The organism is Streptomyces sp. NPDC054765 (genome assembly GCF_053612065.1).
This window is the reverse complement of record NZ_JBSHBP010000051.1, coordinates 1-54,839: the sequence shown is the minus strand read 5'-3', so window position 1 is coordinate 54,839 and position 54,839 is coordinate 1. Positions and strand designations below refer to the sequence as shown.

54 protein-coding genes and 3 pseudogenes are annotated in these 54,839 nt (G+C 71.1%); 28 read left to right on the top strand and 29 right to left on the bottom strand.

Annotated elements, in window-relative coordinates; all coding sequences use genetic code 11:
- Positions 1-110 precede the first annotated feature (110 nt).
- Positions 111-941 carry a hypothetical protein gene (locus tag ACWGJY_RS27445; RefSeq protein ID WP_453263524.1) on the bottom strand — a complete coding sequence of 277 codons (831 nt, stop codon included), beginning with the start codon at positions 939-941 and terminating at the stop codon, positions 111-113.
- Positions 942-1,460: 519 nt separating this feature from the next.
- Between ACWGJY_RS27445 and ACWGJY_RS27440 the strand changes: the two genes are divergently transcribed.
- The 3 genes from ACWGJY_RS27440 to ACWGJY_RS27430 all read left to right on the top strand — a co-directional run bounded on the left by ACWGJY_RS27440 (position 1,461) and on the right by ACWGJY_RS27430 (position 4,456).
- Positions 1,461-2,216 carry a histone deacetylase gene (locus ACWGJY_RS27440; RefSeq protein ID WP_453263523.1) on the top strand — a complete coding sequence of 252 codons (756 nt, stop codon included), beginning with the start codon at positions 1,461-1,463 and terminating at the stop codon, positions 2,214-2,216.
- Positions 2,217-2,381: 165 nt separating this feature from the next.
- Entirely contained in the window at positions 2,382-2,960 is a 579-nt protein-coding gene (locus tag ACWGJY_RS27435) for a dihydrofolate reductase family protein (RefSeq protein ID WP_453263522.1), read from the top strand.
- A 170-nt stretch (positions 2,961-3,130) separates the two neighbouring features.
- On the top strand, positions 3,131-4,456 hold the full coding sequence (locus ACWGJY_RS27430; RefSeq protein ID WP_453263521.1) for a phosphoribosyltransferase family protein: 1,326 nt from the start codon (positions 3,131-3,133) through the stop codon (positions 4,454-4,456).
- A 12-nt stretch (positions 4,457-4,468) separates the two neighbouring features.
- On the opposite strand, the gene ACWGJY_RS27425 is transcribed toward ACWGJY_RS27430, so the two are convergent.
- The 12 genes and pseudogenes from ACWGJY_RS27425 to ACWGJY_RS27370 all read right to left on the bottom strand — a co-directional run bounded on the left by ACWGJY_RS27425 (position 4,469) and on the right by ACWGJY_RS27370 (position 14,190).
- Positions 4,469-4,792: a putative quinol monooxygenase gene (locus tag ACWGJY_RS27425; RefSeq protein WP_453263520.1), complete on the bottom strand. Its 324-nt coding sequence runs from the start codon at positions 4,790-4,792 to the stop codon at positions 4,469-4,471.
- 456 nt (positions 4,793-5,248) lie between these two features.
- Positions 5,249-5,485 (bottom strand): hypothetical protein, encoded by a 237-nt coding sequence (locus ACWGJY_RS27420; RefSeq protein ID WP_453263519.1) that lies wholly within the window; start codon positions 5,483-5,485, stop codon positions 5,249-5,251.
- 257 nt (positions 5,486-5,742) lie between these two features.
- Positions 5,743-5,820, bottom strand: coding sequence for a 50S ribosomal protein bL37 (locus ACWGJY_RS27415; RefSeq protein WP_373558710.1), 78 nt, complete (start codon positions 5,818-5,820; stop codon positions 5,743-5,745).
- A 172-nt stretch (positions 5,821-5,992) separates the two neighbouring features.
- The gene (locus ACWGJY_RS27410) at positions 5,993-7,201 is read right to left on the bottom strand and encodes a 4-hydroxybenzoate 3-monooxygenase (RefSeq protein ID WP_453263518.1); all 1,209 of its coding nucleotides are present in this window, start codon (positions 7,199-7,201) and stop codon (positions 5,993-5,995) included.
- Positions 7,202-7,557: 356 nt separating this feature from the next.
- Positions 7,558-9,024 (bottom strand): IPT/TIG domain-containing protein, encoded by a 1,467-nt coding sequence (locus tag ACWGJY_RS27405; RefSeq protein WP_453263517.1) that lies wholly within the window; start codon positions 9,022-9,024, stop codon positions 7,558-7,560.
- Between the two features lie 274 nt (positions 9,025-9,298).
- A pseudogene (locus ACWGJY_RS27400) lies at positions 9,299-9,397 on the bottom strand (IS5/IS1182 family transposase); the annotation flags it as partial.
- Between the two features lie 101 nt (positions 9,398-9,498).
- Entirely contained in the window at positions 9,499-10,185 is a 687-nt protein-coding gene (locus ACWGJY_RS27395; RefSeq protein ID WP_453263516.1) for a class F sortase, read from the bottom strand.
- A complete protein-coding gene (locus tag ACWGJY_RS27390) occupies positions 10,182-11,006 on the bottom strand; it encodes a hypothetical protein (RefSeq protein ID WP_453263515.1) in 825 nt (274 codons plus the stop codon). Before ACWGJY_RS27390 ends, ACWGJY_RS27395 begins: the two co-directional genes overlap by 4 nt.
- Before the next feature lie 293 nt (positions 11,007-11,299).
- Positions 11,300-12,157 carry a class I SAM-dependent methyltransferase gene (locus tag ACWGJY_RS27385; RefSeq protein ID WP_453263514.1) on the bottom strand — a complete coding sequence of 286 codons (858 nt, stop codon included), beginning with the start codon at positions 12,155-12,157 and terminating at the stop codon, positions 11,300-11,302.
- A 284-nt stretch (positions 12,158-12,441) separates the two neighbouring features.
- Positions 12,442-12,612: a hypothetical protein gene (locus ACWGJY_RS27380; RefSeq protein ID WP_453263513.1), complete on the bottom strand. Its 171-nt coding sequence runs from the start codon at positions 12,610-12,612 to the stop codon at positions 12,442-12,444.
- A 278-nt stretch (positions 12,613-12,890) separates the two neighbouring features.
- A complete protein-coding gene (locus ACWGJY_RS27375; RefSeq protein ID WP_453263512.1) occupies positions 12,891-13,076 on the bottom strand; it encodes a hypothetical protein in 186 nt (61 codons plus the stop codon).
- Between the two features lie 100 nt (positions 13,077-13,176).
- Positions 13,177-14,190, bottom strand: coding sequence for a DUF4331 family protein (locus ACWGJY_RS27370; protein WP_453263511.1), 1,014 nt, complete (start codon positions 14,188-14,190; stop codon positions 13,177-13,179).
- A 387-nt stretch (positions 14,191-14,577) separates the two neighbouring features.
- Here ACWGJY_RS27370 and ACWGJY_RS27365 point away from each other — a divergent pair.
- Both ACWGJY_RS27365 and ACWGJY_RS27360 read left to right on the top strand, forming a co-directional pair.
- Positions 14,578-14,683 (top strand): annotated as a pseudogene (locus tag ACWGJY_RS27365) (transposase family protein); the annotation flags it as partial.
- A gap of 107 nt (positions 14,684-14,790) precedes the next feature.
- A complete protein-coding gene (locus ACWGJY_RS27360) occupies positions 14,791-16,017 on the top strand; it encodes an FAD-dependent oxidoreductase (protein ID WP_453263510.1) in 1,227 nt (408 codons plus the stop codon).
- A 61-nt stretch (positions 16,018-16,078) separates the two neighbouring features.
- On the opposite strand, the gene ACWGJY_RS27355 is transcribed toward ACWGJY_RS27360, so the two are convergent.
- Entirely contained in the window at positions 16,079-16,888 is an 810-nt protein-coding gene (locus ACWGJY_RS27355; RefSeq protein WP_453263509.1) for an alpha/beta fold hydrolase, read from the bottom strand.
- 140 nt (positions 16,889-17,028) lie between these two features.
- On the opposite strand from ACWGJY_RS27355, the gene ACWGJY_RS27350 reads away from it, so the two are divergent.
- Positions 17,029-17,910, top strand: coding sequence for a helix-turn-helix domain-containing protein (locus ACWGJY_RS27350; RefSeq protein ID WP_453263508.1), 882 nt, complete (start codon positions 17,029-17,031; stop codon positions 17,908-17,910).
- Positions 17,911-18,061: 151 nt separating this feature from the next.
- Here ACWGJY_RS27350 and ACWGJY_RS27345 read toward each other — a convergent pair whose 3' ends face one another.
- A complete protein-coding gene (locus tag ACWGJY_RS27345; RefSeq protein WP_453263507.1) occupies positions 18,062-19,081 on the bottom strand; it encodes an aldo/keto reductase in 1,020 nt (339 codons plus the stop codon).
- Between the two features lie 157 nt (positions 19,082-19,238).
- On the opposite strand from ACWGJY_RS27345, the gene ACWGJY_RS27340 reads away from it, so the two are divergent.
- On the top strand, positions 19,239-19,829 hold the full coding sequence (locus ACWGJY_RS27340; protein ID WP_453263506.1) for a TetR/AcrR family transcriptional regulator: 591 nt from the start codon (positions 19,239-19,241) through the stop codon (positions 19,827-19,829).
- 212 nt (positions 19,830-20,041) lie between these two features.
- On the opposite strand, the gene ACWGJY_RS27335 is transcribed toward ACWGJY_RS27340, so the two are convergent.
- Complete coding sequence (locus ACWGJY_RS27335) at positions 20,042-20,788, bottom strand: SDR family NAD(P)-dependent oxidoreductase (RefSeq protein WP_453263505.1); 747 nt, start codon at positions 20,786-20,788, stop codon at positions 20,042-20,044.
- Positions 20,785-21,102 carry a hypothetical protein gene (locus tag ACWGJY_RS27330; protein ID WP_453263504.1) on the bottom strand — a complete coding sequence of 106 codons (318 nt, stop codon included), beginning with the start codon at positions 21,100-21,102 and terminating at the stop codon, positions 20,785-20,787. Before ACWGJY_RS27330 ends, ACWGJY_RS27335 begins: the two co-directional genes overlap by 4 nt.
- A 70-nt stretch (positions 21,103-21,172) precedes the next feature.
- On the opposite strand from ACWGJY_RS27330, the gene ACWGJY_RS27325 reads away from it, so the two are divergent.
- Positions 21,173-22,135 (top strand): LysR family transcriptional regulator, encoded by a 963-nt coding sequence (locus ACWGJY_RS27325; protein ID WP_453263503.1) that lies wholly within the window; start codon positions 21,173-21,175, stop codon positions 22,133-22,135.
- A 251-nt stretch (positions 22,136-22,386) separates the two neighbouring features.
- On the opposite strand, the gene ACWGJY_RS27320 is transcribed toward ACWGJY_RS27325, so the two are convergent.
- A complete protein-coding gene (locus ACWGJY_RS27320; protein ID WP_453263502.1) occupies positions 22,387-22,860 on the bottom strand; it encodes an OsmC family protein in 474 nt (157 codons plus the stop codon).
- Positions 22,861-23,004: 144 nt separating this feature from the next.
- Between ACWGJY_RS27320 and ACWGJY_RS27315 the strand changes: the two genes are divergently transcribed.
- The 3 genes and pseudogenes from ACWGJY_RS27315 to ACWGJY_RS27305 form a co-directional block, all read left to right on the top strand.
- The gene (locus tag ACWGJY_RS27315; protein ID WP_453263501.1) at positions 23,005-24,162 is read left to right on the top strand and encodes a serine hydrolase domain-containing protein; all 1,158 of its coding nucleotides are present in this window, start codon (positions 23,005-23,007) and stop codon (positions 24,160-24,162) included.
- 658 nt (positions 24,163-24,820) lie between these two features.
- The gene (locus tag ACWGJY_RS27310) at positions 24,821-24,940 is read left to right on the top strand and encodes a transposase (RefSeq protein WP_453263500.1); all 120 of its coding nucleotides are present in this window, start codon (positions 24,821-24,823) and stop codon (positions 24,938-24,940) included.
- A gap of 15 nt (positions 24,941-24,955) precedes the next feature.
- Positions 24,956-25,216: pseudogene (locus ACWGJY_RS27305) on the top strand (hypothetical protein); the annotation flags it as partial.
- A 76-nt stretch (positions 25,217-25,292) separates the two neighbouring features.
- Here the strand turns inward: ACWGJY_RS27305 and ACWGJY_RS27300 are convergent.
- Together ACWGJY_RS27300 and ACWGJY_RS27295 are read right to left on the bottom strand one after the other, a co-directional pair.
- Positions 25,293-25,487 (bottom strand): CsbD family protein, encoded by a 195-nt coding sequence (locus tag ACWGJY_RS27300; RefSeq protein WP_453263499.1) that lies wholly within the window; start codon positions 25,485-25,487, stop codon positions 25,293-25,295.
- A 381-nt stretch (positions 25,488-25,868) separates the two neighbouring features.
- Positions 25,869-26,663 carry a 3-hydroxybutyrate dehydrogenase gene (locus tag ACWGJY_RS27295; RefSeq protein ID WP_453263498.1) on the bottom strand — a complete coding sequence of 265 codons (795 nt, stop codon included), beginning with the start codon at positions 26,661-26,663 and terminating at the stop codon, positions 25,869-25,871.
- 262 nt (positions 26,664-26,925) lie between these two features.
- On the opposite strand from ACWGJY_RS27295, the gene ACWGJY_RS27290 reads away from it, so the two are divergent.
- Positions 26,926-27,492, top strand: a complete 567-nt coding sequence (locus ACWGJY_RS27290; protein ID WP_453263497.1) for a hypothetical protein — start codon at positions 26,926-26,928, stop codon at positions 27,490-27,492.
- A 59-nt stretch (positions 27,493-27,551) separates the two neighbouring features.
- On the opposite strand, the gene ACWGJY_RS27285 is transcribed toward ACWGJY_RS27290, so the two are convergent.
- From ACWGJY_RS27285 to ACWGJY_RS27275, 3 genes are all read right to left on the bottom strand, one after another.
- Positions 27,552-28,049, bottom strand: coding sequence for an NUDIX hydrolase (locus tag ACWGJY_RS27285; RefSeq protein WP_453263496.1), 498 nt, complete (start codon positions 28,047-28,049; stop codon positions 27,552-27,554).
- 79 nt (positions 28,050-28,128) lie between these two features.
- Positions 28,129-28,746, bottom strand: coding sequence for a hypothetical protein (locus ACWGJY_RS27280; protein WP_453263495.1), 618 nt, complete (start codon positions 28,744-28,746; stop codon positions 28,129-28,131).
- 95 nt (positions 28,747-28,841) lie between these two features.
- Positions 28,842-29,690, bottom strand: coding sequence for a glutamate racemase (locus ACWGJY_RS27275; protein WP_453263494.1), 849 nt, complete (start codon positions 29,688-29,690; stop codon positions 28,842-28,844).
- 296 nt (positions 29,691-29,986) lie between these two features.
- Between ACWGJY_RS27275 and ACWGJY_RS27270 the strand changes: the two genes are divergently transcribed.
- The 7 genes from ACWGJY_RS27270 (at position 29,987) to ACWGJY_RS27240 (ending at position 37,521) form a co-directional block, all read left to right on the top strand.
- Entirely contained in the window at positions 29,987-31,135 is a 1,149-nt protein-coding gene (locus ACWGJY_RS27270; protein ID WP_453263526.1) for a glycosyltransferase, read from the top strand.
- 228 nt (positions 31,136-31,363) lie between these two features.
- Positions 31,364-31,810 carry a DUF6643 family protein gene (locus tag ACWGJY_RS27265; protein WP_453263493.1) on the top strand — a complete coding sequence of 149 codons (447 nt, stop codon included), beginning with the start codon at positions 31,364-31,366 and terminating at the stop codon, positions 31,808-31,810.
- Positions 31,811-31,857: 47 nt separating this feature from the next.
- Entirely contained in the window at positions 31,858-32,682 is an 825-nt protein-coding gene (locus tag ACWGJY_RS27260) for an MOSC domain-containing protein (protein WP_453263492.1), read from the top strand.
- A gap of 144 nt (positions 32,683-32,826) precedes the next feature.
- Positions 32,827-33,717: an MEDS domain-containing protein gene (locus ACWGJY_RS27255; protein ID WP_453263491.1), complete on the top strand. Its 891-nt coding sequence runs from the start codon at positions 32,827-32,829 to the stop codon at positions 33,715-33,717.
- Positions 33,711-34,154, top strand: coding sequence for an ATP-binding protein (locus tag ACWGJY_RS27250; protein WP_453263490.1), 444 nt, complete (start codon positions 33,711-33,713; stop codon positions 34,152-34,154). Before ACWGJY_RS27255 ends, ACWGJY_RS27250 begins: the two co-directional genes overlap by 7 nt.
- A 161-nt stretch (positions 34,155-34,315) precedes the next feature.
- Positions 34,316-34,918, top strand: a complete 603-nt coding sequence (locus ACWGJY_RS27245; RefSeq protein WP_453263489.1) for an Rv1733c family protein — start codon at positions 34,316-34,318, stop codon at positions 34,916-34,918.
- A 167-nt stretch (positions 34,919-35,085) separates the two neighbouring features.
- Positions 35,086-37,521: a right-handed parallel beta-helix repeat-containing protein gene (locus tag ACWGJY_RS27240; protein WP_453263488.1), complete on the top strand. Its 2,436-nt coding sequence runs from the start codon at positions 35,086-35,088 to the stop codon at positions 37,519-37,521.
- Here the strand turns inward: ACWGJY_RS27240 and ACWGJY_RS27235 are convergent.
- A complete protein-coding gene (locus ACWGJY_RS27235; protein WP_453263487.1) occupies positions 37,491-39,833 on the bottom strand; it encodes a hypothetical protein in 2,343 nt (780 codons plus the stop codon). The two genes, ACWGJY_RS27240 and ACWGJY_RS27235, sit on opposite strands and share 31 nt — an antisense overlap.
- 701 nt (positions 39,834-40,534) lie before the next feature.
- Here ACWGJY_RS27235 and ACWGJY_RS27230 point away from each other — a divergent pair.
- Complete coding sequence (locus ACWGJY_RS27230; protein WP_453263486.1) at positions 40,535-41,380, top strand: DeoR/GlpR family DNA-binding transcription regulator; 846 nt, start codon at positions 40,535-40,537, stop codon at positions 41,378-41,380.
- A 163-nt stretch (positions 41,381-41,543) separates the two neighbouring features.
- The gene (locus ACWGJY_RS27225; protein WP_453263485.1) at positions 41,544-42,017 is read left to right on the top strand and encodes an SRPBCC family protein; all 474 of its coding nucleotides are present in this window, start codon (positions 41,544-41,546) and stop codon (positions 42,015-42,017) included.
- Positions 42,018-42,049: 32 nt separating this feature from the next.
- On the opposite strand, the gene ACWGJY_RS27220 is transcribed toward ACWGJY_RS27225, so the two are convergent.
- Positions 42,050-43,201, bottom strand: a complete 1,152-nt coding sequence (locus tag ACWGJY_RS27220) for a PLP-dependent cysteine synthase family protein (RefSeq protein WP_453263484.1) — start codon at positions 43,199-43,201, stop codon at positions 42,050-42,052.
- Between the two features lie 241 nt (positions 43,202-43,442).
- Between ACWGJY_RS27220 and ACWGJY_RS27215 the strand changes: the two genes are divergently transcribed.
- Together ACWGJY_RS27215 and ACWGJY_RS27210 are read left to right on the top strand one after the other, a co-directional pair.
- Positions 43,443-43,730: a hypothetical protein gene (locus ACWGJY_RS27215; RefSeq protein ID WP_453263483.1), complete on the top strand. Its 288-nt coding sequence runs from the start codon at positions 43,443-43,445 to the stop codon at positions 43,728-43,730.
- A gap of 175 nt (positions 43,731-43,905) precedes the next feature.
- A complete protein-coding gene (locus ACWGJY_RS27210; protein ID WP_453263482.1) occupies positions 43,906-44,412 on the top strand; it encodes an ATP-binding protein in 507 nt (168 codons plus the stop codon).
- 356 nt (positions 44,413-44,768) lie between these two features.
- On the opposite strand, the gene ACWGJY_RS27205 is transcribed toward ACWGJY_RS27210, so the two are convergent.
- Positions 44,769-45,572, bottom strand: a complete 804-nt coding sequence (locus tag ACWGJY_RS27205) for a TetR/AcrR family transcriptional regulator (RefSeq protein WP_453263481.1) — start codon at positions 45,570-45,572, stop codon at positions 44,769-44,771.
- A gap of 146 nt (positions 45,573-45,718) precedes the next feature.
- On the opposite strand from ACWGJY_RS27205, the gene ACWGJY_RS27200 reads away from it, so the two are divergent.
- Positions 45,719-46,852 (top strand): FAD-dependent oxidoreductase, encoded by a 1,134-nt coding sequence (locus tag ACWGJY_RS27200; RefSeq protein ID WP_453263480.1) that lies wholly within the window; start codon positions 45,719-45,721, stop codon positions 46,850-46,852.
- A 64-nt stretch (positions 46,853-46,916) separates the two neighbouring features.
- Positions 46,917-47,813, top strand: coding sequence for an aminoglycoside phosphotransferase family protein (locus tag ACWGJY_RS27195; RefSeq protein ID WP_453263479.1), 897 nt, complete (start codon positions 46,917-46,919; stop codon positions 47,811-47,813).
- A 620-nt stretch (positions 47,814-48,433) separates the two neighbouring features.
- On the opposite strand, the gene ACWGJY_RS27190 is transcribed toward ACWGJY_RS27195, so the two are convergent.
- On the bottom strand, positions 48,434-49,564 hold the full coding sequence (locus tag ACWGJY_RS27190; protein ID WP_453263478.1) for an FAD-dependent oxidoreductase: 1,131 nt from the start codon (positions 49,562-49,564) through the stop codon (positions 48,434-48,436).
- A gap of 342 nt (positions 49,565-49,906) precedes the next feature.
- On the opposite strand from ACWGJY_RS27190, the gene ACWGJY_RS27185 reads away from it, so the two are divergent.
- Together ACWGJY_RS27185 and ACWGJY_RS27180 are read left to right on the top strand one after the other, a co-directional pair.
- Positions 49,907-50,872: a tyrosine-type recombinase/integrase gene (locus tag ACWGJY_RS27185; RefSeq protein WP_453263477.1), complete on the top strand. Its 966-nt coding sequence runs from the start codon at positions 49,907-49,909 to the stop codon at positions 50,870-50,872.
- The gene (locus tag ACWGJY_RS27180; RefSeq protein ID WP_453263476.1) at positions 50,872-53,004 is read left to right on the top strand and encodes a tyrosine-type recombinase/integrase; all 2,133 of its coding nucleotides are present in this window, start codon (positions 50,872-50,874) and stop codon (positions 53,002-53,004) included. Before ACWGJY_RS27185 ends, ACWGJY_RS27180 begins: the two co-directional genes overlap by 1 nt.
- 15 nt (positions 53,005-53,019) lie before the next feature.
- On the opposite strand, the gene ACWGJY_RS27175 is transcribed toward ACWGJY_RS27180, so the two are convergent.
- Positions 53,020-53,565: a TetR/AcrR family transcriptional regulator gene (locus ACWGJY_RS27175; RefSeq protein WP_453263475.1), complete on the bottom strand. Its 546-nt coding sequence runs from the start codon at positions 53,563-53,565 to the stop codon at positions 53,020-53,022.
- Between the two features lie 182 nt (positions 53,566-53,747).
- On the opposite strand from ACWGJY_RS27175, the gene ACWGJY_RS27170 reads away from it, so the two are divergent.
- Positions 53,748-54,536, top strand: a complete 789-nt coding sequence (locus tag ACWGJY_RS27170; RefSeq protein ID WP_453263525.1) for an SDR family NAD(P)-dependent oxidoreductase — start codon at positions 53,748-53,750, stop codon at positions 54,534-54,536.
- Positions 54,537-54,613: 77 nt separating this feature from the next.
- On the opposite strand, the gene ACWGJY_RS27165 is transcribed toward ACWGJY_RS27170, so the two are convergent.
- A partial coding sequence (locus ACWGJY_RS27165) for a hypothetical protein (RefSeq protein WP_453263474.1) occupies positions 54,614-54,839 on the bottom strand: 226 nt, incomplete at its 5' end.

Here is a 54,839-nt window from a genome sequence, read left to right as displayed (position 1 = left end):
AAGGGCCGCGACGGGGCGGGCCCGGCCGGGAACGGGAGGCCGGCCGGGCCCGGCCGCCGGCCGCCCCGTACACGCTCCCGCCCGTCAGGGCATGACGGGTTCGGGGCGGCTCACTCGTACATCACATACTCCGGCTGCGGCCGCAGAGCCAGCACCTCCTTCGGCGTCATCAGGCGGCTGCCCTTGGCATCCTCCTCGTAGAAGAGCTTGAAGCCGGTGTGCAGACCGTCCGGCAGATCGCTGACCAGCCGTCGCCAGGTCCCGCGCTTCAGGCCCGGTGAGCCGATGCCGTCGGCGCTCTTGATCAGCGCCACACCGGGCTGGGGCCGCAGGGCGGACTGGTCACCCACGACGGACGTGGCCACCTGGTGGAAGACCAGCGGTTTCTGCGGCAGATCGTGCGCCTCGACCAGCCCGGACAGATAGCGGGCAACCCTGGTCAGCTCATGGCCGTCGGTGTGCCCGTAGGTGTCGCCCGGCACCTCACCGGGGCTCATCTCCCACTCCGGGTCGAGCGCGATCCCCACGTCGGGGTGGACCAGCCAGTCGCGCAGCGCCTTGACCTCGTCGAGCACCGACGCACGGCCGGGCTGGATGTTCAACAGCAGCAGCGCCCGCCGTTCGCGCGCCAGGCGGTGGAAGCGGCCGATGGTGGCCGGCGGCGTCCGTGAGCGGTACCTGCCGTCCGGGCCCGCCGTGGCGTTCGCGACCGTCGCCAGGAGTTCGAGTACGGGCAGCGGTTCGCGCCCCGCGGCGTACGCATGCGCCACCTTCTCCGCCTCGGCGGTCCGCTTTCCCGGGTCGCCGATTCCGAGCCGGCCGAGCGCCGCGGCCCCGGGCAGACCGCAGAACCCGACCAGCCGGTAGCGCGGGAACAATTCCCGTCCGCCACGCGGCAGTTCGGGCCGGCGCCGCTTGGCCGGGCGGGCCGAGGGGGGCACTGTCCTGGAGCCTGACGGGCTCGGGGCGCCGGACCCGCCGGAGGGGGACGGCGAGCCGCCGGGCGGCGACGCCTCGGGGGCGGAGTCCGCGCGCGAGGGTGTGCCTCCGCATGCGGTGAGCACTCCCAGCCCCGCCGCAGCCGTGGCCGCGAGCAGATGACGCCGGCTCGCACCCGGCGGTGGAGCGGGCACTGCGGCGCGGCGGCCGGCCGCCCCTGCCCTGCGTATCCCTGCCTCGTTTCGCCCTGACACATCCGCCACACTGCCTCCGTCCTGCGGCGTCCGGCCGATGACCGGGCGCCGGCTGTCCTTCGGACCGGTCCTGTCCGTGCAGTGCGCATCTCCAGACCACTCGCGGCAAAACCCGTTGGGTAACGATCAAGCCAGGTGCCGGCCCCTGCGCCCGCTTCGTTCATCCGCCCTTCACCGCGCCGCCGCCCGATGGTACGGTCGCCCGCCCCGAAGGCCGCGGACCCGCCGGACGCCGCCGTGGCGAACCCGTCCGCGTAGCGTGAGGGCGTGACCAGGCCCCAACGCCTCGAAGCCCTCGGCGACTCCCCCGAAGCCGTCCGCCGCCTCACCCCCGACGACCGCCTCTGGTACGCCGCATACGGCTCCAACATGCATCTCGACCGCCTGACCAGCTACCTGGCCGGCGGCCGGCCTCCCGGCGGGCTGCGCACCCACCCCGGCTGCCGGGACCCCCGCCGCCCCACGCGTACGGCACCGGTCATGCTGCCCGGTCTGCTGTACTTCGCCACCGAATCGCGGGTGTGGACCGGCGGCCGGGCCTTCTACGACCCCGGCCCCGCACCGGCCGGCACCGGGCCCGGCCGGCCGGGCGGGCCCGAACTGCCGGGCGGGCCCGAACTGCCGGGCGGGCCCGAAGCGCCGGCCCGCGGCTATCTTCTGACGCTCTCCCAGTTCTCCGATATCGCCGCTCAGGAGATGTACCGGGAGCCCGGCCGGGATCTCGACCTGACGGAGGCCCTCACCCACGGCAGGGCCCGGACCGGCCCCGGCCGGTACGAGACCCTGGTGTGTGCCGGGCTGCTGGACGGCTACCCGGTGCTGACCTTCACGGCCCCGTGGAGCAGCCGGGACATCACCATGAACCCACCCTCGGCGGCCTATCTGCGGCACATCGCGGCCGGCCTCGTCGCCGCCCACGGATGGAGTGCGCTCCAGGCCGCCGCGTATCTCGCCGGCTGCCCGGGGGCCAAGGGGCACTGGACGGCCGCAAAGATCGCGGCGCTGCTCACCGGCCCGCGCTGACCGGCGCGCACCCGCCCAGCCCGCGCTGACCGGCCCGCACCCGCCCGGCTCCCCTGCGCCGCGCACACCGGGCGCGGCGGCGCCCCGTCCGGGCACACTGGTGCCATCCGGTCGGTGGATCCCGGCCCGGCGCCGCCCGCCCCGAGGACTTCAGCGAGGACCACGATGAGAAAGATCATTCTGTCCATGTCGGTGTCCCTCGACGGCTTCATCGAGGGACCGGACCGCCGGATCGACTGGCACCTGGTCGACGACGAGCTGCACCGTCACTTCAACGAGCAGCTCAGGACGATGGGCGCCTTCATGAACGGCCGGGTCACCCATGAGCTGATGGCGCAGTTCTGGCCGACCGCCGACGCCGACCCCTCAAGTACCGGCCCCATGGCCGAGTTTGCCGGGATCTGGCGGGACACACCCAAGATCGTGTTCTCCCGGACCCTGGAGCGGACCGACGGGAACACCACCCTCATGCGCGAGGTCGTCCCCGAGGAGATCATGGCGCTCAAGGCGCAGCCGGGCGGAGACCTGGCACTCGGCGGCGCCGACCTCGCGGCGGCCTTCATGCGGCACGACCTGGTCGACGAGTACCGCCTCTACATCCATCCGGTCCTCATCGGCCGGGGCAAACCCCTCTTCGGTGCCTCGGACGCCCGCACCGGTCTCCGGCTCGCCGGGACCCGGACCTTCGGCAACGGTGTCGTCCTCCTCCACTACCGGCGCGCCGAGGACTCCGCGACGGGATGATCGTCACGTAGGGGTGCGTCCCTGGGTGCGCCCGTCACCACGGCCGGCCTGCTCCGGGCCGACGGCCGGGGCACCCCTGGCGCCCGACTTGCGAAGCCTGCCCGGATGGGGTTATTTCGAAGTGAGGTGTGGACGCAGCTCGCGTCTCCCCTGGCTAGGGGGTGCACACTGTGCTGTTCACTGACCGCGCGGACGCGGGGCACCGCCTCGCCGAGGCGCTGGGGCACCTGCAGGGGGAAGAGCCCGTCGTGCTGGGACTGCCCCGTGGCGGGGTCCCGGTGGCCTTTCACGTGGCCCGCGCGCTCCGGGCGCCGCTCGATGTGATCGTGGTCCGCAAGCTGGGGGTCCCCTACCAGCGTGAGCTGGGTTTCGGCGCCATCGGCGAAGGCGGCGTACGGGTGCTCAGCGACGACATCATCCGCCGCGGGCGGCTCGACCAGGCGGACCTGGCATCCGTGGAGCATGCCGAGGCGGCGGAACTCGCACGGCAGGCGGAGCGCTTCCGCGCCGGGCGGCCACGGCTCGACCTCACCGGCCGGACGGCGATCGTCGTCGACGACGGAATCGCCACCGGGGCCACCGCGGCGGCCGCATGCCAGGTGGTACGTGCCCAGGGCGCGGCCCGTGTGGTCCTCGCCGTACCCGTGGCGCCGCCGGACGCGGCGGAGCGGCTGCGCACCGCGACCGATGAATTCATCTGCCTCTCCACCCCGTTCGCCTTCTCCGCGGTCGGTGAGTGGTACCGGGACTTCTCCCAGACGCCGGACGAGGAGGTCGTCTCGCTGCTGGCCGAGGCCGCGGCCGGCCCCGAACCGGCGGGCCGCGCGCCGTCCTCCGCCACCCCGGGCGGGGCGGCGGAGACGGACGTGGCGGAGGAGGTGGCGATCGACGCCGCCGGGGTCCGGCTCACCGGAGACCTCACCGTGCCGGCGGGCGCCCGTGCGGTGGTGATGTTCGCCCATGGCTCGGGCAGCAGCCGGCACAGCCCCCGCAACCGTCTGGTCGCCCGGGAGCTGAACCAGGCAGGCCTGGGCACCCTGCTCTTCGACCTGCTCACGCCGGCCGAGGAAGCCCACCGGGCGAATGTCTTCGACATCGGGACCCTGGCCGAGCGGCTGACCGATGCCACCGCCTGGCTGCGCGGCCGCTTCCCCGGCCCGGTCGGCTACTTCGGCGCGAGCACCGGAGCCGCGGCGGCGCTACGGGCCGCCGCCGCCCCCCGCGCGGACATCGGCGCGGTGGTCTCCCGCGGCGGCCGCCCCGACCTCGCCGGACCGCTGCTCGCCGGCGTACGGGCGCCGACGCTGCTCATCGTGGGCGGCAACGACCCCCAGGTCCTCGACCTCAACCGCGAGGCCGAGGCTGCCCTGCCCGGGGAAACCCGGCTGGAGATCGTTCCCGGCGCCACCCACCTCTTCGAGGAACACGGCGCCCTCCAGCAGGTCGCCGAGCTCGCCCGGGACTGGTTCGTCAGCCACTTGATGCCGCCGGAATAGCGGAACCCGGGCTCAGTCGATGGTGATCTCGCCCATCGCGCTCCAGCCGTCCGCACCCTCGATGCCGGTGCTGACAATGTCCGGAGTGCGGCGCAGCAGCGGGCGCATCGTCTCGATTCCGGCGCGGAAGTGGTCGGAATTCACATGCGCTTCGGCGGCGTCGTCCTTGAATGCCTCGACCAGGACATAGGTGTTCGGGTCTTCGATACTGCGGGACCATTCGAACCACAGGTTGCCGGGCTCGGCGCGGGTGGCGCCGGTGAAGGCCTCGACATGCTGCGGCCACTCTTCGGCGTACTCGGGCTTCACGGGGAACTTGACGACGATAAAGATCATCCATTGAGTCTAGGTCACCCGGTACCGTCCGCCGTCACCCCGGGGCATTCGTGCCGCCGGCACGTCGTCATCACCTCGCGCGGCGTCTCGTGGGGGGGGCGGTGCGTACCGCGGGGAGGGGCGGCGCTTCCCGCCGGAGGAGGGCACACCGCGTTCCCGCACGAAACGCGCACGCATGACGTCCGGATACCACCGGGTGAACCGTAACGCGACAACGATGGCCGCGATGGGGATGGTCAAGCCCGTCCACAGGCTATTGGCATTGCGCAGTCCGAGGTCGCCATAAGCGCCCGCTATTGCCGCCACACCGAACGCGGCGCCCCACACATCCGTGCTGCGGTAATTGGCACGCAGAAACCGGGAATCGTTCCAGAATTCACGAGGCACTTGATCCCGGGCGTAGCGTACTGCAGGGTGAACGGCACTCCGATCGCCATGGCTCCGGGGAAATCACCCTCACACCATATTCGAGAGCTCGCCCGAGTAATTCTCCCACCAGCGGTGCGTGCCCACGGAGGCGAAGATGCCGATGACGGCCGGCACCGCGAAGAAGACCACATCGGAACTCTCCAGGATCTTGAAGGATCCTCCGGGGCGGCGTACGCGGCCGGCGATGACGACCGCCACGGCGAGGACAAGGGACACCCCGACCGCCAACTCCTTCCCGGTGAACGCCATCACGTCACGGGGCACGACCGGCGGACGGTACGGCTGTGGCCCGGCCCTGTTCGCCACCCGCGGCCAACAGCGGTGTGCGGCCTTCCCGTTCCACCCGATCCGGCAGGATCCAAGCCTGGCGGCAGGCCGGTCAGGCCTGGCCGGGGCTCTGACGAAGCCACCGGCAGGGTGCCTCACCACAGTGGGCCCCCCGCGCCCACGGCAGAAGGACGCGAAGAGCCCACGGAAACCCCATCGATGAGGTCAGGCCAGGCCAGGCCACGGTCCCTCGGTCAGCACTGCGGCCGCTTGCCGTGGTTGGCACCGTTCTTGCGACGGGCCTTCTTCTTGCGACGGCGCTTCGATGACATGGCGTCTCCCTTCCTCGGAGTCTCAGCGATGCTTTTCGCCGAATTTCTACCACTTCTCACCGGTATCTCGCCCGGCGATCACGAAGCCGCGTACCCAGCCCGCCGGGGACCCATCCCTCCCGGGGGGTGAATCACCCCACAGATCTGCGGTGCGGATCCGTCCGGCACGACACTACAGATCGGCTTCCTCGCCGAGGTACAGCCCGGCGAAAGCCTGCGCCGCCGACTCGGAGCCCAGCAGGCGCCGCAGCCGCGCCGAGGCCGTGCCCGCAAGGAACCGGTCACCGGACGAGGCGCCGTGCAGCACATAGGACAGCCACTGCGAGAACTCCAGGTACTGCCAGACCCGCCGCAGACACGCCTGCGAATATCCTTCGAGACCGCTGTCATCGCCCTTGTAGTGCGCGATCAGCGCCTCCCCGAGCAGCAGTGCGTCATGGATCGCAAGGTTCATGCCCTTCGCGGCGATCGGCGCGACCAGGTGCGCGGAGTCGCCCGCCAGGTAGACGCGGCCGTACGCCATGGGCTCCACCACATAGTCGTGCATGTCCAGGACCACCTTCTCGATCAGCGGCCCTTCGGCCGGCGGCGGGGCCCCGTCGGCGGCGAGCCGGGCGCGCAGTTCGTCCCAGACCCGCGTGTGCGGCCAGTCCTCGGCGTTCTCGCCGGGTGCGACCTGGAGGTAGTAGCGGGTGACCTCGGGGCTACGGGCCATATGGGCACCGAACCCGCGCTCGTGGATGCCGAAGACCACACCGTCGGCGGACGGCGGCGCCTCGGCGAGGAGGGCGAGCCAGGCGACGCCGTGGTCGTGGCGGGTGAGGAGCGCCCGGTCGGCGGGTATGGCCGCGCGGGTCACTCCGCGCGCGCCGTCGCAGCCCGCGATCATGTCGCACTCGATCCGGTGCCGGACGCCGGTCACGGGGTCGGTGTACGACACCGCCGGCCGGGCACCGTCGATGTCGTGCAACCGCACCTCGCGGACGCCGAAGCGCACATCGCCGCCCGCCTTGTCCACGTACGACGCCGCGAGGTCGGTGACCAACAGCGGCTGTGGGTAGACGAAGTGACGCCGGCCCGACAGCTCCGCCGTCCGCACGGTGTGCCGCTCACCGTCGAACCGGAACTCGAACTCCCCCTGAGTGGTGGCTCGTTCGTGCAACCGGTCGGCCAGTCCGTGCCGGGCCAGCGCATCCACCACCCACTCCTCCATGAACCCGGCGCGCGGCCGCTGCTCGATGAACTCCCTGCTCTCCGCTTCCAGCAGCACGCAGTCAACTCCGGCGGCCTGTAGCAGATTGGCCACGGTGAGCCCGGCGGGCCCGGCCCCGACGATGGCAACGCGGGTGTGGGTGAGGGAAAGGGAGGGGGTGGAGGACACGGCGCGAGGTTCCCTTCGGGCGGGCGGAAAGATCGCACGCAGTATGGCGGTCCACGCGGACGGACCACCCGGCGCCCCGGCGGTCCAGCAGATGTACGCGGACCGCGGCCCCGCAGAGCACCCCGCACCAGAGTGCCGCACACCGCCGCCACCGAGGATATTTCCGCAGGTCATCCCGCATGTCCAGGCAGCTGTCAGCGGCACCGGACACACGGCCGGCGGCCCGGTCCCCCGTGAGGTCGCCTGCTCGCCGCAGGGCGAACGGTCCTGCGGCGATCCCTCACCCGGGCACGGTTCGACCGGCCGGAGTCAAGGCCCGGGGCTCGAAGGGCCACCCCGGGCACGGAGCGTGCGGACTACCGTCCGGTGTAGGTGAACTCGTCGGCCGGGCTGGTGGGCGAGGTGGCCTTGCCGACCGTCACGGTGACGTTCACCGTCTGGTGGTCGTCGAGCTGACCGGGCGCGGTTGCGGTGATCTGGCCGGTGGAGACGAACTTGACCGCATCGGATGCCTTGTCCTTGAAGTGCACGGTGGCGCCATCGGCGAAGCCCGAGCCGCTGATGGTGACCGGGGTGCCGGCCTTTCCGCTGGTCGGGCTGACCGCACTGACCACCACAGGTGCGGGTCCGCCATAGGCGAACTGCCCCATCGCGACGGCCGGGGAGGTGCCGAGGGTGTTGGTGACGCGGACGTGGACGACGCCGGTTCCGTTGGGGACCTGAGCGGTGATCCTGATGCCGGAGGGGTCGATGACGGGCTTGGTGCAGGCGAAGTGGCCGAAGTCGACCATGCTGTCCGGACTGAAACCGGTGCCGTTGATGGTCACCGTGGCGCCTGACGCGCCGAAGGTGGGGGTCAGGTCGGTCACCACCGGCCCGGAAGGGACGGGGGGCGCCCCCACCAGGTCCAGGTAGGTGGAGTTGGCGTGCTGGAAGGCGACCTGGCCGAGGAAGTCCTGGGTGGTCTTGTTGACCAGGTTCTTGGCAAGGCTCGTGTATCTGGTGTTCATCGGGCTGAGCGTGCCGGGCTGGACGTAGACGTTGCCCTTGGTGCGCTTGGCGATCGACCCGATGAGCAGCTTCACTTCTTCGGTCGCCTGCGGTCCCGGGCTCGGGTACCAGCCGGCGGTGGTGTCGAGATCGGCCCACGCGTGCGGTACCAGGTCGTAGGCGTTGTTCTGGCGCTGGTCGATGACCCACGGCACGGAGTCGAAGTAGTCGACGAAGCTCTGCAGGCCGGCGGTGGGAGCGGCATAGGTGATCACCGCGAACTTCGGCTGATTCGTCCAGGTCTGTGCCTGCAGGTACGGCGCGAGCATGGTGGCGATGCAACCGCCCAGGCTGTGACCGGTCAGATAGACGGTCGGCTGCGGCGAGGAGGGCGCCGACTTGAGCGCGACGGAGAGCGCCTGATTGAGCGTGGCGTTCGGGGAGGGTGAGGCGATCGAGCGGGCGTTGACAACCCGTTTGAACGCATCCATCGCCCCCTTGGAAACGGCGACGGGCTTCGGCGATCCGCTTTCGGGGAACGGGACGACTGTGCCGACATCGAGGTCCTCGAGGATGTCGGTCAGATCGGCGTCCGTTCCGCGAGCGACCACGGCGAACTCGTTCGAGCCGTTGGTGCTGCGTGCGAGGTAGGCCATATTGGCGTTGGCCTCGCTCAGGGCGAGCCACACCAGCTCCCACGCGCCCTGCGTCGCAAGGCTGGAATCGCTCAGTTGCGCGTCGACGCCGGTGATGATTCGTTTGGTCTGCTGCTCCAGGGTTTCCCCGGACGGACGCGGGGTGGCCCCGGTGGCTGCAAGGGCAGCCAGGGTCATGGTTACCTGGGTGATTGTCGGATCGGGTGCCATCGTCGTTCCTGCTCCTCGGATGTTGTGCCGGTGCGGAGACGGGACGGCCTTTCGGCAGCATCAGGGCAGATCTGTGCCGAACCGGCCGTCAGATTGGATCGCGCACCATCAGACCTCCCCTCTGCGTTCTCCGGTGCTTTTCCTGCCCTCAGGTTGACCAGGTTCACCTTGTTGGCCGGTCGCCATACGTGTGTGCGGTTCGCCGAGCCGGGTGCGCAGCCGGATCTTCACTCGTCGACACGCCAAGTGGAGGATCCGGGTGGTATTCCGGCCGCTCGGGCAGCAGGACCGCGCATTGGCCCCAGAGCGGTTCGGTCAGCCATGGTGGAAGCGCGGGCACAGGTCTCCCCGGTGATCACAGAGCGTCGCAACTCCATGATCACCGGGACCTGTGCCCGTACTGTTGCCGACGTCCCCCACCGCGCCTCTCCGCGCGACCGCTTACGCACTGCCCGTCAGGCTGGCGAACACCACCACATTGTCGGGGAAGTAGTGCCGGCCCTGGTTGTACTGGCCGCCACAGGTGATCAGGCGGAGGCCGGCATGATCGAGGTTCTTGTACACCTCGACCGTGGGGAACTTGTCCTTCGGGTACTGGGCGACGCGGTCAACGGTGAACTTGGCCGTCTTTCCGTCCTGCCGCGCGACCTCGATGGTGTCACCGGCCTTCATCGTCGACAGCTTCTCGAACACCGACGGCTTGCCGTTCCAGGAGACATGGCCGGCGATCACCGCCGGTCCCTGGGAGCCGGGCGTCGGTCCGGGCTGGTACCAGCCCGCCTTGTCGGGGTCACGAGGGGTCTCCATGGCCCCGTTCTTGTGCTGTCCCAGCGTCTCCAGAGTGGAGGAGACATGGATCGAGGGGATGGAGATCCGTTCCGGAACCGACTTCGCCATGCCGGCGGCGACCTGGCCCCCGGAGCCCTTGCCCGGCGCCCCGTCGCCGGGGGACGAATCCCCGCCCGGAACCGGCTGCTGTCCCGCGGGGAGCGATGGAGGCGAAGCTGCTTCCGGTCCTCCGCACCCGGCGACGAGCACGGTCGCCCATGCCGCGGCGAGTACACAGCCGGCGGCGCGGCGGCCCCGGCGGCGTACGGCGATCACGGTGTCCTCGTTCCGGCGGCTCACGCGGCGGCCCCGTTGCTCCCGGCCCGCCCGGCGGCGAGCACGCTCTTCCGCCGCCGCGCGAAGGTCAGTGCGCCGGTCAACACCACAAAGGCGGCGCCGGAGGCGCCCAGCACCGCGACCGGGACCCCTTTCGGCTCGGAGGGCCCGGTTCCGGTCTCCACCCCGCCGACCGGAATGGATCCCACCGCAGCGCCCTTGACCTCGCCACAGTTGGTCGGAGCGGTGGCCTCCTGGGGGAGTTTGGGATCGAGTTCGCTCTTGCCCGCGCCCTGGAAGTCGTACTTCTTGTTGCCGTTGCGGTCGATGCCGTGCTGCACGATGTGCAGGTCCTTGATGTGGTCGGCCACCGCCTGGGAGACGGTGAGCGTGCGCTCGTAGGAGAGCGTGCCCTGCGCGCTCGCCACGGGCATACGGTCGATGGCGAGGCCGCTCATCATGTCCGTGGATCCCTTGGTGGTGAGCGAGATGTTGATGTTGCCGTAGTCGACCGTGGCTTCGGTGTTGTCGATGACGCCGTCGCCGTTGGTGTCGGCGCTCGGGTCCGGGCAGTGGAAGTCATGGCCGTCGGTGGAGCCGTGGAGGTGCTGGGCGACGGGCTGGCCGGGCACGAGTCCCTCGGACTCGATCTTCACGGTCAGCTGGTTGCCCTTGAGGCTGAGCATCGCCGTGCCCTTGGAACCGGAGTTGTTCAGCTGCGCCAGATTGATCTGGAACGCTCCGGTGCCCTCGGCGACGGCCTGGGACGAGCCGCCCACGGCGAGGGCGAGGGCGGCGGGCAGAGCGACGAGTACGGCGAGGCGGCTGGTGCGCTTGGCTATCACGATCGTTCCTTATCCGGCGGCCTCCCTGGGGAGGGGACCGCACGTCGTCCGGGTTCGACAGCGACACCTCGGCGAGGCGTCAAGCGGTATTCGGAGCCGCAACACCCGCGGATGGGTGGCAGGTGGAAAAACTTTCCGCCGGCCTCTCCCTGCAGATCCGTAGGGCAGACGCCGCAGTAGTCCCCACGGACCGCGAGACCGCCGGGGCGCAAGGCCGCCGGGGCGCAGGTCACGCCGTACCAGCGGGGCCCGCCGCAGCATCGGTCACCGCGAGCGGTGACAGCCGAAGAGCATCAGGCCCTGGCCACCAACAGATCCTCGCCGCTTGACGGGCGGAGCCCGTCGGTCCGGTCGGCGAAGTAGCGCTCCGCCAGCGCAGTTCCCGACACGTGCTGGACGTCTCGGAAGCCGGCGTCGCGGGCCATCGCCAGCATCTCCTGCGGGGCGTAGAAGCTGATGAACGGCGTTCCGGCTGCTTGCGCCTGCGGCTTGGTCGCCTCGAGTGCGGGGCGATCGGCGTCATCGATGAGTTCGGCCGGCAGCATGAACGTCATGGCAAGGGTGGAGCCGGGGGCGAGCCCGGCGAGCCGGCGCAGGGTCGCCGCGGTGGCGTCTTTGGTGAGATACATGGTGACGCCGGTGCACACGACGACCGCCGGCTGACCAGGATCGAAGCCGGCCTCGGACAGCTGCTCCCACCAGTCCCCGCCCGCCTCGAAGTCGACCGGCACCAGTCGCAGCCAGTCGGGGATCCCGTGGCCGAGATCGATCAGGCGCCCGCGCTTCCAGGCTTGGGTGTCCGGCTGGTCGATCTCGAACACCCGTAGGCGGGAGGCGATCTCCGGCCTGCGCTGGGCAAAGGTGTCCAGCCCGGCGCCCAGCACGACGTACTGGGCGACGCCGCGGCCGGCCTGCTCGACCACCAGGTCCTCGACACATCGCGCACGGGCCACAATGGCCGCCCGGAACCCGCTGGTGCCGCGCGGGTCCATGTCCGGGCGGCGCCGCCATCCCTCGCCAGGGGCCGCCAGCTGCAGTCCGATCTCGTCTTCGAGCACGTGGGGCGGCGGGTCCACCTGCACATGCATCGCCCGCCAGAGGGCGACCCGCACCGCGGTGCTGTCCGGCACCTCGTTCTGCTCGTCTGCCACGGCGTCTCTCTCCTTAGGGTCAGTTCTTGAGGCGGCCACGCCGTTCGGGACACTGACGACGGGACCACAGATGACTGTCCGTGACCCTGACTCAAGTCTGGGTCCTTCTGGTGGCATCCCGGGGAGGGCCGAGCCATGCAGGTCCTCGCCGCGCGAGCGGAGGTGAACCGATGCAGGGCTCGTACCACGGTCACCACGACGTGCGCCTCCCCGCAGGCGGACGTAAGACCGGTGCTTTCTGCGCAGCCGGAAGTGGACCGTGAGCTGCCCCGCGCCCGAGAGCATCAGTATTCGACGCGGGAGGTGGCCGGCACGTCGAGATCGTCCTCCAGGTCGTCTTCGAGGAAGCTGTTCCGGTAGACCGGTTCGATGAAGACGTTGCTGTAGTCGGGCTTCGCGGGACGCGGGAGCTGGGCAGCGAGCTTGTTGTGCGGCTGCGGTGTTGAGGGGGGCATGAGGTTCCTCGGTGTTCTACGGTCGCAAGGGGCGGTCGGGCCGCGAGGGGTCGCACGGTCAGGCCGGCGTCGACGAACTTCTGGATACGCAGGCCGGCCGGCACGTCAGGGGCCGATGCCGCGCCCCCTCTCTCGGCGAGGCTCAACTCCGCCGACGTAGCGTGGAGATGATGCGGTGGTACCCGTCCGGTGCGGTGCCGTACCTGCTGTCAGTGTCGGCGAAGGACTGTGAATCGCGCCAGACCCTCGATTCGGTGATCATGATACGGGTATCGGCCTCAGCAGATCTTGTCCCCCGGGGAGAGCCTGCTCGACGCCCCGATCGTGAGGTGAGGGAAGCGCCCGGCCTCCCACTGATCTCCATCGACGACCACCTCGGCCACGTCGACCATCTCAGCCACCTCAGCCACGTCGACCACCTCGGCCACCTCGGCCACCTCGGCCACCTCAGCAGCCTCGGCCACACCTCCGGCTCCGCGAAACGCGCCCGCCAGTTCACCTTCGCCGCCCCGGTGGGCCTCAACCTGCCCGTGCAGCTCTCCCCGGACGAGCGCGACGCGGCGGTCAGTTCGTCTTGGGGTGCGGATTGCCGAGGTAGGGAAATTCGCCCAGAAGGTCGGTGTGAGGTGCCAGTCCGGTGGGAGGGATGTCGCCCTTCGAGAGGAAGGAGAGCCGGTAATTGATGACGTCGTCGGTGAAGACACGGCCGTTGGGGTATTGCGCGGGCTTCGAGGGGTCGAAAACCAGCATGTCGGGCAGGATGCGGTCGGCGTCCATCGCGGCGATCGCCTCTTCTCGCGTGTAGTTGCCGGTGTGCCCCATGAGGTGGACGAACAGATCCGTCCAACGATCACGATCGTTCACCGGCTCACTGGCGTTGTACTCCTCCTTCGTCTCGTCGGTGTTGAAAAAGCTGCTGACCGAAGGGTGGCCCGCACGGTCGGCATGGACGAGCTGCCCATTTCTCCGCACGCTGCAACGACCCCACATGCGGATCTCGGGGTTGGCGCGGAGCTCACTCGTCGGCAGTTCCACAACCGTCGAGAACACGTTGGCTTCGGTGTTCGAGTCCACTCCGGTCCACGGCGACTTGCCCCCGAGATGAGGCGCGGTGAAGTTTCTGCCGCCGGTGGTGTCGAAGAGGTTCTTGATCCCGTCGAAGTCGAAGAAAAAGGCGTCGCTACGACTACCGGCGAAGAAGGTGTAGTGACCAGAGGTGAAGCGGTTCGCCATGGTGCCGAACGACACCTCGGCGTCGGCAACGACCTGCTGTCCGACGGCTTCGGGCGAGCGGGCCTCCTCGCCTTTCGCCATGAAGACACTGAATGTCTGACGGCCGTCTTGGGGTGGAGAAAAGACGTAACTGATCGCCATGTCGGCGAGACAGTCCCCGTCATTGTCGATGTTGAGACGGTAGATGGCATCGGGGTGCAAAGCATCGGCATTCGGGTTCGCGTTGAGGATGAGCACCGTCCTCGCCGGGTCAGCGGGGGACTGAAACGCGTAGAGGTCACAGAGATCGAGCCTTTGGTCTCCGAGCGGTGCGCCAAGATTGAGACCGGTGAAGTGATTCGACATCCTGCATGTCCTTTCGCTGGTGAGGGGCCTACCGCCAGGCGGATCAAGATCTGGCGCCGGGGAACGCGGGTGACCCGTTCCCTGCCGAGAGGGCTACCAGACCTGATCCCGACATTGGAGCATGAAAGCGACCAAATCGACCGGATCCACACGAGGCCGTCCTCCTATGCGGCCGCGGGCCGGTGGTGCAGACCAGGGCGGGGCATGGGACCTGTGCGGGATGCCGTCGCGGAGGTGGTGGTCGAGAGAGGTGGCGCCGAAGGCCGGGGGGTCGCTTTGCCGCGGCTACGGGTCCGAGTGCGGTCCGGCCGGAGATGGCTGAAGCCGGGGCCCCGGGCCCGGCGCAGCGGTGTCTCGTCAACCGCGGTCCAAGCGCTGTCCCGTCAGCTGCCGGCCGCGGCCTACTGGCGTACCGACCTGAACCTGCGCCACGTCGGCCCGCTGTTCGGGATCTCGAAGTCGGCAGCCCCGTCGCATCATTGACCATGCCGGCCGGAGGCGAGAGGCAAGCATCGCCACCTGAATCCTGAACACCGGGCCGACCGGGTACATCATTGCTCTGGACACCCGGCGAGGCCTCACAAGAGAGCGGAGTGGCACGTGACACGCATACTGGTCATCGGCGGCGGGATCGCCGGTACGGCGACCGCACTGGCCCTGCACAAGGCGGGATTCGACGTCGACGTGCACGAGGCGCATCCCGACACAGCCCAGGACATCGGGGCGTTCCTGACCTTGGCGAGCAACGGAATGCGCGCGCTGGCGCAGCTCGACGCCTCGGAGGCGGCCACCGCGATCGGCTTTCCGCTGCGCTCGATGCGTGTTCTCGACGACCAGGGCGGTGAGGTGGCCCATGTTCCGCTGGGGGAAGCCGACGACACGATCCTGCGCTACCGATGCCTGCGCCGTGGCGAGTTGAACGCTGCCTTGCAGGCCGAGGTCACCCGCCGGGGCATCGGCCTGTCGCACGGGGCGCGGCTGGTGTCCGTTGAGGACGGTCCGGACAAGGTGACCGCGCGTTTTGCCGACGGCAGCGTAGCGACCGGAGACCTGCTCATCGGCGCGGACGGCCTGAACTCGATCATCCGGCGAGCGATCGCGCCCGGCGCGGACCCCGTCTACGCGGGGCAGAGCGTCTTCTACGGCTACACACGCAGCACCCCGGTGCCGGCGGAGACGGGGCACATCACCATGGTGCGGGGCAGCACCGCCGCCTTCGGCTACGCGGTCTCGCCGGACGGGGAGACGTACTGGTTCGCCCGCGTCGCCGGCCAAGCCATCCCCGCCGACGAACTCGCACACCCCACGCCCGCCGGCCGGCGGGAGCAACTCGTGGAGCTGCTGCGGAAGGACGCCTCCCCCGCTGCGGGCATCGTCGCGGCCTCCTCCGACGGCATCATGGCCACCAACGCCACCGAGATCCCGCTCGGAACGCCCTGGCGCTCCGGGCGGATGCTGATCATCGGTGACGCCGCGCATGCGGCTTCACCGGCGACGGGACAAGGGGCCTCGATGGCGTTGGAGGACGCCGTCATCCTCGCCAAGTCCCTGCGGGACACGCCTGATCCGCAGAGCGCGCTCTCCCTCTACGAGGCATGCCGCCGCCCCCGCGTGGAACACAACGTCACCGCCAGCGGAGAGATCTCCCGCGGCATCCGCACTCCCCCACGCACCGGCCGGGCACCGTCCCCTCAGCGTCCCGGTGACGACACACTGGCCCTCCAGCTGGACTGGGACCTCGATCTGCGCACCGTCTCCGGCGACACGGACCAAGAGCGACCGGCAAACGGCGAGGCAGCCCGCACGGCGCGCGAAGACGCACCGTGAACTCGACGTGCTGGAAGGTTCGCCGGGTTGGCCGAACCGGGACCGGTGCTTTGGCCGAGGATCACGTGTCGAGGTCGGCGAGGAAGCTCTCCAGCCGCGCCGCAACCTCGGCGGGGGCCTCCAGCGGCAGCAGGTGCCCACAGCCGGGCAGGACGTCCAGGACCGCGTGGGACAGGTGGGGCAAGAGGTGGTCGCGCAGCGTGCCGGCCGGCTCGACCCGGTCGTGCTCACCGGCCAGCACCAGGACGGGAACCTCGACCTGCCGGGCGGCGGCGGTGATGTCCGCGGCGATGCCGTGCAGCGGCCACTCCCGGCGTGCCGGCTCCTCGGCAGCAAGGCTGTCGCGCACCGCCGCGGCCCGCGTGGAACCGTCGAGGTGGACGGCGGTCAGCACCTCGTCGAGGGCCTGCTCGACGGCCTGCGGCGAGTCGTAGGCGTGCGACAGGAACTCCCGGTATTCGGCGGTGACATACGCCGGGGGCCGCGGCGGTGCCGGGGCCGCCAGCACCAGGCCCGCCAGCCCCTGCGGCCGCCGGGCGGCGGCGAGTTGGGCGACCTTGCCGCCCATGGAGTGGCCGACCAGGACGTAACGCTCCAGGCCGGCGCCGCGCACCACGTCGAGGAGGTCGTCGGCGAGCCGGTCGAGGTGGTACGGCCCGGACAGCGAGCGGGAAGCACCCCACCCGCGCTGGTCGAAGCGGACGGTCTTGCGGTCGGCCGGCAGCCGGTCCACGACCGCCTCCCAGGTTGCCGCCGATCCGCCCCAGTAATGCACCAGGACAAGGGCCGGCCCCTGCTGCCCCCGTTGGTGCAGGCGGATCTGTCCTCCCGCGACGGGGACGGTGCCGGTGTAGATTGTGGTTTCGGTCATCTCGGTACTCTCCGTGGGTCGAACGCCAGACGTCGCCGCACGGCTTCCTATGTGCCAGAAGCCGTGTCGGCAAGGGGTGTCTGCCGTCGACGCTACGGGCGGCGACCAGCCGGGGCACGGTGGAAAGGAGCGCAGTTGTTGTGGATAACGGTCAACCGCCCGCCGCGATCCGGCAGCTACGTTACGCCCCGGCTCCCGGCGCGAGCCTCGGCGTGGAGGTGCTCGGCTTCGAGCGGCTGCGGCGGATGGACCCCGAGCGCCGCCGGACCCGTCCGCAGCGCCCCGACTTCCACGTCCTCGCCCTGGTCCGGTCCGGGGAGGGCCGGCACGAGGCGGACTTCGCCGAACACCTGCTGCGGCCGGGCAGCGTGGTGTGGATCCGCCCCGGCACGGTGCACCGGTGGACCGACGTCGACCGCGTCGACGGGCCGCTGATCCTGTGTGAACCGGGCTTCCTGCCCGCACCGGGCCCCGCCGCCCACGCCGCGGCGGACTCCTTCGCGTCCAGCACGTGGCGGCTGGACGGCCGGGCCCGGGAACTGACCCTCCTTGCCGCGGACCACCTCGCCGCCGAGTACGCTGCGGCCCTCGCCGAACCGGCCGCCTCGCCGCCGCTGCTGGCCCACCTGCTCGCCGCCCTGGTGCTGCGGGCGCTTCCTGACGAACCGGCCCCCGCGCCCGTCGGCCAGGACCACGACCACCGGGTCTTCCACCGCTACCGCGCGGCGGTGGAGCGGGAATTCGCCCGCTGCCACCAAGTCGACCACTACGCGCAGGCCCTCGGCTATGACCGGCGCACCCTCACCCGCGCCACCCGCGCCACCACCGGCCTGGGCGCCAAGCAGTTCCTCGACCGGCGCATCCTGCTGGAGGCCCAGCGGCTGCTCGCCCACACCGACCTGTCTGCGGCCCGTTGCGCCGAGCGCGTCGGCTTCACCGACGCCGCAAACTTCACCGCCTTCTTCCAGCGTCAGACCGGCCTGCCGCCCAGCCGCTGGCGCAGCACCCGCAGCGGCCGCTGATCTCGGCCGGGGCGTCGACGCAGTCGCCCGGCAAGTCGCCGCATGCCGTGGAGGTCTGCACCCGGGCCGTCGAGGCTCACCGGGCACCTGCGCGATTCCCGCGGATCCGAGAAGTGCAGGGAAGAGGAGGTTGCGGCGGTCCCTCGGCCGGTCAGCTGCGTCGCAGGGACGGGTCGAGCAGCGCGGGCGGAGTGTCGTTCTTCTCGTGCGCGGCCAGGTCGGTGCCGGGGGCCACGATGGCGTCGATCGCATCGAGTACGTCGGCGGAGAGCACGGTGTCTGCGGCGGCGAGTTGCGAGTGCAGGTGCTCCAGCGTACGGGGGCCGAGGAGCGCGCCGGTCACGCCAGGGTGCGCGGTCACGAATCCGAGCGCGAGCTGGATCATGGTCAGGCCGGCCTCGTCGGCGACCTTGGCCAACCGCTCGACGGCTTCGAGCCTGGCCCGGTTGGCAGGGACGGCGGTATCGAAACGCTGCGGCATGAACGCCGAGCGGTTGCTGGTGATCTCCTGGCCCTCGCGGATCGCGCCCGACAGCCAGCCCGAGGCCAACGGGCTCCACGCCAACACACCGAGCCCGTATTCCTCGGCCACGGGCAGGACGTGGGCCTCGATCCCGCGCTGCAGGATCGAGTAGCTGGGCTGTTCGGTGACGTAGCGGCTCAGGTGATGCGTGCGGGCGGCCCACTGTGCCTGCACGATGCGGTAGGCGGGGAAGGTCGAGGAGCCGAAGTGACGGATCTTTCCTGCGCGCTGCAGGTCGGTCAGAGCCGACAGCGTCTCCTCGTCGCCGGTACGGGGGTCCCACCGGTGGATCTGGTAGAGATCGACGTGGTCGACACCGAGGCGGCGCAGGCTGTCGTCCAGTGCGGTGACCAGCCAGCGGCGTGAACCGCCCTGATGGTTGCGCCCGTCGCCCATCGGCAGGCTCGCCTTGGTGGCCAGCACGATGTCCTCGCGGCGGCCGGCGATGGCTTTGCCGACCATCTCTTCCGACTCGCCGCCGCTGTACACGTCGGCGGTGTCGATCAGGTTGATCCCGGCCTCAAGGGCGGCGTCGACCAGGGCGGTGACCTCGTCCTGGGTGGTGCGCCCGATCTTGCCGAAGTTCATCGCGCCGAGCGCGAGGGTGCTGACCTGCACACCGGTGCGGCCCATATTGCGGTACTGCATGCCTCTGCGTCTCCTCATTGCGGGTGGAACGTGGTGGCGATGGGTGGCTTGGATGTCAGGCTCCCGCTCTGGCATCATAAGCAAAACGGAACCTGGTTCCAGAACGATACGGAACACGGTTCCGGTTTGGCAAGTGCGATGACGGCGGAGGAGCGCGATGAACGACAGCGACCAGGGCACAGAGCGCGCGGCCCAGTCCCAACGGAAGGACGCCCGGCGTAACAAGCAGGCCCTGCTCGACGCGGCTGCCGCGGTCTTCGTCACCTCAGGCGTGGAAGCCCCCGTACGCGACATCGCGACCAAGGCCGGCGTCGGACTGGGCACGATCTACCGCCACTTCCCGACGCGAGCGGACCTCATCGTCGCCGTCTACCGGCATCAGGTCGACGCCTGCGCCGAGGCCGGTCCCACACTCCTGGCGACCAGCCCGACTCCGCATGCCGCACTGGGACGGTGGATCAGCCTCTTCGTCGACTTCCTGGTGACCAAGCACGGACTCGCCGCGGTGCTCCAGTCCGACAATGCCGCCTTCGACACGCTGCACGCCTACTTCCTCGACCGCCTCGTGCCCGTCTGCGCCCAGCTGCTCGAAGCCGCAGCAGCCGCCGGCGAGATCCGCTCCGACATCAATGCCTACGCACTCATGCGCGGAGTCGGCAACCTCTGTATCGGCGCGGACGGCGATCCCCGCTACGACGCACGGCGACTGGCCGAAATCCTCATCGCCGGACTGCAGCTGCCGCACTAGCCGTCCGCGTCGCGCATGCGTGCCGGTTGCCGATCCGCCGCGGCCGGTACGGGATGCCTTTGGCGAGGTGCCCGAGCACGACGGTCAGCACCGGGTGGCTCTCCACCGTACGCATCACATCCCTCGCGGTCTCGTCGCCCGGCACGACGTCCAGGCCGTGCGCGACGCGCAGGAACGCCTCGGTGGCCAGGTGCTGCTCGACCGCGAGGACCTCATGCCCGCCGCCCGCCGTCGACCGACATCGCGATCCCGGTGACATAGCACGCGGCGTCCGAGCAGAGCCAGACCGCCGCCGCCGCGACCGCCGCCGGCTCGGCCAGCCGGCCGAGCGGCGTGATCGCCGTCTGCTGCGCAACCATGTCGGTGCCGGCCGCCACCTTTTCGAACCCGGCAGTGCGGGTCGGGCCGGGGCAGACGGCGTTGACCCTGATGTTCTGCGGCGCGTAGTCCACCGCGGCGGCCTTGGTGAGCCCGACCACGCCGTGCTTGGCAGCCACATAGGCGGGGGCGTGCTGGATCGCGTACAGCCCGCCGTTGGAGGCGATGTTGACGATCGCGCCGCCGCCGTGGAGCAAGGGCAGCTCGTACTTCATGCACAGGAAGGTCCCGGCCAGATTGACGTGGACCACGCGCTCGAACTCGTCCAGGGTCATCCGGTCGAGCTGCCGGTGGTGCGAGGCCAGGCCGGCGTTGTTCACGGCGAAATCGAGGCCGCCGTACGCCGTGACCGTGCGCTCGACGGCCGCCTGTACGGAGCGTTCGTCGGCGATGTCGACGGTGACGGTCAGTGCTTCCCCGCCGTCCTTCCTGATCATCTCGGTGGTCTCGGCCGCCGTGCGCTCGTCGATGTCGAGCACGGCGACCGCGGCGCCGCTCCGGGCGAACTCCACTGCCGTCGCGCGGCCGATCCCACTGCCGGCGCCGGTGACCAGTCCCACCCTTCGGGAAACGTCGCTCATACCAGCGGCTCGTGGTTCGCCCAGGCGACCCGGTACGGATGCCGCGACTGCCAGTGGTCGATGACCTCGTGCATGCCGGGTGCGGCGAACGCCTTCGTCAGCGCGTCGGTGTCGGCCAGGGCAACCTGCACGATCGCGGTCGCGATCATCGCGGGAATGCCCTCCTCGCCGGGGACGGGGAGGTGACGCCGGACCGCGACCGACCGCACGAGACCGGAGCCGAGCATGACCCGTTCGATGTCTGCGAGGTATTGATCGAGCTCCGTGGCGGGCAGCGGCTGATCGAAGGAAACAATCATTGTGTGGTTGATCATGCGTCCATCCTTGACGGCCTACGCCGCCGGCGTCCAAGACCGGTTCGTTCTTCGGCGATACCCTGGAGGCATGGTTGAACTGGAGACCCGCGAGCTGGAGTACTTCCTCGCAGTCGCCGACGAGCTGCACTTCGGCCGGGCCGCCGTCCGGCTCTCGATCGCCCAGCCGGCGCTGTCGAAGGCGATCCGACGGACCGAGACCCGGCTCGGCGTCCCGCTGTTCATCCGCTCCAGCCGCCGCGTCGAACTCACCCCGGCCGGGGAGGCGTTGCGGGAACACGGGCGGCATGCGCTCAACGCGGTCAGCGCCGCCGTCCAGAACACCCGGCGCGCCGGCGACACCCGGGCCCATCTGCGGCTCGTGCTCAAGCCCGGCGGTGACGCCGGCCTGCTGTCCGGAATCCTGGCCGAGTACGCCCGCCGGCCCGACGCCCGCCGGGTGGACATCCTGTTCAGCGGCCCCGCCGACCGCGCCGACTTCCTGCGCGACGGCCGGGCCGACGTCGGCCTGCTCTACGCGCCGTTCGACGACCTGTACGGCCTGGACCACGAGGCGCTGTTCGCCGAGGACCGTGTGGTCATCGTCCCGTCCGGGCACCGGCTGGCCGGGCACGCCGCGGTGCGGATGTCCGATCTGGAAGGCGAGACGCTGCCGCGCTGGAAGGGGGTCCCCGAGGGCGACGGCACCGGCCCCGAGGTCGCCGACGTGGTCCAGCTGCTCCACATGATCACGGTGAGCCGGATGATCGGGGTGCTGCCGCGCTCGCTGGTCGAACCGGTCCCGGCCGGCCTGGTCTGCGTCCCGGTGGCCGACGCCCCGCCCAGCCGCCTGGTGCTTGCCTGGAACGAGCAGGACCGCCGGCCGCTGGTCGCGTCGTTCGTGGCCGCCGCGCTCGGGTCGCACCGGCACGAGACCCGGTCAGGCCTCGACGATCCTGGAGTGCCGACCATGAAGGGGACGAGAGCCCTCTCGTCGTGGCCCCCTGCCACAGGCGACGGGACGAACGGCAGCAGGGCGTCCGTCACCAGGTAGTCCTTGCCCGCCCCCAGTGACTCCGCGACATAGGAGCGAGTGCAGTCGATGAGGGTCCCAGGCGGGACAGCGGCTGCCCCACTCCTCCGCCACGGGCCGGAAGGCCGGCCGGGTGAGAATGTCGGCGGGCAGCTTGCCGGGGCGTCGGCGCCGCAGTCCGAGGCGGGAGCGGATGGGTGAAATACCGCCCACGAGCAGCTGGAGACCCTGGTTACCGAGCGGGCCGGCCCGGGAGAGCGCAGTAGCCCGCCCTACTGGACGCAGATCAGGGGCTCATGACGGATGGGGAAATTCACCGAGCGGGCGATGAAGCACACCGAGTGCACTTCGTCGTGCAGTGTGCGAGCCGTGTCCGTCATCGAGGCATCGGCGACGGTCACCTCGGGACGAAGTATGACCTCGGATATCCGGCCTCCCCCACCGGTCGCATCCATGGTCATGGTCCCGTGCGCCCGGTCTTCGTAGTCGACGACCGTCACCCCGCCAACGGCGCACAGGTGGAGGTACCAGAGCATGTGACACTGCGCGACGGAGGCGACCAGCAGCTCCTCGGGGTTCCAGCGGCCCGGGTCGCCCCGGAAGGCCGGATCGGAGGAGGCAGCTATGGGGGTCTTCCCGGACGCCAGGACTTCATGGGCACGACTGAAGGAATGGTAACCCTCCGTTCCCGAACCGAGGTTGCCGGTCCATTCGACCACTACGTCATAGGAATGCGTCCGAGTCATGCGGCCAGGATAGGGAGGGCCGAGGACCCGGCATGGTGGCGGTGCGGCCGGAACATCCCTTCGTGCTGCGGGAATGACGGGGGCCGCCCCCTGGTTGGTTTGCTCCGTACGCAGCGCAAGGCTGCGTCGGACGAGGGGGGAAAGATGTCGAAGGGCAATGTGGGCACCACCGTCCACGGCACCGTCGCCGAGGGATACGAGGGCGTGCGCGAGGAGTTCGCCGCTTTCGTGGCAGGGGAGGTGAACGACCCGGGTGCCCAGCTCGCCGCGTACAAGGACGGGGAACTGGTCGTGGACCTGTGGGCGGGGGACGTCACCGGGGACTCGCTGACCGGTGTCTTCTCCACCACCAAGGGCGCTGCCCATCTGGTGGTCGCGCTGCTCGTGCAGGACGGGGTCCTGGAGCTCGACCGCAAGGTAGCCGATTACTGGCCGGAGTTCGCCGCCGAGGGCAAGGGCACGTTGACGCTGCGCGAGCTGGTCGCGCACCGTTCCGGCGTCATCGGCGCGGACGACGGCTTCACCCCTGAGGAACTTGCCGATGACCGGATCATCGCCGAACGGCTCGCCGGACAACGGCCGTTCTGGCAGGCTGGTGCCGGCCACGGCTATCACGCCCTGGTGATCGGCGCGCTCACCGGTGAGGTGGTACGGCGCACCACCGGCCGCTCCCTCCAGGAGATCTATGAGGAGCGGGTCCGCGCGCCGTACGCCCTTGACTTCTTCCTGGGACTTCCCGAGTCCGAGCGGGCCCGTCACCGCGACGTGCTGCCGATGCTGCCGACGCCCGAGCAGCTCGCCGAGCTGACCGCCAACGCCAGCGGCCGCTACAGCCGGGCCGCCATCGCCTTCAACACCAGCGCCGACCCGTCCTTCGACCTCACCTCCTTCGTCAATTCCGACGCCGTGCTGGCGAAGGGCCCGGCCTCGGTCGGTGGCGTGGGAAATGCCCGTGGCATCGCCGGGATGTACGCCGCGAGCATCGGCGCGTTCAACGGCCTGGGTACGCTGCTCAAGCCGGAGACGCTCGCCGAGTTCTCCCGCATCCACTCGGTCGGCACCGACCTGGTCTCGCGCAACCCGAGCACGTTCGCCCTGGGCTTCGAGGCGGTCAGCGTGATCTTCCCGGCGCTCGGTGCGCACACCTTCGGCCACAGCGGCGCGGCCGGCTCGCTCGCCTTCGGCGACGCGCGCTCGGGACTCGCATACGGCTACACGCGCCGCCGGTACGCCTTCCCGGGCGGCGCGGCGCCGGAGAATGCCCGCCTGTCGAAGGCGGTCTACGAGGCCGCGATCGCATAGCGCCGGAGGATCAGCAGCCCCCGACTCCGCCCAGCAGGGGCAACCCGCCTGCTGGGCGGAGTAGCCCGCACGGGCCCCTGCTCCGGCTGCCTCCTACGACGGCAATGCCCTGCCCCTCCTCCGCATCTCGCCAACATCGGCAGTCACTCGGCGTTTCTCGTCCTCGGCAAGGCGGGCACTCATTGGTTCCCCGCCGACGAGCACACGCACCTGCGCGAGGCCTTCCCTGCCGGGATGGTGGAGGAGTGCTACATGGCCGACCTGCTGGTGGCCGTCCGTTCCTGAGACCTCGGTCCGAGTGGGCTCCAAGGGGGCGTCTCTCCGATCTTCGTGGATCAGCCGGCGGCGTCTGGTGCGGTGCAGGGCAAGCCGGAGCGATGTCCTCGTGCTGGGCGCACTCGGGTACGGCCGCAAGGCCGCAAGGCCGCAAGGCCGCAAGGCCGCAAGGCCGCAAGGCACCGTGCCAGGCATCGGGGGCCCGCGAAGGTCGGAGGACACCCCTTAGCCGTTCAGGCCGTCTGTGTGGGGGCCCTGCCTGGTCGCGGCCGGCGGGCTCTGGCTCCTCCGCAGCCGGCGCGCAGAGACCCGCTCCCAGGTTGCATCGTGAAATGATTTTCGTGTGGTGGATCACGATTGGGTGATCCATCGCCATGATTGAGTGATCCATCGCCATGAACTGTCCGACGCTGAAGGGGAATTCGTCCGTCCGCTGCTGCCCCGGCCGGAGCACGGCCGGAAGCGGCTGGACGACCGGAAGGTCCTCAACGGGATCGTGTGAAAGGTCCGGACCGGTACGGCTGGGCAGGATGTACCCGAGCGGTACGGCTCGTGGCTCACGCTTCACACCCGTTTCCGGCGCTGGGCCACGGACAGCACCTTCGAGCGCATGCTCCAGGCAGCGCAGGCGCAGACGGACGTCGTAGGGACATCGGGGACGGCGACGGCAGGTGCGGTCGTGCAGCGGGCACCGGCGCGGGCCCGGGAGCGGCGGATCGAAGACGGCGGACGGCGGGGCCTCGTCGGCCGTGTCGTCCTGAGAGGGCGAGGAATCTGAGGTTCGGCGGGGGCGTGGCGGGCCCGGGGACGCTCCGGGAGACGGGGCAGCAGGTCCGCCACGCCCCCGCCGGGCGTCAGGAGTGGTCCTTGCCCTTCAGGGAGTCCTTCATCCCCTGGACGTTCTCCTTGGCGTTGCCCATCGCGCTCTTGGCCTTGCCCTTGGCCTCGTCCGTACGGCCCTCGCTCTTCATACGCTCGTCGCCCATGGCCTTGCCGGCCTTCTGCTTGGCCTTGCCCTTCATCTTGTCCATGGCGCCTTTGTCACCCATGACGAACTCCTTTGTCCGGTGGGAAGGGGGTGAAGCTTCGCCACCACGCTGCCGCAGGTCGCGGCGGCGCGCACCCGGAGGCGGCTCTCGGTACCGGCGGGCCCGCGGGCCCGGCGCGGATCACGGGCCCGGCTACGCGCCGGTATCGCGTGCCACGGCGGAGGACAGCTGGTGCAGCCGCGGTGCCGGCTGGATCCCGGCGGGGACCCGGCGCAGTACGGGGCGGGCGCCGGGCGGGCGGCGGGGGGCGCGTCCACAGGCTCGGGCCCGGGGCCGGTCTCGGGCGCCGGCTGGTCGTTGGACACGGTCACAGGGATACCTCCGGCTCGTCGCGGTGCGCCGGACTCCGCCGCCCTGGACGGGGGCTGGACCGCGGGCCGCTCAGTGCGCGGTCCAGCCCCCGTCCAGCACCAGGGAGGTGCCCGTCATGAACGACGCCTGCGGGGTGCAGAGATAGGCGACGGCCTCGGCGACCTCCTCCGGTTCGAGCAGCCGCTTGAGGGCGGAGTCGGCGAGCAGGATCTCGGCCCGTACACGTTCCTCGGGGATGCCGTGCACGGCGGCCTGGTCGGCGATCTGCCGTTCGACGAGGGCGGTGCGGACATATCCGGGGTTGACGCAGTTGCTGGTGACGCCGTGCGGGGCGCCCTCCAGGGCCGCGGTCTTCGACAGCCCTTCCAGGCCGTGCTTGGCGGCGGCATACGCGGACTTGAAGGGGGACGCCCGCAGGCCGTGCACGGACGAGATGTTGATGACGCGGCCCCAGCCCTGTGCGTAGATATGGGGCAGCGCGCCCCGCAGCAGCCGGAAGGGCGCCTCCAGCATCACGGTCAGCATCTGGTGGAAGACCTCGGGCGGGAACTCCTCGATGGGGCGGACGAGCTGGAGGCCCGCATTGTTGACGAGCACATCGGCGCCGGCCGCGGCGCGTTCGGCGGCGTCGAGATCGGTGAGGTCCAGGGGCCGGGGTTCGATGCGGCCGGGGGCGCCGACCGGGCGGGCCGCCACGAGGCCGTCCAGGCCGGCGGTGTCCCGGTCGACCGCGCGCACCGTGGCGCCGGCCGCGGCCAGCCGCAGGGCGCAGGCGCGTCCGATGCCGCCGGCCGCGCCGGTGACGAGCGCGGTGCGGCCGTCGAGGTCGAGGGATACCGGGCCTGGGGTGCCGATCACAGTCATGTCCGCACCTTAGGCAGCCGCCGGGTCCGGCACCGATGTGTCCCCCCGGCACCACGCTTCGTACGCCGGGCATGGCGACGGCACACGTCGGACGGGATGCCTGCGCCGGCCCGCCCCGGCGCGACGGCCGGCCCGCCGCCGCTCCCGGGCCGCCCCGCGCTTCACCCGATCGGCCGTCCCGGATCGCCACGCTTCCCGAGGTCTCCTACCGTCGTACGACGCAGCGTGCCGTCTGCGCACCGCCGCCACGAGGGAGGCCCACATGCGGAGGCTCATCGCCGTGCCGACCGTGCTGCTCGCCCTGGCCGCCGCGGGCTGCGGGGACACGGACGACAGCGGGGACCCGACGGCCGCGGCATCCTCGGCAGGCACCGGGCCGGGCCCGAACGGAACTCCGGGCGACGGCCCCGGCCAGGCGTCACCCACCATCCCGGGGCAGCCGATGAACTGCGGCGAACTCCGCGGCGCGCTGGGCGAGGCCGGGGACGTCACGCTCTACGCGGACCCGGGGGCCGGTGGCACGGTGGGCTGCGACGAGGCCCGCCGGGTGATGGCCGAATTCTTTGTCCGGGCTCCGCAGGAGTCCCGTGACGACCGGGGTTCCCTGGCCGTACGGGGCTGGTTCTGCCAGTACGAGAGCGGTCCCACCGGCACCTGGATCACGACCTGCCGCAAGGACAGACGGGAGATGCACACCGAGGAGCCGTCAGGCGGGCCCAGCGATCCGGGCCCGTCCGGGGAGCCCGGTGTGCCGGACGGATCCCAGCTGCCCACGCTTCCCGGTGAGCCCTCCGGCCCGATGGACGAGCCGTCGACGGAGGAGCTGTAGCCCCCGCGTCCGCCGGGAAACCCCGGATCAACGCCTGGAGCGCTCCCCGGGCCGTTTCCTCAGGGCTGCTGCTCCTCCGGTTCCTCCCCCATCCCGTGGAACCACGCCGGGCCGGCCTCCAGCGCCCGCTTGATGCGGGTCAGTGCGTACTCCTCGAGCTCCGGCAGGGCGTCCACGGCGAACCAGCCCACCTCCAGCGACTCGTCGTCATTGACCTTCGCCTCGCCGCCGACCGCACGGCAGCGCAGCGTCACGTCCATGAACTGGCAGACGTCGCCGTTGGGGTAATGGGTGGGCGGCATGGTCTCGATGAGGACGACGCCCTCGGGGACCACGCGCACGGCGGTCTCCTCGTAGACCTCGCGCACCGCGGTCTCGGCGGGCTGTTCGCCGGGCTCGGGGATGCCACCGATCACCGACCAGCCGCCGGTGTCGGCCCGCCTGCCCAGCAGGACACGGCCCTGGCCGTCGAAGACGACCGCGCTCACCCCGGGCAGCCAGAGCAGCTGCCGGCCGATGGTTTTCCGGAGGTCACGGATGAAGTCGGGGGTTGCCATGCTCCGACCCTACGGGACGTCCCCGGCGGGCCCCCGGCCCTGGGGGATCTTGTGCCGCGTGCGCGCCTCCGCCGGGCGCTCAGGCGCCCGCCGGGGTCCCCTTGCGGGGCCGCAGCCGGCCCCGGATCACGCGGACGGCGCCCTCGGCGTCATCGACGGTGAAGGTGAAGTCGCGGCCGTCACCGAGCCGGAGCACCACGCCCTCACCGCGGCGTACGACCACGGCGGTGCCCTGTTCGGGGCGCCAGCGGTAACCCCAGCCGCCCCAGTGGCGGGGGGTGACCTGGGGGGTGAAATCGGCGCCGACGACATTGTCGAGAGGGATCCGGCGGCGGGGCACCCCTATATGGCCGCACCGCACCTCCAGGCAGTCCTTGTCGACGCGGACCGCGACATGGACGTAGGCGAGCGTGCCGAAGAGCACCAGCAGGCCGACCGCGACACAGCCGACCACCGCCATCACCAGGGGGGCGAGGCCCGCGGTCCAGTTGCTGTCGACGGCGAGTTCGATGCCCAGCGCCAGACAGGCCGCACCGACCGCGGCCAGCAGCCACTGGATGCGGTTGGTGGCGCTGCCGTGCCAGACCTCGGGGAGCTCCGCGTGGGAGCCTCCGGTGGGGTGCGCTCCGCTGTCGGCGCCGTCGGTCGTGCCAGGGTCGTCGGGGGCTGCTGCCCCCTCGTGGGGGTGGTCCCTCATGAGACGCAGCGTACGCGTCTTTGCACGCTACGGCAGCGCATCGGACGAGCCGTGCACGGCCCGCACCGGGGTCCCGCCGGCGTCATGGCCGACGTCTAGCGGCGGGCGGCGGTGGCGGCTCCGTCGCCCGTCGGAGCGGCCTCTGCCGAGGCCCCCGGGGGGAGGTCGGTACGGCTCTCGGCGAGCAGCCGGCCCTCGGCGTAGGTGAGCGCAGTGGCCGGCAGTCCGGCCGGGCGCCCGCTGAGGATCACGCTGAGTGCGCCGGTCGGGGCGGCCGCCGGCGCCGGCTCGGCACCGATGCGGCGCAGCGCCTGGGCGGCGACCGCCTCGGCGGAGCCGTGCAGGACGAGGGCGGGGGCTCCGGGCTGCCGGAGGGCGGCACTGATCCGTTCGGCGACCAGCTCGTAGTGGGTGCAGCCCAGGACGACGGTCCGCACGTCCCGTGGGGTGCGCTGCGCGGCGGCCGCGATGGCGGCGTCGATCGCGGCCTCGTCGGCGGCTTCCACCGCGTCGGCCAGTCCCGGGCAGGGCACACCGGTGACCTCCACGCCACCCGCGAACCGCTCGATCAGCTCCCGCTGGTAGGGGCTGCCGGTGGTGGCGGGGGTGGCCCAGATGGCGGCCGGGCCGCCGCCGGCCGCGGCGGGCTTGATCGCCGGGACGGTGCCGATGACCGGGATGTGGGGTTCCAGTTCGGCGCGGAGCGCCGGCAGCGCATGGACGGACGCGGTGTTGCAGGCGACGATCAGGGCGTCGGGGCGGTGCGCGGCCGCGGAACGGGCCACCGCCAGCGCATGGCCGGTGACATCGTCGGGGGTGCGGGGGCCCCAGGGCATACCGTCGGGATCGGAGGAGAGGACCAGGTCGGCATCCGGCCGCAGTCGCCGCACGGCAGCGGCCGCCGCGAGCAGCCCGGTCCCGGAGTCCATCAGCGCGATCTTCACCCGGACACTTTACTCAGCCGCGCGTCCGGCTTGTCATACCGGGGCGGGACGGCCGGGTGGCCGCCGGGGCGGTGCGCGGCCCACGACGGGCGGCTTCCGGCCGGTTCCCTCGCATGCCGGCTCGTGCCCTCGCATGCCGGCTCGTTCCCTCGTATGCCGCCCGCTCCCTCACACGCCTGCCCGTTCTCTCGTATGCCTGCCCGTTCCCTCGTATGCCGGTCCATCCCTCCCCGAGACACCGTGCCGATCGCCGGTGCGCGGCGGAGGTGGTGCGGCAGACTGCGGCCGTGGGAGCGATGGAGTGGATCGGTGCCGGGTCGCTGCTGGCCTGGGTGTGGCTGCTGCTGGGGCAGGGCTTCTTCTGGCGGACGGACGTCCGGCTGCCGGACCGCCGGGATCCGGAGCGCTGGCCGTCGGTCGCGGTGGTGGTGCCGGCGCGGGACGAGGCCGGAGTACTGCCGGACAGCCTGCCGTCGCTGCTCGGGCAGAAGTACCCGGGCCGCGCGGAGGTGTTCCTGGTCGACGACGGCAGTACGGACGGGACCGGCGCACTGGCCCGGGAGCTGGCGGCCGCGCGCGGCGGGCTGCCGCTGACGGTGTCCTCGCCCGGCGAGCCCGAGCCCGGGTGGACGGGGAAGCTCTGGGCCGTACGGCACGGGATGGCGCTGGCGCGGGAGCGCGTGGCGCCGGAGTATCTGCTGCTGACCGACGCGGATATTGCACATGATCCGGACAGTCTGCGGGAGTTGGTGGCCGCGGCCCGGTCGGCGGGGCTGGACCTGGTGTCGCAGATGGCACGGCTGCGGGTGGTGACGTTCTGGGAGCGGCTGATCGTGCCGGCGTTCGTGTACTTCTTCGGGCAGCTGTATCCCTTCCGGTGGGTCAACCGTCCCGGGGCGCGGACCGCGGCGGCGGCCGGCGGCTGTGTGCTGCTGCGGCGGGAGGCCGCGGAGCGGGCGGGCATTCCGGAGGCGATCCGGCATGCGGTGATCGACGATGTGACGCTGGCCCGTGCGGTGCAGCGCTCCGGCGGCACGCTCTGGCTGGGGCTCGCGGACCGGGTGGACAGCGTGCGGCCCTATCCGCGGATGGCCGAGCTGTGGCGGATGGTCTCGCGCAGCGCCTACGCCCAACTGCGGCACCAGCCGCTGCTGCTGCTCGGCACGGTCCTCGGTCTTGCGCTGGTGTATCTCGCACCGCCCGCCGCGCTGGCGGCCGGGCTGGCCGACGGCGATATGGCCCTCGGCGCGCTCGGCGGGGCGGCCTGGGCGGTGATGTGCGGGACGTATCTGCCGATGCTGCGCCACTACGGGCAGCCGTGGTGGATGGCGCCGTTGCTGCCCTTCACCGCGCTGCTGTATCTGCTGATGACCCTGGACTCGGCACTGCAGCACTACCGGGGGCGCGGTGCGGCCTGGAAGGGCCGGACGTACCCGGCGCCCTGAGCGGCGCCCTGCCGCCCCCAACCCACTCGGCACGGCCAGTTGGCCCGAACCCTCCCGAACACCCCTTGTTCACCTGCGAGAAGCGGGCCTTTACACGATCCCTACGGGCGATCGCGACCGATTTCCACAACTTCGATCACATTGGCGGTCCATGGCCGCTCCGAACACGCAAAACAACCCGCTTTTCGGGCTCCCCAATCGGCACATCGTGGGCTTAACTTATGAGGTATGACCTCCCCCCGCTCTACCTACGGCGGCTACTACGCTTCGCCTTCCTTCCCGGACACCCCGATCTACGACAGCCTCGTCGCCGAACGCGGTACCCCGCAGATCGCCCCGATCCGGGTGAGCCCCTCCCCTTACGAGACGGGTTCGTCCTATATGCCGGCCCTCCCGTCGGCGCTGCCGGCACTCCCGGCCGCGCCCTCCCACCACTCGTCGCCCGCGCAGGGCTACCCGGGCGCGGCCGCGCAGCCGGTCGCCCCGCTGCAGCAGACCCCGGCCCCGTACATCCCGCAGCAGGCGGGCGGCCGCGGCTACCCGTCCCAGCAGCAGCCCCAGCGCCCGCCCATGGGCACGGGGTACGAGGCGATGCGGCCGGCCGCCCCGGTCGCGCCCCGGCCGGCCTCGCCGTACGACGACCCGTACGGCCGGCAGTACCCGCGCGGGTACTGACCTGGGCGAACGGCCGGCTGTCCGAGGCTGCTGGCAGGATGGACCGCATGCTCAAGCCTGCGCTCCTGTCGATCCATCTCTATCCGGTCAAATCCATTGCGGGGTCCGGTCCCGGCGAGGCGGTCGTGGAGCCGTGGGGGCTCGCCGGGGACCGACGCTGGCTGCTGGTGGACGCCGAGGGCCGGCAGATCACCCAACGGCAGCAGCGGACGCTGGCGTTGGCGCATGCCGAGGGGCTGCCGGGCGGCGGCCTCAGGCTCACCGCGCCCGGGAGGGAGCCGTTGACGGTCGAGGTGCCCGCCTCCGGGAAGACGATCCCGGTCGAGGTCTGGCAGGACGAGGTCGAGGCGGTGCCCGCGGGCCCGGCGGCGGCCGAGTGGTTCCGCGGGTATCTGGGTGCCGAGTGCCGGCTGGTGTATCTGGACGCCCCGGAGAAGCGCCGGTTCATCGACCCGGAGTACTGCGAGCCCGGTGAGACGGTCAGTTTCGCCGACGGCTTCCCGCTGCTGCTGACGACCACCTCGTCCCTGGACGCCCTCAACTCGCTCATCGCGCAGGGCGACCACGCCGACGAGGGGCCGCTGCCCATGAACCGTTTCCGGCCCAATGTGGTGGTGGACGGCACCGCCCCCTGGGCGGAGGACGACTGGCGGCGGGTCCGCATCGGCGAGGTGGTCTTCCAGGTCGCCAAGCCCAGCGCACGCTGCGTGGTCACGACCACCGACCAGCACACCGCCGAGCGCGGCAAGGAGCCGCTGCGCACGCTCGCCCGCCATCGCCGCTTCGGTGACCGGCTGGTCTTCGGCCAGAATCTGATCCCGCGCGGGGCCGGCACGATCCGTATCGGCGACCCGTTCGAGATACTCGGCTGACGGGCCGGCGCAGCCTTCGCCGGGTTCGCGCCGTGGGCGCTCGCGGCGGTTGCGGGCCCCCGCGGCCCGGTGACCATCCGTCCGCGGTGCGCGCCCGGCACCGCCGGCGGGAGCAGCCGACGGACGACAGAGAGCTGGGTGCCGATGTCTGTGAGGGACACCGGGTGCGACCGTCTCCTGCCCGTCCAGCATCTGCGGCCCGGGGACCACGCCTTTGTGAGTTACGGCGATGACGAGGCGCGCTGGGAGGTCTTCACGGCCTTCGTACGGCTCGGGCTGGCGCACGGGGAGAAGGTCATGGTCCTGCCGTGCCCCGGGGTGCCCGAGGACGAGGTGCTGGCCAGGATCGACTTCCCCAGCCGCAGCACGGTCTCGGCGCGCGAGCGGGGCCAGTTGGTGGTGAGCAGTATGCGTGCAGTGATCCGGCCGGACACGGAGTTCACCGCCGCGCGCCAGATGGTCCGGCTGTACGCGGAGACGGACCGGGCGAGGGCCGAGGGGTATGCGGGGCTGCGGGCCTTCATCGACATGGGCTGGGTGCGTGCGCTCGGCGCGGACGTCGGCGTGATGGCGTGCCGCGAGACCGGCGCGCAGACGCTGTTCACCGGCCGTCCGTACACGGAGATCTGCGCCTACGACCGCCGGCGGTTCGACCGTGCGGTGCTCACCGCCATGGAGCTGGCGCATCCGTGGGCCCTGCTGGAGCGCCTGGGCATCTTGCGGTCGCAGCGCGCCCCGGACGGCGCACTGCGCTTCATCGGCGAGGCGGACGCCGCGAACCGGGCCGCGTTCAGCAGAGCGCTGGAGATCGCACTGGCGCAGACGGTCCCGGCCCGGCGGCTCACCGTCGATCTGACCCGGCTGCACTTCCTGTCGGTGGGCTGCGCCGTCGGCCTGCTCACCCTGGCCCGCGCCGCCGCGGGCCACGATCTGGTCGAGGTGCGCTGCGACCGCGGGCAGTGCCGGATGCTGCGGCGGCTCGGCGGCGGGACGGTGGCGCGGCTGGCGCTGACGGAGGTGGTGCGGACATGGTGAGCCCCGATCCGGCCGAGATACCCGTACCGGAGTCCGGCCGCCGGCTGCTGCAGCGGCGCTTCACCGCCCGGCTGCTGCCGCAGCTGCGGCTGCTGGTCGAGGAGTGCGCGGCCCGTGAGGGCCTGTGCGAACCGCGGCGCGGCGAATTCGTGCTGGCCGTGGACGAGATCGCGGGGAACGCCGTGGAGCATGCGGGCGGTTCGGGCCGGCTGGTGCTGCGCCGGGTGGGCGATGAGCTGGAGTGCCGGATCAGCGATGCGGGGCCCGGGTTCAGCGAGGACGTGATCCCCGAGCTGCTGCCGGGCCTGGACGGTGCGCCGAAGGGGCGCGGGCTGTGGCTGGCACGGCTGGTGGCGGACCGGTTCGCGGTCGCCGTGGGGCCGCCCGGTACGGGCACGACGGGCGCCGTGGTGACGGTGTCGGTACGGCTGCGCTGACCGCGCGGGAGCGCTCCGGCCGGGCAGGCCCCGAGGGCCCCGGCCCCGTTCCATACGTCCGGTTGTCGCGCTTTGTGCGCCATGAAGTTGCTCTCTTGTCGCAGAACTCTCGCCTGGACCACCCGCGATGAGGTATCCACAGACACGGAGAGGGGGTACCGATGCGAGCGATGAGTGGGGTATGGCGCCGGCGGCACAATCCGCTGTGGCGCCGGACCGACCGGATCGAGGCCTGGGTGGCGTTCGCCGCCGTCCTCCTGATCGGTCTCGGGGCGACCTCGGCCGGCTGGCTCGCCGGCCGGGCCGCGCACGGCGCGCTGCTGGAGACCGTACGGCTCCAGCACCAGCAGCGGCATCTGGAGTGGGTCACGGTCGACCGGCTGCTCTCACGGGCCCCGCTCGACCCCGATCCGGAGACTTCGTCGCAGCGCGATGCACACCGCCGGGTCGTCGGCCGCTGGACGGCCCGGGACGGCAGCGCGCACCTCGCACCGCTCGACGCGCCGCGTCCGGTGGAGGCCGGTGAGCGGTTCCGGATCTGGACGGACGGCCAGGGCCGGGAGATGCCGCGGCCGATGGACGTCAGCACGGCGGACACACATGCGGTGCTGGCCGGTCTGGGCACCGCGACCGGGGTCGGCATGATGATCGAGGGTGCCCGGCGGATGGTCGTCTGGCAGCTGATGGTGCGTCGCTTCCGCCGCTGGGACGCGGAGTGGGAGCGCGCGGGCCAGGACTGGGGCCGGGCCGGCGCGGGGAGCTGAGAGGCCGCCCGCCGAGGTGGCTGACCGTGTCAACTGCCGCCCGCCGGGCGCGCTACGGTGGTGGCGCCAGCCTCTCGGCTGGGGCCTCGCAGACCGGAAAACGGACATCCGCGGACGGATGGTGCCGGGCCGACGACAGCCGCACGAAGTGGGGGCACGACAGCGCCATGGCACAGGGCTCGGTCCAGGTGACGCACTCCGGAACCTCGCGCTGGCGGCGCCGCACCGGGGAGTACAGCTCGCTCGCCGCCGCCCTGGAGGCCGCCGGGGACGGTGATGTGCTGACCGTCCCGGCCGGGACGTACCGCGAGAATCTGGTGCTGGTCCGCGCGGTGACGCTGCGCGGCCCGGACGGGGCGCGCGGTGCGGTGCGGATCGCCCCGGCCGACGGTGTGGCGCTGACCGTGCGCGCCTCGGCCACCGTCCACGATCTGCATCTGGAGGCGACCGATTCGGCCTCACCCGCGCTGCTGGTGGAGGACGGCGCCCCGGAGCTGACCGGGCTGCGGGTGGTGACCCGGTCCGCGTCCGGCATCGAGGTCCGCGGCGGGGCCCGCCCGACGGTGCGCCGCTGCACGGTCGACAATGCGGGCGGAGTGGGCATCAGCGTCCTGGACGGCGCCGGCGGCGTCTTCGAGGAGTGCGAGGTGCTGGCCGCCGGGCAGACCGGAGTGGCGGTGCGCGGCGGGGCCCACCCGCGGCTGGAGAACTGCCGGATCCACCACGCCTCGGGCGCCGGGCTGTCGGTCAACGGCGAGGGCAGCGCGGTCGAGGCGGTGGGCTGCGAGCTGTACGAGATCAAGGGCGCGGGGATCCAGGTGGCCGCGCGGGCCACCGGCCACCTCACGGACTGCACGGTCCACCGCACCTCCGCCGACGGTGTCACTTTGGACACCGACGCGGTGCTCACCCTCGCCGACTGCGACATTCACGACATCCCGGAGAACGCCGTCGATCTGCGGTCGCGTTCGGTGCTGACGCTGACCCGCAGCACGGTGCGGCACTTCGGGCGCAACGGTCTGTCCGTATGGGACCCGGGCACCCGGGTGGACGCCAACCAGTGCGAGATCCACGACAGTACGGGCGACTACCCGGCGGTGTGGGTCAGCGACGGCGCCACCGCCGTACTGGACTCGACGCGGGTGCACGATGTGCCCGACGCGCTGTTCGTGCTGGACCGGGGATCTCGTGCCGACGTCGTGGACTGCGACCTCTCACAGGTCCGCAACACCGCCGTGTCGGTCAGCGACGGGGCGACCGTCCAGCTCGACGACTGCCGGATCCGGGAGGCCGCGACCGGCGCCTGGTTCCGCGACCACGGCAGCGGCGGCACGCTCGCCAACTGCACCATCGACGGCGCGCAGACCGGGGTGATCGTCACCAAGGGCGCGGACCCCACCATCGAGGGCTGCACGGTCAGTTCACCCGCCGAGGCCGGGTTCTACGTCTCCGCGGAGGGCCGGGGCACCTTCCACGGCTGCCGGGTCACCGGGAGTTCGGGGTTCGGCTTCCATGTGATCGACGGCTGCCGTACGACGCTGACGCGCTGCCGTACGGAGCGGTGTGCGCGCGGCGGCTACGAGTTCGCCGAGGGCGGCGCGGGACAGGGCGACGGGCCGACGGCCCAGGACTGCACCAGCGACGAGAGCCGCACCGTACGGACGCCGGCCGCCGGGGCGCCGTCGGCCCCCTCGGTGCAGCAGGCGACGCAGACGGCCGGGCTGCTGGGCAACGTCCCCGCGCAGAGCCCGCCACCGGCCACCCCGGCGGCCGCGGAACCGGCCGTCAGCAGCCGGCCCTCCGACGAGGTGCTGGGCGAACTGGACACCCTCGTAGGGCTGGAGAGTGTCAAGCGTGAGGTGCGCAGCCTGATCAACATGATCGAGGTGGGGCGCCGGCGGCAGGAGGCGGGGCTGAAGGCCGCGTCGGTGCGCCGCCATCTGGTGTTCACCGGCTCCCCCGGCACCGGCAAGACGACCGTGGCGCGGCTGTACGGCGAGATCCTGGCGTCCCTGGCGGTGCTGGAGCGCGGGCACCTGGTCGAGGTGTCCCGGGTGGACCTGGTGGGCGAGCACATCGGGTCGACGGCGATCCGCACCCAGGAGGCGTTCGACCGGGCGCGCGGCGGCGTGCTGTTCATCGACGAGGCCTACGCCCTCTCCCCCGAGGACTCCGGGCGGGACTTCGGCAAGGAAGCCATCGACACCCTGGTGAAGCTGATGGAGGACCACCGGGAAGCCGTGGTGGTGATCGTGGCCGGTTACACCGCCGAGATGGAGCGCTTCCTTGCGGTCAACCCCGGTGTGGCGTCCCGATTCTCCCGCACCATCACCTTCGGCGACTATGCGCCCGAGGAACTGCTGCGGATCGTGGAGCAGCAGAGTGAGGAGCACGAGTACCGCCTCGCCGAGGGAGCCGGCGAGGCGCTGCTGAAGTACTTCACGGCACTGCCCAAGGGGCCGTCGTTCGGCAACGGCCGTACGGCACGGCAGACCTTCGAGGCGATGGTCGAGCGGCATGCGGGGCGGGTGGCGCAGCTGGCTGCCCCGAGCACCGACGATCTGTCCCTGCTCTACGCGGACGATCTGCCCGAACTCCCCTGAGCGGGGCGGTCGTCGGGGCAGTCGTCAGCGGTGCGGCGGTCCGGGGGGCCGTCGGCGGGCCGCTGGCCCGGCAGGTCCGGGCCGAGCCGGGCGATGAGTTCGGCGCGCACCCTGTCGAAGACCGGATCGGCCTGGTAGTCGCCGTGGCCCAGGATCTGGGCGGGCAGCGGGTTCTGCAGGGTGCGGCCGAAGGCGAGCGGGTCGCGCAGCGGCCCCTCGTCGATCCGGCGGCCGTCCTCACAGGTGAGCCGGATCGGGCCGCCGATGGGGTCGGTGAAGCGCCACAGATTGCGCCAGTCGTCCATCTCGCGGTGCAGTCCGGTCAGCGCGGGCGGCCCGAAGAAGGCGGGGAACCAGCGTCCGTAGAGCCGCTCCAGAGGGCTGCCGTACGTCAGCAGGGCGACCCGGCTGCGGGTGACCAGGTCCAGCTGCCAGACGGCGGCGGCCGCCAGCACACTGCCCTGGGAGTGCCCGGAGAGCACCAGCCGGCCGTCGAACCGCTCGGTCCAGGTGGCCATCCGCCAGGTCAGGTCGGGGACGGCGCGCTCGGCGTAGCAGGGCGGTGCGAAGGGGTGGGCGGCGCGCGGCCAGAACGTGCCGACGTCCCAGAGGATGCCGATGGTGCGGCGGGCCGAGTGGTCGCGATAGGCCCGCCGGCCCATGGTGACCAGCAGTATGACGCCGGCGCTCATCAGCCAGGAGCCCAGGGATTCCGCGGTCTCGGCGGCGGCGTGCACGACCGGCGGCGCGCCTTCGGTGGCGGGTCCCGGCGCCCGTTCGCTGAGCCACGCGCCGGCCACCGCGCCGGCCCCGAGAACGAGCGTGACGGCGGCGGTGGCCGCGACCAGGACCGGTGCGGAGTCGGTGAGTCCCGCGCCGGCGATGGTGCCGGCGATCCGCTTCGTACGGCGCTCGTCGGGTTGCTCGCGCGGGTCGTACAGCCCGGGGACGTCCTTGGCCACCCGGCCGCGGACGATCACCACTCGGATGGCGGCGAGCACGACGACGACGGCGACGACGACCAGCAGGGCGGGGATGACCGATGCCTGCCAGGACAGCAGGACCGGCGGCCCGGGGAGGGGAGCGTGTTCCTGGCCGGGTGTCGCGCCGCCGTCGAGCCAGTCCGCGAAGCGCTGGGCCACTCCCCCGGACAGCACGCCGCCGACCGCGCAGGCCAGCAGGGCGACGGCGGGCCCGCCCATACCGCGCAGGGCGGTGCGGGCTTCGTCGCGGGCGGCGCGCTGCAGGACCAGGGCGGTCAGGGCCAGCGCGAGGACCAGCAGGCCCTGGAGGACGGCGATACCGCCGAAGGCGGCGGCGCCGGGCAGGGGGCCGTGGCTGTGGGCTCCGGGGCGGGCCCAGCCGGTGTGCACGACGATCAGGGCCAGCACGCCCAGCGCGGCGAACGGCAGTGCCCTGACGACCAGATGGTCGGACTCGTCGTCCGGTGCGGCCTCACTGCGGGCGGTGCGCCACACGACCACCACAGTGGCGGCGGCGAGCAGGATGACCAGGGAGGTCAGGGCCCGGCCGATGACCCCGAGGACGGTGCCGCCGCCGTCGCGTCCGTCGGTCTGCACACCCGCCGCGAGCAGGACGGCGGCGATGGTCAGGAGGCCGGCCGTGGTGTGGGCGGCGCGCAGCCGGGCGACCAGCCGGCGGCCGTACCAGAAGCCGTCGAGGCTGAGCGCGGTGCGTTCGGCGACCGGGGTGTCGCGGGAGGTGCCGGGCAGCCGCGGTGGCGGTGAGGCGGATTCGTAGGCGCTCCAGGTGCGGTGCGAGAGCCACCACAGGAAGCCGACGACGAGCAGCGGCACCAGGGACGCGAGCGCGAGGCGGCGGCCCGGGGCGCTCCACCAGCCGGAGTTGTCGGGGCTGAGGAAGCTCATCCAGGATTTGCCGGCCGCGCAGACGGTGGTGCCGGCACACTGCCAGGCCGTGAGGTCGAGGGCGACCTCGCAGGCCGCGGCGGCCAGCAGGACGGTGAGGGTGAGGGCGAGGATGCGCACCAGGAGGTCGTAGATCCGCTGGGCCGGGTGCTCGGGCGGGGCGGCCGGGCGCATCCAGTGGGCGAGGTTGGCGACCATGAAGGGCACCAGGAGCAGCCACAGGGCGCGGGCTCCGTTGCCCGAGGTGAGGTTGGACCAGCAGTACGCCTCGCGGACCGGCCGGCCGCGGTAGTCGTCGGGCCGCTGCTCGGCGTCCGCGTCGTCCGTACGGCGGTAGCAGGCCGCGGTGTCGTCGCCGGTGATCAGCTGGACGCGTGGGTCGCCCAGCATCTCCTGTGCGGTGGTGCCGCCGACGCCGTGCACCAGCAGCTCCAGGGAGAGTTGTGGTGCGGCGGCCGGTGGCCCGTCCGCTGGGCTCCCGCGGTCAGTTGCGTGCGCGTGCGATGCCGGATCCGCCGTCTCCACTGTGGTCCCCCGTAGTCGTGCCCCGAGTCGTGCCCGATGTCCGTGCGGCGTCGTGCGGCGCCACGCTGTGCAGTGCCGCGCTGTGCGGCGCCACGCTGTGCAGTGCCGCGCTGTGCGGCGCCACGCTGTGCGGCGCCACGCTGTGCAGTGCGACGCCTCCAGGATTGTCCTTTCCCCGCGGGAGCACATCCAGCACCCACGCCACGGTCAGTACCTACTCCGCAGTGCCGTGCTTGGGCGTCGCCGGGCGTCGTGCTTGCGCGTCGCGGGGCGTTCCCCCCCACCCCCGAACCCACCCCCCGCCCCCTCCCCCGAAGGGGGAGAGGGGGGAGGGGCCGGGGGAGCGAGCAGCGGGCCGCCTCGCACCGGCGGCAGCGCACCTTCCCGCCCACACCGGCGAACTGTTTCCCGCCCACACCAACGAACGGCTCCCCACCCGCACCGACGAACTGCTTCCCGCCCACACCAGAGAACTGCTTCCCCCCGGCAACGGCGTCACTGTCAGCACCTCGTGCGAGGATGAGGACACCAGTGATCGCAGGCGGCAGCCAGCGCGGACGACCCGACACAGCGAGCCGGGGCGGAAGGGACGGGCCGGGGTGAGCGACAACCAGAACCTCCTCGCGGAGCAGCGGCGTGCCCTGATTCTCGACGAGATCAGGCGGCGCGGCGGGGTGCGGGTCAATGAACTCACCCGCAAGCTCAACGTGTCGGACATGACGGTCCGCCGCGATCTGGACGCGCTGGCCCGTCAGGGCATGGTGGAGAAGGTGCACGGCGGCGCGGTGCCGATCAGCGAGCCGAGCGCGCACGAGCCCGGTTTCGAGGTGAAGTCGGCGCTGGAGCTGAGCGCCAAGGAGGACATCGCCAAGGCGGCGGCCGAGATGGCGGCGCCGGGCAGCGCGATCGCACTGGCGGGCGGCACGACCGCGTTCGCGCTGGCACAGCAGCTGCTGGAGGTCCCGGATCTGACGGTGGTGACGAATTCGGTCCGGGTGGCCGATGTGTTCTACGGGGCGCAGCGGGCGGCGGCCAGCGGCGGCGCGGGGCCGCGCGCGGGCGCGGCGACGGTGGTGCTGACGGGCGGGGTGCGGACGCCGTCGGACACCCTGGTGGGCCCGGTGGCGGATGCCGCGATCCGGTCGCTGCACTTCGATGTGCTCTTCCTCGGGGTGCACGGCATATCGGTCGAGGCGGGGCTGTCGACACCGAATCTGGCGGAGGCGGAGACCAACCGCCATTTCGTGCGCTCCGCGCGCCGGGTGGTGGTAGTGGCCGACCACACCAAGTGGGGCACGGTGGGCCTGAGTTCCTTCGCGACGCTGGATCAGGTGGAGGCGCTGGTGACGGATTCCGGGCTGTCCGCCGAGGCGCGCGCGGAGTTCGCCGAGCTGCCGCCGGAGCTGGTGGTGGCGGGCGAACGGCGGGACGAGGCAGACGCCTGAGGGGCGCCGGAAGACACCGGAAGTCAACGGGCAGGCGCCGGAAGACAACGGTCTCGTCCGGGCCGTCCCCACCGAGCTGCGGCCGTCGGCAGACATCTGACGGTCCGCCAGCTATGGTGAGGCGCGCAGTCCCGCCGACCGTCCCGTAGGGGGTGCTCGTCCCATGGCACGCCGACTCCGCCCCGTCGAGCTCGACTTCGTCGAGTCCGCCCCGCTGCGGCTGGTGTTCGCCGCGGAGGTCGCCGCGCCGCCGGAGGCGGTGTATGAAGCGCTGGCGGACGATGTGGCGGGCTGGTCGTGCTGGTTCACGGGTGTGGCGCGGTCCGCGCCGACGCACGGCGGCAAGGGCCGGGAGGTGCGGCTGACCGGCGGCACCCGCTTCACGGAGACGGTCCTGGCGGCCGAGCCCGACGGGCGCTACGCCTACCGCGTCGACACCACCAACGCCCCCGGTCTGCACGCCCTGTTGGAGGACTGGCGGCTGACACCGGCGGGCGGCGGCACCCGGCTGCGGTGGACGTTCGCGGCGGACGGCCCGGCGCCGTTCCGGTTTCTGCTGACGCTGGCCAGGCCCGGCCTGGGCCGCGCCTTCCGGGAGTCGGCGCGGGCCCTGGACCGCAGGCTCGTCCAGGGCTGAGGCAGCGCCGCCGCGACGGTCCGCCGGCCGGCTCAGGCGAGCCAGGAGCCGGTGGCCAGGAACTGGTCGAGGGTGCGTGCGTAAGGCGTGATGTCCAGGCCCTGAGCGGCCAGCCAGTCGTCGGAGTAGTACTTGTCGAGGTAGCGGTCGCCCGGATCGCACAGCAGGGTGACGACGGATCCCCGGCGGCCCTCGGCCACCATCTCCGAGACGATCTTGAGTGCGCTCCACAGCCCCGTACCGGTCGAGCCGCCCGCCTTGCGGCCGATCGCGGTCTCCAGGGCGCGCACGGCGGCGATGCCGGCCGCGTCCGGCACCTTCATCATCCGGTCTATCGCGCCGGGGACGAAGCTCGGTTCCATACGGGGCCGCCCGATGCCCTCGATACGGGAGGCGGTGGCGCAGTCGGTCTTCGCGTCACCGGTGAGCCAGCCGTCGAAGAAACAGGAATTCTCCGGGTCGGGGACACAGATACGGGTGTCGTACTGCATGTAGTGGACATAGCGGGCGATGGTCGCGGAGGTGCCGCCGGTGCCCGCGGTCGCCACGATCCAGGCGGGCTCGGGGTAGCGTTCGAGCCGCAGCTGCTGGTAGATCGACTCGGCGATGTTGTTGTTGCCGCGCCAGTCCGTGGCCCGTTCCGCATAGGTGAACTGGTCCATGTAGTGACCGCCGGATTCCGCGGCGAGCCGGGCGGAGACCTCGTACACGGTCCGCGGGTCCTGCACCAGATGACAGCTGCCGCCGTGGAACTCGATCAGCCGGGTCTTCTCGCGGCTGGTGGTGGCCGGCATCACCGCGATGAACGGCACCCCGATGAGCGAGGCGAAGTACGCCTCGGACACGGCCGTGGAGCCGCTGGAGGACTCGATGACGGGCTTGCCGGGGCGGATCCAGCCGTTGCACAGCCCGTAGAGGAACAGTGAGCGGGCCAGCCGGTGCTTGAGGCTTCCGGTGGGGTGTGTCGACTCGTCCTTGAGGTAGAGGTCGATGCCCCACTTCTCGGGCAGCGGGAAGCGCAGGAGGTGGGTGTCGGCGGTGCGGTTGGCGTCCGCCTGGACCTTGCGGACGGCTTCTTTGAGCCAGGTTCGGTAGGCCGGATCCGTACGGTCGACATCGACGGTCGGCATCGGGGCCCCGGCCTCGTCGTCGGGCCGGCTCTGCGGCTGTTGTGCGGTGCTCACCGGCGCGCTCCTCTGGGGTGGGGAAGCCCGCGCACGACGGCGGGCCGATTCCGACTATAGCCACCCCTCGCACCCTTCTCACCTGCATAAACATCGCTTTGAGATACCCCAAGGAGGTCGTGGGACACTGTTGTGAGCCGTGCGCGCCCGGGGGGGCACTGGTGCACCCGGCGCCGCACCGGCAGACTTCCCCCAAGGGGCGGTGGAGGGCAGCTGCCCGTCTCACCGAGGAGGTGCCGGCATGGCGGAGCCTGAGTTCAACGCGACCGGCGTACGGATCGAGCGGTGGCTGCGGTCGTTGACCCGCGCCGGACAGGTCGTCATCAGAGACGGCAGACTGGCGCTGCTGACGAGCTACGGCACGGAGATCGACAGCGCCCCGCTGCAGGCCGTGGAGGCTCATAAACCGCTGTTCGCGGCGCGGGACCGGGCGCTCGCCAGACTCAACGGCCATCGCTATTCGCTCACCCTGGGCACCCCTGAGCTGTTCCTCAAGGCCCTGGAAGCGGCGCGTCCGCCGCGGCCCTGACGGCCCCCTCCGGACGGCTGGGTGCGGTTGCGGGAGCGCACCGGCTGCATGACCCTGGACTCGTATCACTGAGGGTTCACCAGCGGTGACGCTGTGGTGCAGCCGGCATCGCTGGATCCGATCTTCGCCCCTGCCCGGTACGAGGGGCGCCCGGCCTCATCAGGGAGTCGCGGTCGTGATCAGGCAGCCCAGCAGGCACTGCACGGTGGAGCTCCAAGCCGTTCCGGCTCGCATCGGACATGTGCGCAGGATCGTGTCCGCGCAGCTGCGGTACTGGCGTCTCGACGCCCTGATAGACCCGGCGGCGCTCGGGGTGACCGAACTCCTCGCCAATGTCCACCGGCACGCCCGCCCCAGCAAGCAGTGCACCGTGGAACTGTGCGTTCTCCTGGATCAATTGACGGTCTCGGTGCATGACGAGGATCCCCGGCTGCCGCGGATCCGGATCGCCGACAGCTGGGAGACCTGTGGCCGCGGTCTGGCACTGATCGCGGCGCTCAGCGAGAGCTGGGGAGTACGCCCCGACGGCAGCGGCAAGGTCGTGTGGTTCACCCTTCCGGCCCTGACCACCGCCCCCGAAGAGGCCCGTACGGTCCGAGGCTTCCCGGAACCCCTGCCGCTGGAGGACACGGGCACGGCGGGCGGCCCCCGCCCCCGGATACGAGGGACGAGGGTCGGCTGACGGGCCGGCCGGCACGGACCGGCACGCCACTGTCGGGCCGGTCAGACAGGCGGTCCCTGCCGAACCGCCCGGCGGCACCGCGCCCGCCCAGCCGCGATTCGGATCCCGCAGGCGGGCCCGCCGTCCGTACGGTCCTCGGCGACATCTCCCCCGCCGGCCTCGGCATCTGCCACGCACACGGCCTTCTCTTCCTGCGCAGCCCCCAACTACCGGGCCAGGAGCTGGACGACCGGCCGGACCTCTTCAACCGCCTCAACCGCCTCAACCGCCTCAACCGAGGCAGTCACGTCACTCGTCAGGTGCTACTTCCACGATCGGGAGTTGCACCGGTACAGACCCGCCTCGGGCTGCGGCGTTCATCCGGCGGTATCGGATGCCGGTGTCGGCTGGGGCTGGGGCTGGGGCTGGGGCTGGGGCTGGGGCTGGGGCTGGGGCTGGGGCTGGGGCTGGGTGAGGTTGTCCATGATCAGGCCGAGGGTGAACTCGAACCGGTCGTGTCCGGTGCCGGAGGTCAGCTCAGCGGCATAGCGTCGGGTCTGCGGAAACGTGTCGGCCGGCAGCGCGGTGAACCGGCGGATCAACTCCTCGCGGCCAAGGACCCATTCCTGGTCCGGGTGTCTGCGCCGCTGCTGGACCAGCGACTGCTCCAAGGCATAGGCGCTGACGTAGAGGGACAGGGCATCGAGCACCCAGGCGGCGCTCTGCGGCTCGATTCCGCCGGCGAGCAGGATCGCCAAAAGCCCTTCTCTGATCCGCAACGTGGAGAGGTTGGTGGGGACTACGCCCAGCGCGGCACGGGAGACTCCGGGGTATTGCAGGTACTGGTCGCGGATCTGCGCGTACACGTCGAGGATCTGCTTGCGCCACGTGGCCGGGTCCGGTTCGGGCAGCACGACCCCGGAGCAGAGCCGGCCGACGAGCAGATCGTCGATGTCCTCTTTGCTGACGATGTGCGCGTACAGCGACGACGGCCCGGTGCCGAGCACCGCGGCGACTCGACGGATGGTCAGCGCGTCGTAGCCCTCGGCGGCCACGACCTGCAGGGCGGCGTCGGTGATCCGGTCGACCGTGATGCGCTTCTTGCGTGGTGACGTCGCTGCGGGCTCCCCGGCGGGCTGGGCGTGACGAGCTGCTCGGCGTTGCCGGGGATCGGAGGGCATACCGATCACTATAGCTTGACACGATCTAAGTTCGCCAAGTAGACCTTAGATCGTTCAGGCAGAACTAAGTTCGTATCTGCGTGGTTCACATATGCCCTGCTCAGGTACCTGAGCAGCGTTCGGAAAGTCTCTTCAGGAGGTGTGTGATGCATGTTTCCGTGGTCGGAGCCGGTCTGGGAGGTCTGTGCTTGGCGCAGGGGCTGCGTGGTGCCGGGATCGAGGCCGACGTGTACGAGCGGGACCCGGTGATCACCGCGCGGTTCCAGGGCTACCGGCTCTTGCTGAGCCCGGTGGGGTTCGAGGCGCTGCGCGGCTGTCTGCCGCCGCGCTGGCACCCGCTGCTGGACGCGATCGTCGGTGACGCCTATGCCGAGCGGCTGATCCTGGACCCGCAGCTGAACCGGATCGGCGAGCTCGGCCCCGGCAGGACCGGGATCGTGATCGACCGGCACGTGCTGCGACACCTGCTGCTGACCGGACTCACCGTGCGCACCGGGGCCGCGCTGACCGGCTACGATGTGCTGGACGACGGCAAGGTCGAAGCCCGGTTCGCGCACGGTGACCCGACCACCGCCGACCTGCTCGTCGGGGCGGACGGGGTCGGCTCCGCCGTCCGCGCGGTGCTCTCGCCGCAGACCACCGCGACCGACACCGGCGCCCGGTTCGTCATCGGCCGCACGCCGCTGACCGAGCGCTTTGCCACCCTGGCGCCGGCCTTCGGCTCGAAAATCGCCGGGGACGGGGTGAGTCTGATGCTCGGAGCGATGCGTTTCCATACCCCGCCCAAGCAGGCGGCCGAGGAACTGGCACCCGAGGTGACCCTCCCCGATATCCGCGACTACGTGCGCTGGGCCATGCTCCTGCCACCGAACGGCTCGCTCGGCGCCCCGACCGCGCAGGAGGCCGTGCTGTCCAGGATGGAGGGCTGGCATCCGGACCTGCAGGCGCTCATCGAGCAGGCCGACCCGGACAACAGCACCCTGCTGTCCATCCGGGTGGTCGAGCCCCGCGAGCGCTGGGCGCCCGGTCCGGTCACGCTGCTCGGAGACGCCATCCACGCCACCTCCCCGACCGGCGGCAACGGCGCGAACACCGCCCTGCGCGATGCCGACCTGCTGCGCCGCTGCCTGATCGGGGCCGTCGAGCACCGCCAAGACCTCCTCGGCGCGGTCGGCGACTACGAGCGGCAGATGTTCGAGTACGGCGGCGAGGCCGTGGCCCACAGCCTCGCCGCGCTACCCGCCTTCGTCCCGAACCCGGAACGCCCCGAGCCGACATAGGTTCAGAACCTCCCAGCCATCGGGGAGAGCCGCTCCGCCTGCCGCCTCAGTACGGTGACTTCGCATGACCGACACCGAGATCGAGATCACCGCAGACCTGGTCCGCGACCTGCTGCAGGAGCAACATCCAGACCTTGCAGGGCTGGCCATCCGCGAGGTGGCGGGCGGCTGGGGCAACCAAATGTGGCGCCTCGGGGACGAGCTGGCCGTGCGTATGCAGCGCATGGACCCCACCCCGGAGCTCCAGCTCAAGGAGCGGCGGTGGCTACCCGTGCTGGCCCCGCGCCTGCCGCTCCCGGTGCCGACCCCGGTGCGGTTCGGCGAACCGTCCGAGCGCTTCCCCAAGCACTGGACCGTGATGACGTGGGTTCCCGGCGAGCCGCTGGACCACGGCTCGATCAGCCGCGGCGCCCACGCGGCCGACACGCTGGCGGGCTTCCTCCAGGCGCTCCATGTGGAGGCGCCCGCCGGGGCGCCGATCACTACGGACCGCGGTGCCCATCCCAGGAACTGCACGGACGGCTTCGAGAACTTCTTCCAGGCCGTTGCCCCCGATGACATCGCTGCCGACATCCGGGCCGTCTGGGACGACGCCGTTGCGGCCGACGTGCGGGAGGGCCCGCCGGTGTGGGTGCACGGCGACCTCCATCCTGCGAACGTGGTCGTCTCGGAGGGAACGCTCTCGGGCATCGTCGACTTCGGTGACATGTTCGCCGGCGATCCGGCGTGGGACCTCGCCGCCGCGTGGGTGCTGCTACCCGCGGGCACGGCCTCACGGTTCTTCGACATGTACGCGCATGCAGACAAGGCGGCGATCCGGCGCGCCCGCGGGCTGGCCGCTATGAAGAGCCTCTTCCTGATGCTCATGGGGCAGAACGGAGATCGGGGCCTTCCCGGCGGCAAGCCGAACTGGGGACCAGCAGGCCGGGCGGCACTTGACCGTGTTCTGAAGGGCGTTTGATGCCGGCATGGGGCGAGATGCCTCACTCAGGGGATGTCAGGACGGACTTCTCTGAACCAACCCTCCATGAGTCAGACTACTTCGAAGGTAGGCCCGATGGTGGAGTGGCTGTCTCACTGAACAGGGTCTGCCGGCGCCCGGATGTAGCGCGGTATTCGTCGAGGAGTGAGGTGAGTAGTCGAGTCCGGTGGGGCCAGTTGTAGCTGTCATTGGCTGGGTGGTGATCGCCGGCTTTGCCCGCTCCGGCTTCCAGCCGTCCCTCGGATTGTGGTGCGCGTGTGGCCGGCCGGAGCGACGCGACAGATCCAACGGGAACGGGTTGCGCAGCGGGCCGGACCCCGGTCGCGGTGTATGTCGTAGAAGCGTCGCAACACCGTCTTTATCTAGTGCTGTCAAGTCTTGATGCAGTTCAGGCCCCTGTTGCTTGTTAAGGGAAGTGAGGCATGTTGCTGGGCGTCGGTGCCCCTGGCTTTGTGCGTGAGAACGGGGGTCATTTGTCAACGACTTCGGGAGTCGGTTCATCGCTCGTGCCCATGATCAATGTCGATGAGTTCGGGAGTCACCGCCGCCTAGGCTTGAGCGGGGTGGGACGGAGAGCGTCAGATCTGGGCCTGCGCGGCTTATTGGCTCTTCTCGGTGATCATGTTGATCAGGCCCTGGGCCGTGTTGTGCTCGGAGTCGATCCCCGGAACCGCTCCACCTTCGAAAGTGGTGACCTCGGCGCTGCGGGGGAACATGGCCTGCTCGTACTCGGTGAGTGCGGCCTCGATGTCGTCGGGGCGGGCGGCGAGGGCCTTGCCGAGTTCGGCGCCGTCGTACATGGCCAGGTTGGCGCCGTCGCCGTTCGGGGGCGCGAGATGGGCGGCGTCGCCGAGCAGGGTGACCCCCGGCACCCGGTCCCACCGGTGCCCGGTCGGCAGAGCGTACTGGGGGCGCAGGACCGGCGCTGTGTCGCCGTCGGTGATGAGCATGGTGAGTTCCGGTGCCCAGCCGTCGAACTCGCGCGCGATCCGGGCGGTGGCCGCGGCGGCATCGGTGAAGTCGATGGCGGCGAACCAATCCTGTGGCCTGGTCAGCGCCACGTAGGTGTGCAGGGTGTCGCCGTTCTCCCGGTGAGCGAAGATCTCCTTGCCCGGCGAGGGCGCGATCAGCAACCCGCCACCGACCACTTTCGCGGCGGCTGGGTGGCGGGTGTCGGCGTGGAACAGGTACGTCTCGACGACCGACGTGCCGGCGTACTCGGGGGTGGCGGTGGTGAGCAGTGGCCGTATCCGTGACCAGGCGCCGTCCGCGCCGACCAGCAGGCTGGTGACGACGGTGCCGCCGTCGGCGAACGTCACCTCGTGGCGGCCGCCGCCGAGGGCGCGGGTGCCGCTGGCCTTGTGCCCCCATCGGACGGTGCCGGCCGGGAGTGAGTCGAGCAAGATCTGTCGTAGGTCGCCGCGTTGCACCTCGGGGCGTCCGCCCATGCCGTCGTCGACCTTGTGGAGCAGGACGGTCCCGTCCGGGTCGAGGACCCGCGTCGCCTGGCGGCCCTCCAGGACGATGGCGTGGAACTCGTCCATCAGGCCGGCCGCCTTGAGGGCGATCTGTCCGTTGTAGTCGTGGATGTCGAGCATCCCGCCCTGCGTGCGCACCGTCGGGGAGGACTCCGCCTCGTAGACCGTGACCGGGATTCCGTGGACGTGCAGGACGCGGGCAAGAGTGAGTCCGCCGAGTCCGGCGCCGATGATCGTGACGGGCATGTGCATGGTGGCTCCTGGGGATCGGGGCCGCCCAGTGAGCTCCGGCCGGCCGTCTCTGGAACGGTGCCGGACCTCGCCGACAAGCCACCGACATCGAACCGGCAGCCGCCGATAGATGACCGACACCGCGCATCAGTCCCGGCACCCACCCGGAATGGGGTTCCGCTCGGCATCCGGGTCGATCGTGCTCATGCTCTCGTTCTCGCATCGCTCCCCGAGCGACGAAGCCCGGCCTGCACGGAGGTACAACGAACGGCCCGACGGGCGCGGTGGCCGGCCGACATGATCCAGGATGCGTGAGCGAGGGGGCCTCCCGTCCTACTCGGGCAATGGAGCCGTGCGAAGCGCGTGGACGTACGCGACTTTGTCCTGTGGCTGCGGACGTGCCACAACCCGGCGCGGGACCGGCACCGCCCGGACGCACCCGCGCCGGGGTCGCTGAACGCGCGCACCGGCAAGCCGTACCTGAAGTCGGGCTATGCCCCGGCAACCATCAACCACGCGGTATCGGTGCTGGCGGCGTTCTACGACCATCATCTGCAGACCGGGCAGGGGCCGCTGGTCTCCCCGGTGCCACCGCAGTCGCGTGACGGGCGCCGGTTGGAGGCGCATCACAACCCGCTGGAGCCGTTCCGGCTGCACCGTCGGGGCGCCTACCGGCAGAAGCAGGTCGACCGCGAGCCCCGGGCGGTCCCCGACGATGTCGTCGAGGACCTGTTCACCTCGCTGGGCTGCCACCGGAACCGGGCACTGTTCTCCATGTTCTTGTCCAGCGGCGCGCGGGCTGCCGAGATGCTGGGCATGACGATTGGTGACGTCCACCCGGGCGAGGGCCGGATCTACGTGCAGACCAAGGGCCTGGGCGGGGAGAGGGAAGCATGCCCGGCCTCCCCGGAAGCCTTCGCCTGGCTGGCGCTCTACCTCGGCGAGCTGGCACAGGACGGCCACCGGCCCGCCCCGGACGAGCCGGTGTGGTGGACCCTGCGCGGACCGACGCGCCCGCTGACCTACACCGCCCTGCGGGCGGTGCTGAACCGGATCAACGCCCGGATCGGGGCGAACATCACGCTGCATGACCTGCGACACACCCTGTGTCTGCACCTGATCGATGACCCGGCCATCACTCTGGTCGATGCCCAGCAAGTGATGCGCCACCGGCGCATCACCACGACCAGCACCTACCTGCGGCCCAGGATCGACGAGGTCATCACCAAGGTCCACGAGCACTACACGCGCCCCAAACCGCCACCGCAGCCACTGACCGGCTGGACGTATGACCCGGACGACCTCGCCGACGTGTTCGGGAACCGCTGATGACCCGGCACGGACGCGTCGCCCGCACTCCGGTCAGCCCACGCGACCCCGCCCTCCTCACCGCCGTACTCCCCGAGCCGAGGAGCACGACCCGCAGCAGCGAACGGGCGACGGCGCATCGCGATGAACTCGCCCGCCTGGCCGAGAACCTGCTGAGCGAGCCGACCGTCCGCAGCCTGTGGCGCCAGCAGCTCTCCCTGACGCGCATCTTCGACTGGTTGGAGGGATTCCCCGCCGACACCTGGCAGGACCGATGGCTGCTGAGCGGTTCCGACGACCTGGGCTCCGGCTGGGGGCCGCAAGGGCTCAGCGCGGGCACCCGGTCGCGATTCACCGCCGGCCTGGGCACCTTGATCGTCCTCCAGGTGGTCCGGCCCTCCTACGGCTGGCTGTTCGGCAGCCGCCTACTGGGCGTCTATGACGCCTACCGTCGCCACAACCAATCGGTCCTGTTCGCCGAACTCCGACAGCACGCTGGCGGACAGCGCTGCGACGAGCACGCGACCGAAGCCTTGAACGTGCTCACCCGCATGAGCATCGTCACCGGCAAGGACCTGCTGGCCTTGGATCTTGAGGACCTCACCGCCTACGCCGGGGCCCGTCGGGCCAACGGCCGCACGGTGATGGCCCTGCCGCTCGCCTACGACGTCCTGTACGCGGTCGGCGGTCTTAAGGACTTGCCGCCGACCCTGCGCGAGGCCCAGGCCCGCGGTCAGCTCACCCCGGCCGAGCTGGTCGACCGCCACCCGATCGCCAACCGCGCGGTCCGCGACGCGCTCGTGCACTACATCGCCGAGCGATCCGCTGTCCTCAACTACGGCTCCCTGGTCGACCAGGCCCAGATGCTGGCCGACCTGTTCTGGGGCGACCTGCAACGCCACCACCCCGGGATCTCCTCGCTCAACCTGCCCGACGTGGTGGCCCAGTCATGGAAGCAACGCGTCCGGGTCCTGCCCGACGGGCGACCGCGTCGCACCTCCCACGCCGTGTTCCTGGCCGTGCGCTCCTTCTACCTGGACCTCTCACAGTGGTCGATGGAGGACCCGGCCCGCTGGGCGGCTTGGGCCGCACCCTGTCCGATCAGCGAAGCCGACATCCGCGGCTATATCAAGGAGTCCCGGCACCGGCAGGCGCGGATGCAGCAGCGCACCCGCACTCTGGCCCCTGTCCTGCCGCAACTCGTCCGTGCTGCCGAGGCCAGGCTGCAGCGCGTAACGCGCCTGCTGCAGGCGGCCCGATCCGCAACGCCGGGAGAGGAGTTCACCATCGAGGGCTCGCGGTTCCGACGCACCGGGCGGGACGGCAGCCACTGGCGTCCCACCGCGCTGTTCCTCGCTCCCGTCGACGAGCCGGGGCCGCGGTTCGATGCCGAATGCGAGGAGAACAATGCCTTCTGGACCTGGGCGAGCATCGAGGTTCTGCGACGCACCGGGGCCAGGATCGAGGAACTGCTGGAGCTCACCCACCTGAGCCTGCGTCAGTACCAGGCACCGACCGGCGAGACAGTGCCGCTGCTGCAGATCAGCCCGTCCAAGACCGACCGCGAGCGCGTCATCCCCGCCGACCCGGACCTGGTCGCGGTCCTCGCCCGGATCATTCGCCGGACCAAGGGCACCGGGGAGCGGGTGCCGCTGCTGACCCGGTACGACGGCTACGAGCGGGTCTTCGGACCACCGATGCCCCACCTGTTCCAGTGCCCTTCCCAGCACCGGCTGCAGGTCATCTCCCCCAACCGGATCCGCGAGCTCCTCACCGACCATGCGCTGCGGGCCGGCATCGTCGACGTCGACGGGTCGCCGTTGAGGTTCGCCCCGCACGACTTCCGCAGAATCTTCTCGACGGAGACGGTCAACGGCGGCCTGCCGATCCACATCGCCGCGAAGCTCCTTGGCCACCTCGACCTCGACACCACTCAGGCATACGTCGCTTTCGACCCGATGCAGGAGGCGGAACAGCACCCGAGACCGTTCGGCGAACACCTCCAGAACCGGGAAGTCCTCGCCTACTCTGATGGCCGGATGCTCGCTCACAACCACCGACGTCGTGGGGCTGATGATCTTGATGCATCGGACGATCGCTTGTGCAGCCTACGCAGGCCCGAACCCCCCACTCGGCTCATTGTCGGCGTGTGAAGTCGAAAGGACTCGTCAAGGGCTGAGAAAGCTGCCCTGCCGACCCATGCCACGCAACAATGTGTCGACCACGAGGGTTGCCAGTTCATCGACATCGTCGGCTTCATCCGACTGATTCTGGGCCGCCTCGTGAATGAGGGCGTAATAGACGCGGCGAGCCCACGCCAAGTCAGTGTCAGGGCGGAGCACGCCGGCTTCCAGCGCGCGCTGGAACAGGCGGTCGCACTGATCGAGCACATCGGCATGGGCTCGTGCCACGTCGGGGTCCTCCGGTGTGGTCCTGCTCATTGCGAACCCCCACCCGATCTTGACCCGGAGGACGTTGGCGGTCACTTGGTAGAGGGCGACCAGTGGTGGAGCGGTGTCGGGATGGGCGCTCGTCACGGCTTCGTGGAACTGCCGCGTTGCCCATGCTGTCAGAGCGTCCACCAGGGCCTCGCGGCTGGTGAACCGGCGGTGCACGGTCGTCCGAGCGACGCCCGCCGCCTCCGCGATCTGCTCCATCGTGGCCGCCGGATTGGAGCTGAGGACACGCTCGGCAGCTTCCAGGATTGCCCTCACGGTCCGCTCCGCGTCCGCGCGCAGTGGCCGCTGCTGACTCTTCCGATCCACGAGGCTCCCTCTCCGTGACTCTTCGAGAAGAGTACGGGACTGTCGCCATTTATCCGCAACTTGCAACATTGATGTTGCAGGTTCTAGGGTTTCCGCATCAAAGATGACTCATCTCTGGGTAGGAGTGCTCCATAGACCTGCAGCTGACCAACAAGGCCGCTGTCGTGACCGGCGCGAGCCGGGGGATCGGCTTGGCCATCGTCTCCGCACTGGTGGGTGAGGGCATGCGGGTGGTGGCCGCGGCACGAACGATCACACCGGAACTCAAGGCCAGCGGCGCGATCGGCGTGTCCGTGGACCTTTCAACAGCCGACGGCCCCGCCCGGCTCGTCGCCCAGGCCGAAGCCGAGCTCGGCGGGCTGGATGTCCTGGTCAACAACGTCGGCGGCGGCGACGCCGGGGAGGGCCAGACGGGCGGCTTCCTCACCTTCACTGACCGGCAGTGGTACGACGCGTTCGACCTGAATTTCCTCGCCTCCGTCCGCACTACCCGGGCCGCGCTGCCTCACCTCACCAACAGCCGCGGCGCCATCGTCAACATCTCCTCCAACGGAGCCAGGACCCCGCATGCGGGCCCTATCGCCTACACCACCGCCAAGGCTGCACTGACCGCGTTCGGCAAGGCGCTGGCCGAGGAGTTCGGCCCCCAGGGCGTGCGCGTCAACACCGTCTCGCCCGGTCCCGTCCGCACGGACATGTGGGAAAGCCCCGAGGGCTACGGAGCCGAGCTGGCCAAGTCGATGGGCCTGGAACAGAAACAGCTTCTGGCCCATCTCCCGACCGCCATGGGCATGGTCACCGGCAGGCTCGTAAGCCCCGACGAGGTCGCCGCCCTCGTCGCCTACCTCGCCTCGCCCCAAGCCGGCAGCACCACCGGGGCGGACCACATCATCGACGGAGGCGCCACAAAGACCGTGTGACCCCAGGCGCAGTGCTTCCCAGAGCCCTCATGCGCCCCGGCCCAGCCCACCCGGGCTGGACCGAGGCGGCTCTGCGCTCAGGCTTCACCCGTTGGAATGAAGTGCAGAGAAGCGTCTTCGCCTCCTGCGGCCAGGAAGCCTTCTTCGAAGGACACGTGCACGCGCTTCGCACGCTGGGCGGTGTCCCGCGAAGGAAGAGGGTGAGGAATTGAAGTGCTCTCCCGGCTGAAGCCGGGAGATTCCTGCTTACCTTGCGGCAGCGGGCTCGACGCGCTTCGCGCGCCTGACGACTGCCCTCCCGGC

Coding starts and splice junctions, on each gene's coding strand:
- ACWGJY_RS27380 (WP_453263513.1), bottom strand. CDS start 12,612: ATGCCCCCCTCAACACCGCAGCCGCACAACAAGCTCGCTGCCCAGCTC.
- ACWGJY_RS27255 (WP_453263491.1), top strand. CDS start 32,827: ATGTCTGTGAGGGACACCGGGTGCGACCGTCTCCTGCCCGTCCAGCAT.
- ACWGJY_RS27265 (WP_453263493.1), top strand. CDS start 31,364: ATGACCTCCCCCCGCTCTACCTACGGCGGCTACTACGCTTCGCCTTCC.
- ACWGJY_RS27280 (WP_453263495.1), bottom strand. CDS start 28,746: ATGAGGGACCACCCCCACGAGGGGGCAGCAGCCCCCGACGACCCTGGC.
- ACWGJY_RS27205 (WP_453263481.1), bottom strand. CDS start 45,572: ATGCCCTCCGATCCCCGGCAACGCCGAGCAGCTCGTCACGCCCAGCCC.
- ACWGJY_RS27180 (WP_453263476.1), top strand. CDS start 50,872: ATGACCCGGCACGGACGCGTCGCCCGCACTCCGGTCAGCCCACGCGAC.
- ACWGJY_RS27425 (WP_453263520.1), bottom strand. CDS start 4,792: ATGATCTTTATCGTCGTCAAGTTCCCCGTGAAGCCCGAGTACGCCGAA.
- ACWGJY_RS27215 (WP_453263483.1), top strand. CDS start 43,443: ATGGCGGAGCCTGAGTTCAACGCGACCGGCGTACGGATCGAGCGGTGG.
- ACWGJY_RS27250 (WP_453263490.1), top strand. CDS start 33,711: ATGGTGAGCCCCGATCCGGCCGAGATACCCGTACCGGAGTCCGGCCGC.
- ACWGJY_RS27270 (WP_453263526.1), top strand. CDS start 29,987: ATGGAGTGGATCGGTGCCGGGTCGCTGCTGGCCTGGGTGTGGCTGCTG.
- ACWGJY_RS27415 (WP_373558710.1), bottom strand. CDS start 5,820: ATGTCATCGAAGCGCCGTCGCAAGAAGAAGGCCCGTCGCAAGAACGGT.
- ACWGJY_RS27315 (WP_453263501.1), top strand. CDS start 23,005: ATGTCGAAGGGCAATGTGGGCACCACCGTCCACGGCACCGTCGCCGAG.
- ACWGJY_RS27345 (WP_453263507.1), bottom strand. CDS start 19,081: ATGCAGTACCGCAATATGGGCCGCACCGGTGTGCAGGTCAGCACCCTC.
- ACWGJY_RS27435 (WP_453263522.1), top strand. CDS start 2,382: ATGAGAAAGATCATTCTGTCCATGTCGGTGTCCCTCGACGGCTTCATC.
- ACWGJY_RS27405 (WP_453263517.1), bottom strand. CDS start 9,024: ATGACCCTGGCTGCCCTTGCAGCCACCGGGGCCACCCCGCGTCCGTCC.
- ACWGJY_RS27290 (WP_453263497.1), top strand. CDS start 26,926: ATGCGGAGGCTCATCGCCGTGCCGACCGTGCTGCTCGCCCTGGCCGCC.
- ACWGJY_RS27295 (WP_453263498.1), bottom strand. CDS start 26,663: ATGACTGTGATCGGCACCCCAGGCCCGGTATCCCTCGACCTCGACGGC.
- ACWGJY_RS27240 (WP_453263488.1), top strand. CDS start 35,086: ATGGCACAGGGCTCGGTCCAGGTGACGCACTCCGGAACCTCGCGCTGG.
- ACWGJY_RS27225 (WP_453263485.1), top strand. CDS start 41,544: ATGGCACGCCGACTCCGCCCCGTCGAGCTCGACTTCGTCGAGTCCGCC.
- ACWGJY_RS27330 (WP_453263504.1), bottom strand. CDS start 21,102: ATGATCAACCACACAATGATTGTTTCCTTCGATCAGCCGCTGCCCGCC.
- ACWGJY_RS27200 (WP_453263480.1), top strand. CDS start 45,719: ATGCATGTTTCCGTGGTCGGAGCCGGTCTGGGAGGTCTGTGCTTGGCG.
- ACWGJY_RS27355 (WP_453263509.1), bottom strand. CDS start 16,888: ATGACCGAAACCACAATCTACACCGGCACCGTCCCCGTCGCGGGAGGA.
- ACWGJY_RS27285 (WP_453263496.1), bottom strand. CDS start 28,049: ATGGCAACCCCCGACTTCATCCGTGACCTCCGGAAAACCATCGGCCGG.
- ACWGJY_RS27325 (WP_453263503.1), top strand. CDS start 21,173: ATGGTTGAACTGGAGACCCGCGAGCTGGAGTACTTCCTCGCAGTCGCC.
- ACWGJY_RS27260 (WP_453263492.1), top strand. CDS start 31,858: ATGCTCAAGCCTGCGCTCCTGTCGATCCATCTCTATCCGGTCAAATCC.
- ACWGJY_RS27320 (WP_453263502.1), bottom strand. CDS start 22,860: ATGACTCGGACGCATTCCTATGACGTAGTGGTCGAATGGACCGGCAAC.
- ACWGJY_RS27190 (WP_453263478.1), bottom strand. CDS start 49,564: ATGCACATGCCCGTCACGATCATCGGCGCCGGACTCGGCGGACTCACT.
- ACWGJY_RS27340 (WP_453263506.1), top strand. CDS start 19,239: ATGAACGACAGCGACCAGGGCACAGAGCGCGCGGCCCAGTCCCAACGG.
- ACWGJY_RS27195 (WP_453263479.1), top strand. CDS start 46,917: ATGACCGACACCGAGATCGAGATCACCGCAGACCTGGTCCGCGACCTG.
- ACWGJY_RS27300 (WP_453263499.1), bottom strand. CDS start 25,487: ATGGGTGACAAAGGCGCCATGGACAAGATGAAGGGCAAGGCCAAGCAG.
- ACWGJY_RS27245 (WP_453263489.1), top strand. CDS start 34,316: ATGCGAGCGATGAGTGGGGTATGGCGCCGGCGGCACAATCCGCTGTGG.
- ACWGJY_RS27335 (WP_453263505.1), bottom strand. CDS start 20,788: ATGAGCGACGTTTCCCGAAGGGTGGGACTGGTCACCGGCGCCGGCAGT.
- ACWGJY_RS27370 (WP_453263511.1), bottom strand. CDS start 14,190: ATGTCGAATCACTTCACCGGTCTCAATCTTGGCGCACCGCTCGGAGAC.